Genomic DNA, 57,671 nt, shown 5'->3' on the forward strand with positions numbered 1-57,671 from the left:
GATTCACGCTGCAAGTAAATACTAGGAAAGATGTAACCGCCCAAATGCTCAGCATGATCAATCAAATCAATAGTCACTGCGGTACCGCAACCAATCACGCATTGGCGTTTTTTCTTATCAACCGCCCCAAGCATCTGTAGCCAGCGATCACAGCCGAGCTGCTGATCGTTATAATCACTTTTCATCAATGCATGTGCAGCATCGACATGAACAAACTCAAACGGAATATTCAGACGGCTAAGTGTCTCTGAGACCTTGGCATTGAGATCGTCGCCCAATACGGATGAGATACCAATAAAATCAGGTGCATACCGCTCGAAGCGATCAGTTAGACCCATGAGCAACTCAGCAGGTGCTTGCAAATGCTGCTTGGCATCATGTGCGACTATTTGCCCGATATCATCGGTAAGCCAATATTTTAGGCGGGTGTTTCCAAGATCAAGCCAGAGCATAAAAGTCCCTTTACAAAGTGCTCGTTAGTGATGGTGCTCGTTAATGATGGGGTTCATCCATATAGTCATCTAAGCCTAATAAATAACGTCTATGCGTCCAGTAAAAAGCGTAGAAATCTTACCGTTATCTTGCTGCAATTGCAAACACCCATGCGTATCGACACCGCACGCCACTCCTGTGACGACTTGTTTTTTATTATTATAGTCTTGGGTGACGCGTAGACGTAGTCCTGCCAGTGCGTCCATTGCTGCAAACTGCTGCAAAAACCCGTCTAAATAATAGGTATGACCTGTTGGCTTTTCTATATCCAAATGCTCAAAGCGTGTCATCGCCGCCATCAAGGCTTTGCTCATCTGCTGATACAGCGTCTGTAAGTCTGGTAGGCTGGTGGCTTGTGCTGCTGGCTGCAGTATTGCATGGATATCGTGTAAGCTTATCGCCTGATAACTCATCCCTTCAGAGGTCTGCGCGGTGAGCGTTGGCGCCGCTTTTACATTCAAACCAATACCCAGCACCACACCGACCAATTTGCCAGATTTGGTCACGGGTTCTATTAAGATGCCAGCGAGTTTTTGAAAAGGTAATGTGTGTGGCTGTTGCTGCTGTTGCTGTTGCTGTGCGGCGGCGTTATCCGATGATATACGATGAGCCTCTTGAGAGGGATAAAAGCCCAAATCATTTGCCCATTTCACACCTACTGGAGTTAACCCTTGCGCTTGCAGTTGCTCATTCAATATTTGGATGACAGGCATCTTTGCCAGCTCAAGGCCAATAATCAAAGACAACAACCCACTGATTGGCGTATGCACAGGATGATATAGCGACAGATAGACATTGCCACGCGGTGACTGCCATGATCGTCCGTGCTGTCCACGTCCAGCGCTTTGAGTCTCCGCGGTCAAAACGTGTACGGTAGCAGCATCTAGCGTACCATCCTGTAGCGCATCTATCAGCTCGCTATTGGTCGAGGCACTACTGACGACGTGGCGGTGGTTGAGCTCAGATAAATAGGCGGAAAAACTCGAGAGTGGTGGCATAAGTTTAGTCGATGTGGTTGAAGGAAACTTTGGTATACTGGGCGATTGTCAATGACAGCATAAAGGTCAGGTTGAGGTTTGGCAAACAAAATTGAGCATATCAAAAATGTGAGTACAAAATAAAATTAATACTGGGGCATGTTCTCACCACTCGCTCATTTGGATAGCTATGAGTCGAATGACAGGTATGCCCTAAGTCAGTATTACAAAAGGTTCGTTCTATGATGTTATATGTGTGGTTTGTGATCGCAGGGGCGTTTGCAGGGGTCAGTGCAGGTCTGTTTGGCGTGGGTGGCGGTATGATTATCGTGCCTGCACTGGTCTGGATTTTTACTGCTTACGACTTTTCGCCAGAAGTAATCACCCACTTGGCTATTGGGACGTCGCTGGCGACTATTGTGGTGACCTCGATCAGCTCACTGACGGCTCATAATAAACGCGGCGGTGTCCGCTGGGAAGTATGGCGCAAGATGGCGCTTGGTCTAGTCATCGGTAGTCTGGTTGGCGCTGGTATCGCAGATATGATCGATGGACAAGCCCTACAAGCCATCATTGGTTTTGGTGCGCTATTGGTTGCCCTAAAGATGCTGTTCTTTTCTAACAAAGAGCAATTGGGCAAACCGTTGCCCCCTGCTGGTGTGCAGTTTGGCGCTGGTACGGGCATTGGTATGGCGTCGTCTATCTTTGGTATTGGCGGTGGTAGCTTGACGGTACCGTTTTTGAACTGGGCGGGGCTACCGATGAAGCAGTCAGTCGGTACGTCGGCGGCGTGCGGGTTACCCATTGCATTAGCTGGTGCGGCTGGCTTTGCTTGGTTCGGTCAAGATGTGGTCAACCTTCCTGAAGGCACCATCGGGTTTGTGCATGTCACAGGGTTTTTGTGCATTTCAGTGGTCAGTTTTGCGATGGCAAAGGTGGGCGCCAAGCTTGCCCACGTATTGCCTGCTCTGATGCTTAAGCGCGCGTTTGGCGTACTACTGATATTTGCAGGAGGGCAGTTGTTATTAAGTGGACTGGGCATATTGTAGCAATCTCAAATTTTTATTATAAAAAATGTAAAACATGAGACATTCTTAGTATGAAAGCAGCAGAAAAATATCGCCGTGTTTTTGGCTCAATAAATCATTTAAAAGACCAGATATCATGGACGACTGGTCTTACGAACATGGTAGAGTTTTTGGCGTGGGAGCCAAAGCAGATTCTTGGTATCACCAAAAAACAATACGTACGCCAAATCATCGAATGGGCGACCGATCCAGAGTTGGCAGGTAAAGACGTAGAAGAAATTGAACAATCTATCATCAAAAAGCTCAATACAAAAATGCATGAGTCTGAGCAGCTAGAGACTTATTCAACACAAAGGGTCGGTATTTGCCATCCGAGAGAAGCCACTCGCCGCGTCATGTTTTTTTCTGAAGAGTATCTTAATAAAGAGTTCGATATATTTTTGAGCTTATGTAGTGATGTCTATTTAGATTTATTTTATCAGCAATTTGTGACTTTTAAGACAGGTGGAACATGGTCGACACACGGCAACAGCGGTATGTTTGAGGCCAGTACAGCGCTAAAAGCAATGTACATGGACAATTTGGCCTACAACCATCAGTCAAATATACTGATCGCCAATGAACTAAAATTTAATGGTCGAAAAAACCCAGATCAAATTCTAAAGTACTGCGCGATGTATGAGCATTTACTAGAAAACGGCTTTATCGAGAAAGGGGCAAAGTTTTTGCTGTTATTTATTGGCGGTGATGCGCTAGAGTATAACAAGCAGCGCCTTGTCGACCGAGAACTGGCACTGTGTCATAAAAGACCTAAGAAGTATCAGCACTTATTAAGACAAGAGCTATTGGAAATCGTCGATCATCTGCAAGTAGCCAGTCTCACGTGGTCATCATTGATTGCGTTCAATGATCGTTATCTAGCAGAAAACAATGTCTGCCAAGTAGAGCAAAAACTACTACAAGGGTTTCGCCAAAGCCTGCAATCAAAATCGTTTATGCACTTAGCGGTTTAACCCTAAAAACTCACGACAATTTCAGGTAGAATAGCCGCCTGTTTTCGCCATATCAACTGACTATTCATGCGTTTAAAATCCCTAAAGCTGGCAGGCTTCAAATCTTTTGCCAACCCAACGACCTTTACCTTTCGTCATGGTATCACTGCCATTGTCGGACCAAACGGCTGCGGCAAATCCAATGTGATTGACGCCATACGCTGGGTGCTGGGCGAAACCTCTGCTAAGCAGCTGCGCGGCGGGGCGATGAGTGATGTCATCTTTGCTGGTACGCAAGATAAAACTGCCAAGAGCGTCGCCAGCGTTGAGCTGACCTTTGAGCATACTCAAGATGAGCAGACGGGCATTCGCCATGAGTTTAACTTGTACCAAGAGCTGTCCGTTCGTCGTCAAGTAAATAAAGACGGTCGCTCGGATTACTTCATCAATGGTACGCGCTGTCGCCGCCGCGATGTCGTCGATGTATTCTTGGGGACAGGGCTGGGTGCGCGCAGTTATGCAGTGATTGAGCAAGGCATGATTGGGCGTATTGTTGAATCTAGCCCCGTGCAGCTGCGTGAGTTTATTGAAGAGGCGGCTGGGGTTTCGCGCTATCAGGCGCGCCGCGAAGAGACGCAAAAGAAGCTTGAGAAAACAAGAGACAATCTAGCACGTCTGCATGATATGCAAAGCGAACTACTGCGCCAACAAAAGACACTGTCTAAACAGGCAGCGAGCGCGCAGCGTTACGAAGAAATTACGCTAACACTCGCTGATATAGAGCAGCAGCTTGCCATCCAGCAGCTCTACCAAGCCAAGCACAATCAGCAGCAGCAAAAAATAGCGCACCAGCGAAGTACCGCAGAAGTATCAACGCTGCAAGCCGACTATGACATGCTAAAAGCTCAGCAAGACAAGCTCACTACCCGTATCAATCAAGAGCAGTGGCTCAAAGACGATGCCCAAAGCGCGCATTATGAGCAGCAGCTCAGCTACCAAAACGCTGAGCACCAGTTGGGTGATGCCACCTCACAACTGATGGCGATAGAGCAGCAACTGTCTCACTTGGCGCAGCAGCGTGAGCAAGCCCTTACTGATATCGAACGACTCAACGCCGAACAATCTGAGCAGCAGCAAGCGCTGGAGTCATTACGTCCGCAGCTCGCTGAGCTAACCAGTAAGCGCGATAATGATAAGCGTAATGAGCAGCCGTTGCAGCGCGCATGGCATGACGCGCAAAACCAGCTGTCACGCTTGCAGGATAAAGCGCGCACGCTTGAGCAGCAGCAAACGATTAATGCTCAAGCACAAAAACGCCATCAGCAAAATCATGACAAATGGCAACGCCGCGCGCAAAATTGGCAAAATCTCTGGCAGCAGCTACAGCAATCACTATCACCATCTGACAATGCGAATACAAATCAGGCAGGTTATAAGCAAGACCTGAGTCAGGTGCTAGAAAAGCAAATCAATGAGCTGAGCAAACAGCTACAGCAGATTGAACGTCAAAAGGACGGTGTGGACGAGCGTCTATCTGACATGCAGCCGCAAGCACATCACTTGCAGCAACGACTGAACACGCAGCAACGCGAGCTGAACGATGATGAAAAACGCCATGCGCTGCTGGCAGGCGAATACGATACGTTGCATCAGATACTACATCCCAAACCTACACAGCAGACTCAGCAGAAACCAGTACAAGTCGCGGTAACAGACAATACGGACAGCGATAGCGCACAAACTCAGCGATTAGCTATCGCGACGTTACGTGAGCAGATTGAGCTAAGTACAAAAGGGCAGGCGCACGTACAGCTACTCGATAGCATCTTGGGATTATGGCTAGACAGTCATGTGCCAATCTCTAACCAACAAGCTAACCAAACCAATCCAGCACGTGTTGATCATGTGAGTGGTGAGGCCAAAAAAGCCGATAGCTTATGGCAAGTGCTTGCGCCGAACGTCAATGATTTACTGACGTATCAAACCGCACAAATCTTACAGAATAAGCCTACCAATACCAAAGATAAAGCAACAGTCGAAACAGGTTATAGCCTATGGTTGCCTACTGAGCAGAACGAAGTCAAAGACCATGCCTTTATCAGCGATTTGCCAGACAGCTTGATTGATAAAGTGCTGCCATTATCGCAGTTGATTGCTCAGCCTACGCTTGCGCTATGGCAGCAGTGCTATTTATATACCGAGCAATTTACAACCAATCAGCAGCGAAATATTCAGCAGCAAAGCATCGACGTGCTTGCCGATGTCTTAAAATCATTGCCGCCGTCAGCGATACTGCTTACCACAGACGGTTGGATGATCAGTCGTCATGGAACAATTAATGTAAGCAAACTCGCTGGTGCGCAAGACAGACAGAACGAAGGCAGTAGCCAGTTCCTCACGCAGCGTTTAGAGCAGCGTAATCGTTTACAAGTATTAAAAGACTTGCTCGATAAACTCGAAACGAGTATCCAAGATCAACAGCAAACCATTGCTAAAAACCAGCGCGACTATGATGCACTGATGGTCAGTCTGGAAGAGACACGTGCGCAAGCTGAGCAGTTAACCCGTGACAAGCATCACTACCAGCAGCAACTGACGACCGAGCGCGCCAATGCTGAGCGTTTACAAGCGGATAGCCAACGTCTGAGTGCTGAAAAAGTGACGCTTGAGCAAGAAGAGCAAGAACTGATACAAGAACAACAGACGCTTGCGCATGAGCAGCAGCATATCGACAGTGAGATCGCTACGCTCACGCCGCAAATCGCTGAAGCACGCACCATCACTCAGCAATTACAAGCGGAGCGCAGTGCGCTAAATCGTACCCGTCAAGCCGATGATGACGCATGGCAAGCTTTGCAGCTACGTATTCAGCAGCATGAGATACGCCTAGAGAATAATATCAACAGTCTGACGCGTGCAACCGAGCAATATGACAAGTCGTTAGAGAACGAGCAAACATTACAGACGCGTTATGAGCAGCAGCAGGCCAAACTGCCAGAGCTACAAGCCGCATTGCAGGGCGCCCAGACAGCTCGCGATGCACAGCAAGTATTATTGAGCGAGCGCGATAGCGTGTTAAGTGCCCTAAAGCAAACATATGCTCAACAGCAGACGGCATTTGATACCTTACAAAACACCTTGCAAACACAGCAGAGCGCGCTTGCCCAGCATGCAACTGAACTGGCGCTAAGCGCGGCATGGTTAGACGATGCCATTGCGCATACGCAAAGTGCTCTAGAAGCTTATGCGCGCGTGAGCGATAAGTACAAAGCAAAAGCTGCGCATACACAGCAACAAAGCATGAGCGTCTCAAACTTATTGGCAGATTTTATTGCTCATGATCGCCGCGTCCGTCCAGACAAAATCGCTGAGCTAGAGTCCGAGCGAGCCAAATTAACCCAGCAGTTAAGTAAGATTGGACCAGTCAATTTAGCAGCAGTGGCAGAGCTTGCTGAGGTCAATGAGCGCCTAGAGCCACTTGCTCAGCAGACGACAGATATTGCGGCCAGTATGCAGACGTTGGTTGAGGCGATTGCCTCTATTGACGAGACAACTAAGACGCTATTTATGCAGACGCTTGATGCGGTCAACAACGAGCTGTCCAATTTATTTGCCAAAGTATTTGGCGGTGGACAAGCTAGCCTGACATTGAACGCTGACGAGATGCTGGCGGGTACGCCAAAGTCAGAGCAATGGCGGGCAGGGCTGACCTTGATGGCGCAGCCAAAGGGCAAACGCAACAGTCGCTTAGCGGTACTGTCTGGCGGTGAAAAGACCCTTACTGCGCTGAGTTTGATTTTTGCGATATTCAAGCAGCATCCTGCACCGTTTTGCGTGCTAGACGAGGTGGATGCGCCGCTCGATGATGCCAATGTTGCACGCTTTACCAGTCTCATCCATGAGCTGGCAGATGACTTGCAGTTTATCTTTATCAGTCATAACAAGCTGACGATGCAAATTGCTGATGAGCTAAAAGGTATCACGATGCCCAGTGCAGGCATTTCTACCCTAGTCAGTGTGTCGCTCGATGAGGCCGCACGTTACGTAGAGAGCTAATACAAAAGCCCGAAGCAAATAGGTTATAAGAATCAGAGCAATGCAAATATAATCAATCCATTAGCATAAATGCAAATAAGCTTGACCTCAGCCAAGCATACTGGTTATAAAGTACACAATGTGGTGACGATATAGATTAGCCATGCTAGAATATTGCCATTTATGCTCGTTTGTGTATTCCCTTTTGTTATATATACTAGGATGTATTTATCATGACCGTTATTCAGTTTATATTGATTGCCATTGCCGCGTTTATCGTGCTTGCAGGGCTGTTTATGGTCATTCGCAGTTTTAAGCGCCGCGGTAATGCTGAAGCGGCAGCGGTCAATTATGACAAAAATGGTATTCCTATCATACCGCGTCACGAGCGCAACATCGTCGATCAGCCAGACTTCGACGATACGGTCGCGGGCGAAACGAGTATCGGCCCTGATCGCAGTTATCTCAATGCTGTCGTCGAAGAAGAGCCACTGACTCAGCCTCATACCAATGTCGATGCGCAGCTGACCGCTGAGCACAATCATGTGGCAGATACCGAGCATGACGTTATAGATGATGCTGACTATGCGCGCTGGCAAGAAGAGCAACAACGTAGCGATGATACCGAGTTCTTAGCTGCTGCTGATCAAATGCAAGTAGAGCAAGAGCCTGATGCATTCTCAAGCCTGATGTCAGCAACAGATAGTTTGATGCCTGCAATAGACACCGCAGAAGAGCCAAGCTTTGAGAACAATAGCCCAGTACTTGATCAGCATCTATCCGCGTCTGACGATGATGCGCAAAACGGTCCGTTGATCAATGCTAAAGACAACATCAATATTACTATTTTGCCGCACCAGTATCGTGATCGCCCAGCCTCAACTATCCGTGGTCGCGATCTATTAGCGTTGATTGACAAATATGGTTTGCGTTATGGTGCGATGAATATGTTCCATCGCTACGAGCAAAAAGACGGTACTGGTATGCTGTGGTTCAGTATGATGGGTATCACCGATAGCGGTATCGCACCTTTTGATCCGCATAGTGTCGCCACCAATACCTATAACGGTGTGGTGGTATTCTTATCATTGCCGCATCCACAAGCCGTGCGCAGCTTTGATAGTATGATGAGCATTGCTTATATGATGGCAAGCGATCTAGACGCGATTATGCTGGATGAAGAGAACGAACCAATCACCCCTGAGTACAAGCAGCAGCTGCGTAATCAAGTGCGTGATTATGAAGGCTAAGGACTCAAAAGCTATGAAAGTTAAAAGCTGATTAGTATAAGCAATCATAAAAAGGGCAAATAGCGATTAACGTTATTTGCCCTTTTTAATAGGCTCTAGTTTCTGTAAATACTAGAGTCGGTTAAAGATAAGTTAGATACAAGCAAAATGAGTGTAAATACTATACATAGTAGACTGAGCGAGCCTGAGACAGTATCTGATTTATATCGGATTGACTATACCGAGCATCCTGCAAACTTGTTATCATATCGGCATCTTGAATGACAAAAAAGACGCCGACTATGACTGACGCCACCTCATCAAATAATTCTAAAAACCTATCTGCTCAAGTAGACAACCAAACTTCTGCGACATCTAATATATCTAGTCCGGCCGATGACAGAACGGATAATAGTGCAGAGATTGTCTCAAAAATGCGGTCGCTGATCGACGCGATAAAAACGCACAACTACGCCTACTATGTACTTGATAATCCGATATTAGAAGACAGTGAATACGATCAACTGCGTCGCTCATTGCTTGAGATTGAAGAAGCCTATCCAGACCTGATACAACCTGACAGTCCCATCAATCAAGTCGGTGATATGCCGCTCTCAGCCTTTACTCAAGTCACGCATGATATTCCGATGTTATCGCTAGGCAATGTCTTTGAATATGATGATTTGCGCGACTTTATGCGCCGAGTCAATGACCGCCTGAGCGACTCGCAGCAAAACCCTGAGTATGAGATGGAGCTAAAGCTCGATGGATTGGCAGTTTCATTAAAATATGAGCATGGCAAATTTGTCCAAGCGGTTACCCGTGGTGATGGGCAGACGGGTGAGGATATTACCCAAAATGCCAAAACCATTCGTAATTTACCACTATGGATCGCCGATGCGGCTGATATCGAGCTGTTAGAAGTGCGCGGTGAAGTGCTGATGCCAAAAGCAGGGTTTGAGCGTCTGAATCGATTGGCAGAAGAGAAGGAAGGTAAAACCTTTGCCAATCCACGCAATGCCGCTGCTGGTAGTTTACGTCAGCTAGACCCCACCATAGCTGCCAGTCGTCCACTCGCATTTTATGGCTATTCGGTCAATCAAGGATTGCCTGAAAATATCGACACTCAATCAGGGGCGCTGGCATGGCTCACCGAGCTTGGCTTCACCGTCAGCGCTGTAGAAGTGGTCGCCAATCCACGCGCCGCACAGACATATTATGAGTCCGTGATAGAAGGGCGTGGCGATTTGCCGTTTGAGATCGATGGTATGGTGATTAAGGTCAACAGCCTTGCGTTACAGCAGCAGCTCGGCTTTTTATCCCGTGAGCCGCGCTGGGCGACGGCCTATAAATTCCCTGCCGAAACCGTCATGACGCGTCTCAATGATATTGAATGGCAAGTCGGCCGCACAGGGCAGATCACCCCAGTCGGCAAGCTCGAACCTGTCAAAGTCGGCGGCGTCACCGTCAGCAATGTCACCTTGCATAACTTTGGTGAGATTCAGCGTCTGGATGTACGAGCAGGCGACACGGTCAGTGTCCATCGGGCAGGCGATGTTATCCCTAAAGTCACTCGTGTCTGGCATGATCAGCGCGCAGCCGATAGCACGCCAGTGACCTTACCTTCGGCTTGTCCTGTCTGCGACTCGCCTGTGGTGCTGCCAGAAGACGAAGCACTGGCACGCTGTACGGGCGGACTGTTTTGCCCCGCGCAGCAGACTGAGGCGCTCATTCACTTCGTCTCACGCCGTGCAATGGATATCGATGGACTTGGCGCGAGTTGGCTGATTAGCTTCTTTGAGCACGGTCTGGTCAAAACGGTCGCTGATATTTATCAATTGCACAATCATGCAGATGAGATGGTCACCTTTGAGAAACTGGGGGAAAAGTCCGTCCAGAATATCATCAATGCTATCGAAGCGAGCAAGCACACGACATTGGCTCGCTTTATCTACGCGCTGGGTATTCGCGGTGTCGGTGAAGGCACAGCACAAAACTTTGCGCAGCAGTTTGGTGATTTAGATAGCTTGATGGCAGCCAGTATTGAGACCTTGATAAAAACTCCAGATGTTGGAGAAATTACTGCTGAGCTGACCTATAAGTTCTTCCGTGCCCCGCACAATATCGAAGTCATCACGGCGCTACGTGAAGCTGGCGTGCATTGGGATAAAGTTGAGCAAGTCGCATCCGAAGGGCTGCCACTCGATGGACAAACGTGGGTCATCACGGGTGCGCTCGATAGCATGGCGCGTGATGAAGCCAAAGCTAAGCTGCAAGCGCTGGGTGCAAAAGTATCAGGCAGCATCTCAGCAAAAACCACTGCGCTACTGGCAGGAGATAAGGCTGGCTCTAAACTGACCAAAGCAGAAAAATTGGGCGTGAAAGTGGTAGGTGAGGATGAGTTTTTGGCGATGGTTGGGGAGTAGATTTAGCTTCAACTAAGGTTTATAGATGCGCTGGGCGCTACCACTTGCAAACATTGGATAATGTTTTATGAAAACGATAATACAAGATGCTGGCCAGCGCGAAATTGGTTGTTTTGTTAAAGGAACATCAGTCAGAGTAGAGGGTCCAAATAGGTTTAGCTACAAACCGATACAAGATATCGAAGTGGGTGACAAAGTACTATCAGCACCTGAAAATGGTATCGGAGAGCCTGTCTTTAAACGAGTGACCAAAACCTTTAAGTTTGAAAACAAAGAGATATGGTACGTTGGATTTATTGATATCACGCGCCCAGCTCTAACAGATGTAAGAGATATAGAGGATATCCATTATGCAATGACACCAAGACACGTTGGTGTCACGCCTAATCACCCTTTTATGATCGTGGGTAAAGGATATCATAATGACCGAGATCGTTCGCTCGTTGGACCGCCAGAGGATTTAGCGTTACTTGATACACCTGAATGGAGACGTGCAGACCAGCTAACGTTTGGAGATGTACTGTTGAATCCAGAAAATGGCAATCATTATGCAGTAATAGCCGCTAAACCCTTATACCAGTATGGGAGTGATCAGGTCGATAATGTGGCATGGATGCATGCCACACCTTACTATGCTCACGCTGTAGAAGATACTGAAGATATGGAGGAAAGTTTAAGCAAAGGGACATTGTTTAATATGGACGATATCAATGAATATTTCGGTGCATTTCGATATGCGGACATTTCCTGCGATAACTACAATGTCACCACTCATGATGATGGTACAGAGTCTTATATTCCTTATACCACGACGGTATATAACCTTGAAGTTGAGGATTACCATACCTACTGTATTGGTGGTACTTATCAGATCATGGTTCACAATACCAACTGCGGTACTGACAACCCCGAAAATTTTCTACTTGAATATATTGCGCCCAAACGTATGCTTGGCGATGGTTATGCTGACTTAAATATGGACGGACGCAAGTGATGGAGCGTAGGGTGCGCTCAGCGCACCTAGAGAAATAAACTACTTTAATTTATCTGAAAAACGCTATAAAAAACCAATTGAATCATTACCCCAGACTTCTACATAAAAACCTTGCCGTATATATAACGATGAGATATAACTTAGCCTTCTACTCCAACATCTCACTATGCGCTTTCGCATCACCTTTTTTACCATCAGGTTTGATTTCAATAGGCAACACCAGCCCTTTGGCAAAGTCATCAGACAGCACATAATCATAGCTGCTGGCAGCGACATCGGGCGTGGTATGAATGACCAGTGTCATCTCATTGCCATCGGTCAGCTCATGTGAGACATAGGTTTCGCTCAGCTGATCCAAGACTTTGGATAGGGCTTCGTTACTTGCCATACTGATAGTAAGATTGTGCTGTGCGGTCGCCGCATCCACTTTGAAAAACTCAGCATAGTCTCGGACGTTTTGACTATCGATTGCAAACGGATACTTGTAGTTGGTGGGGTCAGCAGGCTTTGTACCGCTGTCTACCAGTGACCAGTCTACCGTGTCGGCAGTCGGCTTTCCTTCCGATGTCGATGGCTCGGCTGCGGTATCTGCTGTCGCCACTGTGTTCGCTACTTGGTCGGTGGTATCAACAGAAGAGTCGGTAGCGTTATCGCAAGCTGTCAGCGCCCACATACTCGCCGTTGCCATTACCATGATACTTATCAGACGCTTCGCCATCGAGTTATCCTTTTTGTTTTTACTTGCTTTGCTGTCGTTTGATACTGATTGCTGCTTATAGATTATTTATATCATGTGCGTTATAGGGATATAATCTATAAATACTATTTTGACAGGTTTCTTAGCGGTTCTCTAGCAAAAAGCGTCAGTGACCAGTTTTTGAACCAATGCTAGAGCCGGAACGGATAGATGTCGTTGTTCTCATAACCACAGCCATAGCCATAAGCATAGTCCTAGAGCCATAATCACAATCACAAAACTATCGATCAAACGGACATAAAAAAAGCAGCCACTATCTAGTGACTGCTTTATTTTTTAATAGGTTTTTGCTTATCTTTGACGGACTAGATCTGGCAGTTTACTTTATACTCTTTTCCATTTGCCCATTTCATTGCAAAGATGCCTTTATCATCTTTCATGTGCCATGCATAGATGACTTCTGGGTTTGAGTCGTTGACATAGCTTGCGACGTCACCCTTTACACCGCCGTTCAAGACGACTGGCTGCTCTGCCCATTTTACTTTGGGTAATGTGGCATTGACCATGACTTGCTCTTTATTGATAGATTGCTTTGCCATGATTTTGCTGCCGTCAGTACAGGTGTAGGGTGCTGGTGCCATGCGATCATAAGCCGCGGTTACTTTTTCTGTGACGGGTGTATCAGTGGTTTCTGGAGCCGTTGTAGCACAGGCGCTCAATAGCGCAAGAGCTGGTAGGGCGGTCGCAATTTTAGTTATCATGTTCATGGTTCTCTCCAGAGTTTGTCACTGATGTCATTCGATTATATTTATTTAGGCAGGTAGCCTATGAGGGTTATAGTAGCGAAAACGAATTATTTCAGTGTTAGAAATTGTTTATTACCTGTTAGCTTGGTTACCTAATCCATGACTAATGTAACTTATGATTCTAGATGTCCTTAATTCTGAGCACGATTAGCTCTAGGTTCTATTAATCCTAGGTGCTATGATAATCCTAGGTGCTATGAGTTCTATGCTCTGTCGATCCTAGGTGCTTTCAGTCGTAGGTACTATCAACTGCATGTGTTCTATAAGATAAAGACAGTAAATCAAAAAAACCGATTGTAGTGGGCAGCACTTCTCAGTTTGTTCATAAAAAATCGCCCAAGCCAGCGCATAAAAAAGCGCCTATCAACGAATTTTCGATAGACGCTTTTTTGATGAATTAAACACGCTCTAAACTGAGCATGTCTTTGTATATCGTTAACGCTACTTGGTTTTGCGCGGTGGCAGACCAGTATGCTGGGTTTGAAAATTGCCTTTGCTGACTTTTTTCTTGGTATTTTTTCCGGCAGCATTTTTGCTTGTGCCAGCACGGTTTGACGAGTTGTTGCTACGCTTCACCGAGTCATTGCCTAGGCGACTGTTCTTTTTGCGCGCTGACTGATAGCTGTCTTGCGCCGCGTCACGCCCTTCTAAACTGGCGTTAAATGGTGGAATCAAACAACCGCGGTTTTTACCAATCAGATCGCTACGCCCCATGTCTTGTAGCGCTTTACGCAGTAGTACCCAGTTTTTTGGATCATGATAGCGCAGGAACGCTTTGTGCAGTTTGCGCTGTTTGCCAGACTTGACGATATCCATGTCACCTTCATCACGGCTGACCTTGTGTAGCGGGTCTTTGTGCGTGTGATACATGGTAGTCGCGGTTGCCATTGGGCTTGGATAAAATGCCTGTACTTGGTCAGCACGGTAGCCATTATTTTTGAGCCACAGCGCAAGGTTCATCATGTCTTCATCTTTAGTACCTGGGTGGGCGGCGATGAAATAAGGAATCAGATATTGCTCTTTGCCTGCTTCCTGGCTGAACTGCTCAAACATCGCTTTGAATTGATCATAACTGCCCATGCCCGGCTTCATCATCTTCGATAGCACGCCTTCTTCAGAGTGCTCAGGGGCAATCTTGAGATAACCGCCGACATGATGGCTGACCAACTCTTTGACGTATTCAGGATCTTTTACCGCCAGATCGTAACGCAAACCTGAAGCAATCAGGATTTTTTTCACGCCTTTGATATCACGGGCTTTGCGATACAGTTTGGTCAAGTTGCTGTGATCGGTCAGCAAATTTTCGCAGACATCAGGGTAAACACAAGACGGCTTGCGGCAGTTTTTCTCAATCGTCTCGTCTTTACAGCTCAGACGATACATATTGGCTGTTGGTCCACCAAGGTCAGAGATCACGCCAGTGTAGTTAGGGGCGGTATCGCGAATCGCTTCGACTTCGCGCAAAATCGATTCTTCTGAACGGTTTTGGATAATGCGCCCTTCGTGCTCAGTGATTGAGCAGAACGTACAACCACCAAAACAACCACGCATGATATTGACCGAGAACTTGATCATGTCATAAGCAGGTATGCGCGCATCGCCATAGCTTGGATGCGGCAGGCGGGCATACGGCAAGTCAAACACATAGTCCATCTCTTCGGTTGAGAGTGGTATCGGTGGTGGGTTCAGCCAGACATCGATAGAGGTATGCGAGTTACCCGCACCGCTACTATGACGCTGTACGAGCGCGCGAGCATTACCCGGATTGGTCTCTAAGTGCAAGATACGGTTGGCATGAGCATAGAGTACAGGATCAGATTTGACATGTTCGTAATCAGGCAGACGAATCACCGTTTCTTCACGTGGCGGCATTTTAATCTTATGCTTACGGGCGGTTTTTGGCTTATCAAAGCCGCGCATTTGTACCACTTGCGTCTCTTCGTCGACTTGTTCAGCGTTGATAACTTTATTGGCAACTGGTTCTGCGACAAAACCCTGATACTGTGATGACATTGATGACGGCATCGCTTGCCCAACAGGCGAATCTGATGGTTTGTTCTGCTCAATTGAGCAGCTGTCAACATCTTCGGTCATGACATACGGGTTGATGATGGGATCGACACGGCCAACGGTATCGACGTCGTTACTGGCGACTTCTGTCATGCCTGCTTGCCAATGGCGACGAGTCGGCGTCAACAGATAAGAGGTACCGCGCAATTTACTCATTTGCTCGAAGCTATAGCCTTTTGACAGACCATGTACCACATCGACAATGGCACGCTCCGCATTACCATATAGTAAGACATCGGCGCGAGCGTCCAGCAGGATACTACGGCGTACTTTATCTGACCAATAATCATAATGCGCGATACGGCGTAAGCTACCCTCGATACCGCCTAAGATGATCGGTACATCAGGGTAGGCCTCACGGCAACGCTGACTGTAGACGATAGCGGCGCGGTCAGGGCGTTTGTTGGCGACGTTGCCAGGAGAGTAGGCATCATCGCTACGGATTTTGCGATCGGCTGTATAGCGGTTGATCATGCTGTCCATGTTGCCTGCGGTCACGCCGTACGCATAGACCGGTTTGCCAAGCTCCATAAAGGCGTCTTTGCTCTTCCAATCTGGCTGCGCGATGATACCCACACGAAAGCCTTGTGACTCGAGCAAGCGACCGATGATTGCCATACCAAAGCTTGGGTGATCGACGTAGGCATCGCCTGAGATGATGATGACGTCACAAGCATCCCAGCCCAGATCGTCCATCTCTTTGCGGCTCATCGGTAGATAAGGCGCAGGCTCGTAGCAGCTCGCCCAGTGTTTGTCATAATCATAAAGTGGCTTGGTGCCTTGTTTAAAGGCAGTGCGGGCGATGGTATCGGCAGACATGGGCGGACCTGTTAATTAGAAAATGGCACTAAAAATACGTCCCTTATCACTCAATGATAATAAAGGCGAATTTAAAAGCGCTCATTTTAACATGAATCAACCTCACTATGCGACCTATTCTACGATGGGCGATTGCCGATAAGTTATTGATAGCGCGAGATAAACTGCAGTGACAAAGTAAGCCGCCAGTACAGCAGGGTAGCGATAAAAATAACGCAAGCTGAGCAGCAATATCATCAGCGCGACAAACCCATTTCTCACACATTTTCTCATGTTTGTTAGCCGTTCTAATTTTTCTCCACAGATTCTGGCATAGGTTTTGCTCCGACTCTATCAGGGCTTATTTGTGTGCATCTATGAGTGAAAATGGTGCACCGATAACATTTAAAGGGTTGGATAAGTGTTTGGAGACAAAATGAGAACATCATTTGTTGGGCTAGATGTGACAAAGAAAATATGTGGGTCATTACCGCGTAATATGCTCATGCTGAGTACGCTATTGTTTGGCGCGATGGGCCGTGCACAAGCTGCTGAGGCAGATACGCTAACCATAGCACAGCTGCTCGAATACCAGAACATTGCTTGGATTATCTGGGCTGGGGTGTTGGTGTTTTTTATGCAGGCAGGTTTTGCATTACTAGAGAGCGGATCAGTACGCGCAAAAAATGCAGTAAACGTGATGATGAAAAACTATACCGATATGTGTATCGGTGGTTTGGCGTTTTATTTGGTTGGCTTTGGGCTGATGATGGGCACCAACAGTTCTGGATTTGTGGGTACTGATAATTTTATGCCAACTACCTTGTCCAATATGGACTGGGCACTGATGTTCTTTCAGATGATGTTTGCGGCGACCGCAGTGACGATTGCGAGTGGTGCGATGGCAGAGCGCGTCTCATTTTTCGGTTATGCGATAGCAGCTTGTTTGATTTGTTTGTTTATCTATCCTGTGTTTGCCAGCTGGGTCTGGGGCGGCTATTTTGGCGGGTCAGGCTGGCTCGCTGAGCGTGGTTTTATTGATTTTGCTGGCTCGACGGTGGTCCATTCTATCGGCGGCTGGTTGGCACTGGCAGGTGTCTTAGTTATCGGACCGAGACTGGGCCGTTTTGCACCTGATGGGACGCCGCGACTGATCGCAGGTCACAATATGACATTACTAGCGCTAGGCGGGTTTATCTTATGGTTTGGCTGGTTTGGGTTCAATGCTGGATCAACTTTGTCTATCACAGGTGATATCGGTCTTATCGCGGTTAATACCTTTGTCGCCGCCGTCAGTGCTGTAGTGAGCTATATGCTGATCTCTCGAACCCTGAATAAAGCAATCTTGCTCAGTGATAGTGTCAATGCCAGTTTGATCGGACTCGTGTCTATCACGGCAGGCTGTGCCACAACGACGCCTTTATATTCTATTATTATCGGTGGGGTTGCTGCCGTGGTCTATATATTGTCTACGCAGGCGCTACTAAAGCTCAAGATCGATGATGTGGTCTCAGCAGTGGCTGTACATGGCTTCGGCGGTGTGTGGGGTACACTCGCAGCTGGATTATTCTATACAGGGGATTTATTTAATTTATCACGGCTGGGCGTGCAGGCGCTGGGCGTCGGTGTGGCTTTGGTATGGGCACTAGGTCTGGGTCTTATTATGTATAAGCTGATTGATCTGAGCTTTGGATTAAAGGCGAGCCGTTTACATGAGCAGCGCGGCCTTGATTATACCGAGCATGCAGAGCTGGGTTACCCTGAGTTTCAAAAGCAAATGTTTGATGCTAAAAGTCTAACAGAGCGTCACTTATAGGAGAGAGCTGATGAATACTGATACTCAATCCGTAGACCAAACGGTATCCGCGATGGCAGAGGTGCTGGCAAAATACTTACATCCCGAAGAGGTGCGATTGCTCAAGACGCAATGGCTACGGTATCCGGCGGTCTCTGTGAAGATGATGCAACAGTGCGTGTTGGACGCAACCAGGCGCTATCCTGAGCTACAAGCGCATAAATCTGAGATTCGTAAAGGCTTTTGGGATACGCTGCAAGCGAGCAACGAGCAGATAGTGGAGACCGACAGTCAGCAAGAGACCATCGATACACCAGTACCATTGCCTCTCTCTGAGCTGGTATTGGCGTTTTATACAGTGATGGAGACGCTTCGCAGTCAATTAACGACCATCGACAGTCGTAACTTTTTTTTGACCATGCACCAAACTGTTTCGCAAGAGCGCACCTTCAAAGGGCATAGTATCAACATCAAGTCATTTTTAGATGGTGATCGTCCAGCCGTACCTGACAATGAGTATCTTCTCAATAATTTGATTCAGCTTGCTTACGTTTGTTTGTGCGACGTTGCAGGACCTGTTGAGGCAGATGAGATATTGTTTCAAGCTGCACAAACGACTAAGCAAAGTTATCCAAAAGCAGTCGTCGAGAAGTTGTTTTAATAGACCAAGTGGGCACGTTACGGTTGAGTATGGAGTACCCTTCGATAACGTGCCTTGTATGATGTGGTTTAAAAATTGATATTAGAAAATGGACTGCCTAATAGTTGTTAACTATCTACTCTAACAGTTGAAGCGGGAAGGTAATCACATCAAAAGCGAGCGCAAAGGGTAGCAATACCAGCTTTTGTACGCCGTTTGGTCCGCTACGGGTGACCATATCTTGCTGAGTCTGTGTATAGAAGCTTACGGTATAAGGTTTGGTCAAGGCGCGATAGTTTGACTGAATGAGCCCCAAATTGCTGACTTGCGGGTAGATAGCCCCTTTCACAGGCACACTGAAGCAAAAGCGCTGAGCATCAATACGTTGATCACTTGCTGAGGTGCATTCTTTACCATTGTTTTGCAAAAAGAACTGATAATCCGTGCGCCCAAACTCATCTTTTAGTTTGGCATAAGACAGCTTCATTTTTCCTTGAAAATAGCCATCGTTGTTTGGCACATAAAAGCTCATGTCATTATCAACTTGAATGTTTTTTTGTGTCAGATTACTCAGTAAGCTCACCATCTCAGTCCCACCTTGGGTGAGTACGTAACTGTTCTTCTCACCCACGATAACCATCGTGGCGTTTGGCATTTTGGGTAATGCCTGCGCTGGGCGACCAAAGGCTATGATTTGATCTTCAGAGAGTATCTGCTTTGCCGTATTAGTCGTGACATACTTGCCACTGTCGAGCAATGAGCTGGTAGCACAGCCTGAGCTGGCCAGTACCGTCGCGAACAAAGCCCCTGCTAGCATTGCTTTTGGGCGCAGTGATTTTTGTGCGGCATACATATCTGTGCCAGTAGAGTTTGTGTCGTTAGTCATGAGTAGGCGTCCTTGTCTATAGAATGAACCATCGAGATTTTACTGCTTATCTAACTTTTATTATATCGTACAGGGATTAGCGACCACTTATCTACTTGTCACCAGAATTTATAAAAAATACCATCGCGTCAGACAGATAGAGGTTATCAGTCCAACGTGATCTTCGTCCCACTCTTGGTAAAGTTCATCGCAAATTGGCTTTTAAAATTACGGACATTATTTTCATACGTCAGTAAGCTGCGGGTGAACTGATGATAGTCACTCATATTTTTGGCATTGACCATCAACATAAAATCAAAATCGCCCGAAACCTCATAACAGCTCATGATTCGTGATTGTGCATCCATCAAGCGCTCAAACCGATGCTGCATCGACGTATTAGAGCGCTCCATTTCTATCATGACCACCGCCGTCAGACCGTAGCCTACTTTGTCAGGATTGACGATGGCGACTTGTTTGCTAATCACATCATGATCTATGAGTGCTTGTATACGCCGCTGCGCCGTTGCAATAGACACATGCACTCGCTCTGCGACAGTTTTAAGCGGTAATGTCGCATCATCTTGCAGTAAATTCAAAATAGCTTTATCAGTATTATCTAAAATATGACTCATCTCAGGACATCCTTGGCAGTAGAAAGTTTAGTGATTTTATAAAAATTATCACTAAAAATTTTAATATAAGAAAATAATGATTTATACGACAACTAATTGATATTTTTATTCATAAATAGGTTTATATAGAGATAATATATCAAAGCATCCTAGTAAAATAGACCATACCAATCAGAACTGCTTTAAAAAAGAGCTAGCAATTGGTTTTTATCATCTATTAATAGCTACGGTGCTTATCATGTCTATCTCAATGCTCTCCAATGTATTCGCTAATACGCTAGCAACGACTGCTGCACGTTTGCCACTATCTGCGATTTGGACGACAGGTAGCGCACAACAACGCACTCTGATATTAGGGGTGTCTTTTGCCATATTATCCAATGTGCTATTTGGCGTTCTCTATGCGTATAGCAGCTTTTTGTCGCCATTATCAGGGACGCAAGTTTTCATCTGGCGCATGCTCGCAATGTGGGCAGCGTTGGTCGGATACCTAATGGTAAGTGGGCGTTTGGGATTGCACATCGATAAATTGAAAGTGCTCAAAGGCGCTAAGCAATGGGTTTGGCTGCTATTACCTACACCGATATTTCTAAGTCAATTTTGGTTATTTATGTGGGCGCCAGTCAATGGACAAGGTGTACAAACCGCGATGGGGTACTTCTTATTCCCACTGATGATGGTGGTGTTTGGTTGCGTGCTTTTTGGCGAAAAACTCAGCCGTTTGCAATGGTTGGCAGTAGCCTTTGCAGCATTGGGTGTGGGTAGCGAAGTTATCCGTACGCAGAGTGTTTCTTGGGCGACGCTATGGGTATGCGGTACGTATCCTATTTATTACATTTTACGCCGCATGCAAGGAATCGGTGCTGTAACGGGATTGTTGGTCGATTTGACGATATTTGCGCCCTTTGCTTTGGCTTACTTATTCTTTTTTGCCCCAAACAGTGTAGCGCTGGTTGGCGGCTCTGTTTTCTTTATCATGATGCTAGTAGGATTGGGTGTGCTCAGCGTCTTGGCAATGAAAACCAATATTGATGCCAGTCAAATGCTACCCGTCAATGTTTACGGCATGATGAGCTATCTAGAGCCTGCATTGCTATTTATTTTGGCAGTGACCGTGCTGGGTAATCCTTTTGAGTCAGCGATGATCTATAGCTATGGTCTGATTTGGTTGGGTATTGTCTGTCTGATTGCGCATGGTGTTAGGCAATTGCGTCAGGCTAGTAGAAAGACAGCATTGTCTTTAGAAGAGCAAATGGCATAAAAAATCACTGGATAGATGTTATAAAGGTGACTATTTAAAAAATGTGATAGACAACAAAAAAGGACGGCTCAATATTTACTGAGCCGTCCTTTTTGACATATAGACTAAATAACGCTTAATCTAAATGCTGTTTAAAGCCGCGCTGCTTATCACGTTCCCAATCACGATCTTTTAACGTCTTACGTTTGTCATGCTGCTTTTTACCTAGTGCTAGGCCAATCTGGCATTTCACTAGCGAGTTTTTCCAGTAGCAAGACAGTGGTACACAAGCGTAACCTTTTTGATTGATTGCTCCAGACAATTTCTCAATTTCACGGCGATTGAGCAGCAGTTTACGGGTACGAATACTGTCTGGACTAACGTGCGTTGAGCTCGATAGTAATGGCTGAATGTGCGCACCGAACAGGAAAGCTTCGTTATTGCGAAATATGACATACGCTTCTGTAATGGTCATTTTTCCTGCGCGAATGGCTTTTACTTCCCAACCTTGTAATGCCAGTCCTGCCTCAAAGGTTTCTTCGATAAAATACTCATGACGCGCCTTTTTATTGGCGCAAATCTGATTATCAGGTTTTTTTGATTTTTTTGACATAATTTCTCCATAAGGTTTGCCCGACATGCGAGCGCCTTATCTGATCAGTCCTACTAATTCCTCATCTTAATACAATATATAGTCTTAAACTTTACTTAGATAATAAGACAGATGAGTCGAACCGCCTATTGTATCAAAGCCTCTAGTGAAAAGGTAAATCAGCTGTTAGGACAAATGTAGCAGATAAGTATTAAGTTTGAGCAAAATTTGCTAGCATATGGCCTAATATCACCGATTATATCAGTCATGCTATGAGCCACTCTATTTCTTCCAATTCCTCAAAGCTACATACCAAAATCCTATATCCTGGCACTTTTGATCCTATTACCAATGGTCATGTGGATCTGGTTACACGCGCCGTCAAGCTATTTGACGAAGTCGTGATTGCGGTTGCCTCAGGGCATCATAAAAAACCCCTATTCAATTTTGAAGAGCGGGTCGCCTTGGTCGAAACCGTATTTGCAGACTTACCGCAAGTATCTGTGATTGGCTTTGAAGGGTTGCTTGTTGATTTTATGCGCGAAAAACACGCTACGGCAGTGTTGCGTGGATTACGGGCGATGTCAGATTTTGAGTACGAGTTTCAACTGGCAAATATGAACCGCGAGCTAGACGAAAACTTTGAAGCAGTATTTTTGACCCCATCTCAGAACTACTCGTTTATCTCGTCTACCATGATTCGTGAGATTGCCAAGCTTGGCGGTGATGTTAATAAATTCGTGCCGCCCTGTGTCTTACAAGCTTTTGACAAAAAATTAAATATTGAATAGTAGATGCTGACTAAACGGTTTGCTGGTAGGACTTGCCAAAATGGCAAAGAGAGACCAGTTATGCGTGAGACGATTAAAATATAAGGAGCAGTTTATGGCACTATTAATCACTGATGAGTGCATCAACTGTGATGTGTGTGAGCCTGCTTGTCCCAATGAGGCCATCTCAGAAGGCGATGATATCTATGTCATCGACCCAGATTTATGCACAGAATGTGTCGGACATTTTGACGAGCCGCAGTGCGTGGTGATCTGTCCGGTTGACTGTATCCCTCACGATCCTGATCATGTCGAAACTGAAAGCGACCTGTTATCTAAATACAAACGTATTACGGGTCAATAAAGCATTGATAAGCGATTGATGACGTTTAGTTTTACAACGTTTTAAGGACAACACGATGACCATGGAAACAACAACCAAACTCATTCAAGTAGCAAGTGAGTTCGATCAGCGACATCTTTGGCACCCATATGCCAGTCTGCCACCCACTTATTTTAATATCGTAATCGATCGCGCTGAAGGTATTTATATCATCACTGAAGACGGCACGCGCCTGATCGATGGTATGTCGTCATGGTGGGCGAGCGTCCATGGCTACAATCACCCCAAGCTAAACGAAGCGCTGACCCAGCAGTTGAGCAAAATGGCGCATGTGATGTTTGGTGGATTGACCCATCAGCCAGCTATAAATTTAGGCAAAAAACTGCTCGATATTGTACCTGCTGGACTTGATGCGATTTTTTATGCTGACAGTGGCAGTATTGCCGTGGAAGTGGCACTAAAAATGGCATTGCAATATCAAGTGGCCGCCAAGCGTCCAAATAAGCAGCAGTTTGCCTCAACCCATTCAGGGTATTACGGTGATACGTGGCATGCCATGAGTGTCTGCGATCCTGTCAATGGTATGCACAGTCTGTATGGCAAGCAGTTACCGATGCAGCATTTTGTTCCTGCGCCGTCAATTGGATTTGATCGCGCCTTGACCCTAGATGAGCGTGAATCATTAGCTCAGTTTTTTAACGAGTATGGTGCGCAGCTGGCGGGATTTATCATTGAGCCAATTATTCAGGGCGCAGGCGGAATGCGTTTTTATAGTCCTGAATATCTACAATTGCTGCGTCAACTGTGTGATGAGCATGATGTGCTCTTGATTGCCGATGAAATCGCCACTGGGTTTGGACGTAGTGGTAAATTATTTGCGTGTGAACATGCTGATATCAGCCCTGATATCATGACCATTGGCAAGGCGCTGACGGGTGGCTATATGACTTTTGCTGCAACGCTATGTACCCGTCATATTGCCGATACCATTCATAATAGTGATTATCCAGCGCTGATGCATGGCCCAACCTTCATGGGCAATCCACTGGCTTGTGCAGTGGCATGTGCATCGATTGATTTGATCCTGTCTTATGATATCGAAGCGTGTACCGCAAACATGCAGACTATTATGGAACAGCAGTTAGCGCCTGCCGCGTTATTAGAAGGTGTTGCTGAGGTGCGTTGTTTGGGCGCGGTCGCCGTCATTGAATTGCATGAGGGATTTGATATGCCTGTATTTCAGTCTTTATTGATTGATAACGGTATCTGGGTCAGACCATTTGGGAAGCTAGTATATATCATGCCACCCTACGTGATTACCGATGATGAACTGACTACCTTATGCCAAGCGCTGCTAAAAGTAGTGCATACGTATTTAGAAAACCGAGGTCAACCATGAGTGTTTTATTTGTCTCTGGTATCGATACCGATATCGGTAAAACCTATGCCACTGGACTACTTGCCAAAGCCCTTATGCAGCAAGGCTTAAATGTCATCACTCAAAAGCTAGTACAAACGGGCGTATCGATTAATCCAGACGATGGTGAGATGAATATCGCTGATGATATCATCACTCATCGTCAACTAATGGACATACCTCTACAGCCATGTGACCTCGATTTTACGACTTGTGCTCATCGTTATAAGAAGCCAGCATCCCCTCATTTGGCGACTAAGCTATCAGGGGAAACACTTGATCCTGATAAGATTACCAATGCTACCAAGCGACTGCAATCTGAGTATAAGCTGGTACTACTAGAAGGTGCAGGTGGCTTACTTGTGCCGATTACAGAGAATCTACTGATATTAGATTATATTGCCGAGCAAGGCTATCCTATTGTCTTGGTCACCTCTGGTCGATTGGGCAGCATCAATCACACTTTATTGAGTTTAGAAGCTATAAAATCGCGTGGATTAATAGTACATAGCGTAATTTATAATCATATCCATGACGATGCTGAGCAAACAGATACTGAAATCGCAAATAGCACTATTGAGTTTCTACGAAGATATTTGGACAATCATTATCCCAAAGCACATTGGCTACAGATACCGTATCTAAAAGATAATCTGGTCGGTAATATTGAAACACTGCCAGAAAATTTTGTTTAGCTTATTTATGTTGTCCTAAAAAATAAATCCAAAAGACATTCGCAGACTGTTATAAGTTTGCTATACTAGCGCGCTTGGTAGACTAGGCGATCGCCGCTGCACACTGGCAACAGATGAGCAGGGGAGGAAAGTCCGGGCTACATAGGGCAGCGTGCCAGCTAACGGCTGGGCAGGGTAACTTGACGACCAGTGCAGCAGAGAGTAGACCGCCTTTAGTATCTTAGGGTATTATCGGTAAGGGTGAAAGGGTGCGGTAAGAGCGCACCGCGTGGCTGGCAACAGTTCACGGCATGGTAAACTCCACGCGTAGCAAGACCAAATAGGCATCGGCATGGCGCGGCCCGCGTTCGATGCGGGTAGGTTGCTTGAGCGTATTAGCGATGATACGCCTAGAGGAATGATCGTCCACGACAGAACCCGGCTTATCGGTTTACCAAACCTTTTTTATTGTTTGATGTAGTAATCGTTGCAATTAATCTGAATTACATTCATTTTTTTGCAAAAAATGCCCATTAGGGGTTGACGGCAGTCAACAGCTTGGGCATAATGTGCAGCCTAAAACGGCGATGTAGCTCAGCTGGTTAGAGCGCATGACTCATAATCGTGAGGTCAAGAGTTCAAGTCTCTTCATCGCCACCATATATAGCAGTACTTGCAATATCAAAAAGCCAATCCTTCGAGATTGGTTTTTTTTTGCTTCAAATAATGTCTTGTCTCAAAAGTTTCTAGACGTCACTGCTTAGTTAGATATCCCTTGTCGATTGTCAGTCAATCTTAAACCATTGATAAATCGTCTCTCTACTACTAAAATCGCCTTACTTTGTGGTCGAAAACTGCTAGAATACTCCTTCATGCGTATGCATAAGAGTTAATGTGCTTGGCTTTGTATAGTAGGCGACGACATTATTAAAATTGACTGGATTGAGACATCTAATTCTCAACGAAGCACAAGTATCTCCAATTGTACCTGACCGCATCTGTTCTTTAGCTTCATTATTCTATCACCCTTAAATTAGTAGGCGCTTTGTGACTGCATTAGCCAATATTCGTAACTTTTCAATCATTGCCCACATTGATCATGGTAAGTCGACCCTTGCCGATCGTTTTATTCAGATGTGCGGTGCCTTGCAAGATCGAGAGATGCAGGCGCAGGTGCTCGACTCGATGGATATTGAGCGTGAGCGCGGTATTACCATCAAAGCACAGTCGGTAACGCTGTTTTATGATCACCCAAATGGTGAGCGCTATCAGCTGAACTTTATTGATACGCCCGGGCACGTTGACTTCTCATATGAAGTATCGCGCTCGTTGGCGGCTTGTGAAGGCGCGCTATTGGTCGTTGATGCGGCTCAAGGCGTAGAAGCACAGTCGGTTGCCAACTGCTACACAGCAGTAGACCAAGGTCTAGAGGTAATGGCAGTCCTCAACAAAATTGACTTGCCACAAGTAGAGCCTGAGCGTGTTATTCAAGAGATTGAAGATATCATCGGCATCGATGCAGTAGATGCACCGCGTGTCTCAGCGAAATCTGGTCTTGGTGTTGATAAATTGCTCGAAGCACTGGTTGAGTTTATTCCGGCACCGACTGGCGACCGCGAAGCACCTCTGCAAGCACTTATCATTGATTCATGGTTTGATAGCTATTTGGGCGTAGTATCGCTAGTACGCGTACGCCAAGGAACCGTAAGAAAGGGCGATAAGATTTATATCAAATCGACCGGCGATGCTCATCCCGTGAGTTCTATCGGTGTATTCACCCCTAAGCCTGTCGATACTGGCGTCTTAGAAGCAGGCGAAGTGGGCTTTATCATTGCGGGTATCAAAGACATCGCTGGCGCCCCAGTAGGCGATACGATTACTCATTCTAAAACGCCTGACGTCGATCGTATTCCAGGTTTCAAACAGATTACCCCGCAAGTATATGCAGGGATGTTCCCAGTAGATTCTAGTGATTTTGAAAAGTTCCGTGAAGCACTACAGAAATTACAAATCAACGATGCGTCGTTGTTTTTTGAGCCGGATACCTCAGATGCATTAGGCTTTGGCTTTCGTTGTGGCTTCTTGGGTATGCTACACATGGAGATTATTCAAGAGCGTCTAGAACGCGAGTATAACTTGGATTTGATCACCACTGCACCGTCTGTTATCTATGAGATCGAAAAGAAAGGCGGCGAGGTTATCTATGTTGATAATCCATCAAGACTGCCTGAGCCGAACAATATCGAAGAGTTCCGTGAGCCGATTGCGCGCTGTCAGATTCTAGTGCCGCAAGATTACCTAGGTAATGTCATGACGCTGTGCATCGAGCGCCGCGGTGTACAGGTCGATATGCGTTTTATGGGCAAGCAAGTTCAGATTATCTTTGATATTCCGATGGGCGAGGTGGTCATGGATTTCTTTGATCGTCTAAAATCAGTCTCTCGCGGGTTTGCGTCATTGGACTATAACTTTGATCGTTACCAAGTGGATAAACTGGTTAAGGTTGATGTACTAATCAATGGCGATAAAGTTGACGCCTTGGCGATGATTGTCCATCAAGATCAAGCACGTTTCCGCGGCAACCAGCTCGTGACCAAGATGAAAGAATTGATTCCGCGTCAGATGTTTGATGTGGCTATTCAGGCAGCTATCGGTAGTCAGATTATTGGTCGTAGTACCGTAAAAGCGATGCGTAAAGACGTATTGGCTAAGTGCTATGGTGGCGATGTATCACGTAAGAAGAAGCTGCTGTCTAAGCAAAAAGCGGGTAAAAAACGTATGAAGCAAGTGGGTAATGTGGAGATTCCACAAGAAGCCTTCTTGGCTGTCCTGCAAGTAGATAGCTAAACACTAGCGTTATCTACTATAGTTTTGGTACATCACAGTTGAACGTCGTTAGTCTTATCGTCAAAGCAGCTATACAGGCAGCGTGTTAATAGGTAATTTGGTATGGATTTTGATTTTAATTTAATTTTAGTACCGTTAACTATAGGCTTAGGGATTGTATGGCTGTTGGATAAGCTTGCGCTCAAGCAACGTAAAACTCGCGGGCGAGGTCAAGAAAGCCTCTTTGTACGCTGGGCTTATGACTTTTTCCCTGTTTTGGCCGTGGTACTGGTTGTACGCTCGTTTTTGGTTGAGCCTTTTAATATTCCATCATCCTCTATGGTACCAACGTTGTATACGGGTGACTTCATTGCAGTCAACAAGTATGCTTATGGCGTCCGTTTACCACTGACTTATAATAAAGTTGTGGATACAGGCGAGCCTGAGCATGGTGACGTGGTGGTATTTCGCTATCCTGAAAACCCAAGCATCTACTATATCAAACGCTTGATTGGTTTGCCTGGTGATACGGTCAGCTACAATCAGGGTACGATTTCTATCAATGATGTTCCTGTAGATACGACGCCTATCGATTTTGATGCAAATGCTGAATTGACGTCACAGCTCTATTTGCCAGGACAGATGGGTCCAGGTCAAGTGCTCACTGAAGAGAGTGCGGCTGCAATGGGTCAGCAAGAAGAAGACGCAGCCAAGTATTTTCAGGAAACGCAAGGTGACAACAAGCACTTAGTTCGCTATTTAGATGGTATGAACAGCGCCCAGTACGCGCCTTTTTTACAACAACAATCGCCAGAAGTGGTCGATTCAGAAGGCACAGAGTGGCGTATCGAAGTACCAGAAGGTCAGTATTTTGTGATGGGTGATAACCGCGATCGTAGTGCAGATGGTCGATTTTGGGGATTTGTTCCTGATGAAAACCTAGCAGGTAAAGCCGTCTACATATGGATGCATAAACCACCTGGACTAAATTTACCGACCTTTGAGCGTAATGGTACTATTGATTAACATTGTGAGTGCTCTATTGGTTGATTTATAGATAATAGTTTTATGCTAATATCGTTGCTATCCAATCGATGATTGTCTGATAAGTAGCCATCAAAAACAGTTATTTACCCATAGAGGAATATCATAATGCAGCAGTTATCTGGTTTGACCACGCAGCGCGGTGCTAGTGTGACCAATATCGTTCTCATTATTATGGTGCTGGGTATTTCTCTGAAGCTTATGGTAGCTATCCTACCTGCTCAAATTGGTGACTATCAGTTAACAAAGCTTTTGAGCGCAGAGCTAAAAGTAGCCAACAATAATAATGAAACAGCCAAGCAGTTCGTTGAGCGTGTGAATAAACAGCTGTCTATCAATGCTGATTATGATACCAAGGCAGAAGAAGTATTTACCTTTACCGACAAAAAAACAGGCCAATTGGCTATTCATAAAAAATACGAAGTAACCAATAATTTTTTTAGCAATGTTGATATTGTCAATCGTTTCGAAGGCAATGTTGATATGGCTGAAGCAAAGTAAGCGGCAGCAATCCAGCACAGTACTTTTATACTCTTGATATTGCCCAACGTATACTTTTATTAAACTAAATCTGTAAAACAGAAGGGATAACCACAAGCCACGCATGAAACCAACTTCGCAACATTCCCAAGCGGTTCCTACTCCCAAAAAAAATAGCACGTCTGTCGACACGCTTGTTGTTAGCTCAGAATTTATTCAGCGGTTAGCGGTATTGACGCGTAAGTTAGGCTATGTGTTTAATGACTTAAGCCTCCCAAAGCTTGCATTGACACATCGCTCATTTGACAGCAAAAAAAACTACGAGCGTTTAGAGTTTTTAGGCGACGCGCTGTTGGGTATGATTGTGGGCGAAGCGCTATACCATCGTTATCCTAATCAGAATGAAGGACGTCTCACTCGTATGCGTGCCACGCTTGTACGCCAAGAGTCACTGGTTATCATTGCACAAAACTTGGAGTTGTCTAACCATCTAATATTAGGAGTAGGTGAGCGTAAAGGTGGTGGTCGCAATCGCGCTTCTATTCTGGCTGACGCGGTAGAGTCACTGATTGGTGCTATCTATTTAGACAGTCACGATATGGATATTACTCGAAATTGCGTGCTGTCATGGTATGGAGATTTGATTGATAACGTCAACGACCAAAAAGCACTCAAAGATGCCAAAAGTCGTTTGCAAGAGTGGCTACAGTCGAAGCAATTTGATTTGCCAAACTATGAGCTGATGGAAACGCGCGGTAATGCTCCTCATCAAATTTTTGTAGTACGCTGTCACGTCAATATCAATAACTGTCCCGATATTACTGAATCTGGTGAGAGTCGCCGTATTGCTGAGCAAAAAGCAGCAGAGCTTATGATCAATCAGCTACATAAACTTCCAGGATCAGCTAAAAAGCGTCCTTAGTGAATGGCTATCGATGTCCGCAAAAATATTTTAACTGTAGAGTGTTGCTTTCAAGCGAGGATACCTTGAAAAGCACTGTTTAACACCACCTTATATATCAATTGTTTTAAAACTTTACATATTACTGGCCGATAGCCAATAGCAACGACATAAGCAAGCTATCAAACGATATCTGGCCAGATACAACCCCTATAGGAATACCTTATGAGCAATCGTACTGATTTGCCATCAAATGAAGAAGACAACACTCAAGATATGGTCGAACATGTCGAGACTGATTTAGACCAAAACAATATCGAAATTACTGATGGCAATAGTGGTAACGTAGAAGATGTCACAGTAGACAATGATATGGCAATCGAAGAGTTTTTTGCGCCAAGTAATAATGCTCGCATGGCTGATGACTTCAGATCAGGTTATGTTGCGATTGTGGGACGTCCAAACGTGGGCAAATCAACGTTGATGAACCATTTGCTTGGTCAAAAGTTATCTATTACCTCACGTAAGCCACAAACGACCCGCCACCGTATTCACGGCATTTTATCGAACCATGAAATGCAAGCTGTGTTTGTTGATACACCAGGTATTCATCGTAATGAAGTCCGTGCAATTAACGAGCGTATGAATAAAGCGGCAGTGTCTGCTCTAGTGGATGTTGATCTTGTATTATTTGTGGTTGACTCAGATCAATGGCGTGATGATGATTTGCTAACGTTGCAAAAACTTGGTGAAACCAATTTGACAGTCGTACTAGTGATTAATAAATCGGATACGCTAAAAGACAAAGGCAGTGTGTTACCGCTTATTGAAACCTTCAATGAAAGTTTCGATTTTGCTGATATTGTTCCAGTATCTGCGCTCAAAAACCAAAATTTAGATCGTCTGCAAGAAGTCATTGCTTCACATCTGCCAATTGCCGCACCTATGTATGATACAGAGCAGATCACTGATCGCTCAGAGCGCTTTTTGGCTAGTGAAATCATCCGCGAAAAAATCATGCGTAGTGCAGGTGATGAAGTACCCTATGACTTGACCGTACAGATTGACGCTTTTAAAGATGAACCTGCGCATACTGATCCAAAGACAGGGCGTCCACGTAAAGCATGTACTTTTATTGATGCGACTATATTTGTTGAGCGCGGTGGTCAAAAAGCTATCATCATTGGTGATAAAGGTCAACGCATCAAGCAAGTCGGTATGGATGCGCGTAAAGATATGGAGCAGCTGTTTGATAAGAAAATTATGCTGACATTATGGGTCAAGGTAAAACGTGGTTGGTCTGATGACGAACGTGCATTGACCAGCTTGGGCTATTGATAGCGATTAAAGGGTAGTGCGGTAATACTGCTACACATATATTAAATGCTGAGGTGATAAACGATGCGTAACGAAGCGTTAATTGGTTATTTATTACATCAGCGACCTTATCAAGAAAAGCGTGCATTGTATTATCTTTTTTCTCAGCAGCATGGTGTGATTCATGGTGTTGGGAAAAAAGGCGCACCACTATTTATGCCTTTGCAACTTTTTGCGACGGGTAAACGTGATTTAAAAACATTCAGTCAAATTCATATCACCTCGCAAACGGTCACTCAGACAGATAGCGCATTAGAAGATAGTTTTGCCAAGACTTCACAAGCAGTACCTTACGCCAATATCAGTGGCCAACATCAATATGCAGCGTTGTATCTTAATGAGATACTTTGGCGCCTATTACCTACCGAAGATCCAATGCCTATTTTGTGGCAACATTATCAAACCAGTTTAGAGCGCCTTAAGCAGTCTTTGAGTGCTAATGAGCTACGCCTATGTTTGCGCCAATTTGAAAAGCATCTGTTTAATGAGCTTGGTTTTACGTTAACGCTAACACATGACAATGTCGAAGATAATATTGAGCCTGATGGTGTTTATCGGTTTTTACCTGATGTAGGTCTACTGCCTATTGTACAAAGCAATACTGAATCTGAACATTTGGAAAATAGCACTAGCCAAACGGTTCTCAAAGGTGTGGATATTATTGAAATGGCACATCTTGGTATTGTTGAGACGACACTAAACAATTGGTCAAATCTTCATCGGCATCTGATAGATCATTTACTTGATTATCAACCATTACAAAGTCGGCTACTATGGCAACAGCAGCAGCGCTATCAGTAAGTTTGTTTTTTTAAGTCATGTGGTTAATACGACATCTTTATTAATGCTAGCAATCAGTAGGATGGTCTGCGTTAGGTTTGTATCTGACAATACCTGCTTGGTTAAATGATATCTGGTACATCGTCTGGTTGTAAGAAGAGGTGGGACAGTACTTAATATGTCCGAAGTGTCCTCGAGGTTTGCCACTATCCCCCCAAAACTTAGTATAGTGACGTCTGCTACCTACTCTCAGTTTTACAGTACTGTACTTCAGGTTCAAAATCTGCTTAGCTAGCAAAGTATCTACTTGAGCATCAAAACGATGGTTGTTATTTTTATCTACAAACGCTAAAAGCGTTTTATCACCATTTCTATGGCATCGTCTTTCATTTTTAGCCAAACAGACTATTATATCTTGTCTACTGATATAACTTTCAGCTTTGGCTAGAGATAAAGTGTTTTCAAGCTGGCTCTTAACACGGTTTGCCTCCATACGTGTTAATTGTGTCAAAATACTTGGCGTGGCTATGGCAGTAACAATAGCCAATACTGAAATAGTCACCATCAACTCAACCAGAGTGAATCCTTGACTACTTTCTGATGATATCTTACGACGCCATCTCATAAGCTGCCATATCCCATAGTATTAAATTATTTTAATAAATGATCTAGCCTGTCCTATAGCTTCTACCAAACGCGATGCTTAGAGGCTTTCAATTAAAGTAGCTAAATGCTGCAACTGAAGTTAGTATACAAAACTGGTACGTTGGCAAATTTGCTTTATGCCTAGAACAATGTTGACTGTCTTAATATAAACAGAATATATACCTACTGTCAAAAAATGTTTCAATTAGTGAATTATCCATATTAAGCATAGAGAAAAATTATAAATTGTAATAAAATATGTTCAAACGGTAGGTGTGGTCTTATTAATATCTACCGCGAACTCACATGCAATAGATAAAATTCGTAAGGTATGTTAGTTCTGAGTAACTTAGGCAATGGATTGTGTTTTAGTTGCAACATCATCGTGTAATAATGTGTAGCTCGTTAACGAAAAACGTTGTAAACTGAATTGATAATCGCTAAGCTGCTTCTTAATTAGTTTTGCTCTGTAACTTAAATGTGTAAAAGATGTCTACTTTAAAGAAAACGTCTTGAGAATCGGTTTTGCTTAATGCATTACTAAAATTATCCTTTGGAGGAAGTCCATGAAACTGAATAAAATCGCTCTAGCACTGTTCGCTGTAACAGCTGCACCTTTAGCAGCTAATGCTGGTGTAACTATCAGCCCACTATTACTAGGTTATCACTACAGCGAAGGCGCTGATGATGATCAAGCGGAATTATTGGGAGACTATAGCGGTAATGGCGATAGCTATTACAAAGAAGATGGTCTTTACACTGGTGCAGCATTAGGTATCGAATTGACTCCTTCTACTCAGTTCCAAGTAGAGTATGGTGTATCAGATACTGATGCTATCCGCCAAGATGGTTCTGATAACTTTGATGCAGAACAAGAAATGATTTCTGGTAACTTCTTGATCGGTACTGAAGAGTTTACTGGTTATACTGATAGTGCACTTAAGCCTTATGTACTAGTTGGTGCTGGCCAGTCTAAGCTTGAGATTAAAGATTCTTCAGGTGATAAAGTTAGTGGTACTAAAGACACTATCGGTAACCTAGGTCTAGGTGCTATGTATCGTATCAACGATGCACTAAGCCTACGTGGTGAAGCTCGTGCGATTCACAACTTTGATAACAACTGGTGGGAAGGCATGGCCTTGGCCGGCCTAGAAGTTGTACTTGGTGGCCATTTAGCACCTACAGTAGCAGTACCACCAATGCAAGAGCCAATGGTTGATACTACTCCAGTAGTTGTTGTTGAAGCTGACCTTGATTCTGACGGTGATGGCGTACCTGATAGCATGGATGCATGCCCAGGCACTCCAATGAATGTGGTAGTTGATGAGCGCGGTTGCCCAGTACCAGTAGATATTACTGACGAGCTGAAAATGGAACTACGTGTATTCTTTGACAACGACAAATCAGCTATCAAAGCTCAATACCAGCCAGAAATCGCTAAAGTAGCAGAGAAGATGCGTGAGTATCCTAACTCTACAGCTCGTGTAGAAGGTCATGCTTCTAAGACTGGTCCTTCAGCACGTTACAACCAACGTCTATCTGAAGCTCGTGCCGTCGCTGTCAAATCTATGCTAACTAACGAATTCGGTATCGCTCCAAACCGTCTATCAACTGTTGGTTACGGTTATGACAACCCAATCGCATCAAACGACACTGAAGAAGGTCGTGCTATGAACCGTCGTGTTTATGCCATCATCACTGGTGACAAAACTATGACTGTTGAGCAAACTAAAGATATGGTTGTTCAGTAAGTATTAGCTAATCAGCTGTATAGTTAAGTATATGGTTACAAAAAAAGCCACCTAATGGGTGGCTTTTTTTTATTTGTGAATTGAGAAAAGTAAGTTATTTCATAAATTTATGAATCAATAATGTTATACTAGCCACCCAAACATTCTGTAAATTGACAGAATGTACATTAGCATAGCTATCTGTACGATGAATTTATCGGCATAGATATTTGATTATATTGATTTTTTTGATAGCACTTATACTGTGTTATCTAGATTTTAGTATCTATCTGATTGATGATAAGAGTTTATCCAGCGGCGCTTATTGCTACTGCATTTTTTTAAGACGACACGAGCATTTTATATGGCGAACGATATCAAACACCTGCGTAACATTGCAATTATTGCCCACGTTGACCACGGTAAAACAACTTTGGTTGATAAATTATTACATCAATCTGGTACTTTTGGTGATCGTGCAAACATCGCTGAACGTGCAATGGATTCAGGTGATATTGAGCAAGAACGTGGTATTACTATTTTGGCTAAAAACACAGCTATCCGCTGGACAGATCAGACTTCAGAAACTGAATACCGTATTAACATTGTTGATACCCCAGGTCACGCCGATTTTGGTGGTGAAGTTGAGCGTGTAATGTCAATGGTTGACTGCGTATTGCTAGTTGTCGATGCTGTTGATGGTCCAATGCCTCAGACTCGTTTTGTAACGCAAAAAGCATTTGAGCAAGGTCTAAAACCAATTGTTGTTATCAATAAAATTGACCGTCCTGGATCACGCCCTGACTGGGTAATGGATCAAATCTTTGATTTGTTTGATAACTTAGGTGCTAATGACGAACAGCTTGATTTCCCAGTTGTTTATGCGTCGGCATTGAATGGTATTGCAGGTCTAGAAGCAGATGATCTAGCTGATGACATGACCCCACTGTTCAAAACTATCGTTGATGTTGTACAGCCCCCACAAGTTGATGCTGATGCTCCGTTCCGTATGCAAATCTCAAGCCTTGATTACAACAGCTTTGTTGGTGTGATTGGTATTGGTCGTATCCAGCGTGGTAAAGTTAAACTTAACACGCCAGTGACCATTATCGATAAGCATGGTAAGACACGTAACGGCCGTATCCTGAAAATTATGGGCTATCATGGTCTTGATCGTATCGATGTTGAAGATGCGCAGGCAGGTGATATCGTTTGTATTACTGGTATCGATGCACTAAATATTTCTGATACCATCTGTGATCCTAATAATGTTGAAGCGCTACCACCACTAACGGTTGATCAACCTACAGTATCGATGAACTTCCAAGTAAACAATTCACCGTTTGCTGGCCGTGATGGTAAGTTTGTGACGTCACGTAATATTCGTGAGCGTCTTGAGCGTGAGTTGATTCATAACGTGGCATTGCGTGTAGAAGATACTGAGTCTCCTGATAAATTTAAGGTATCAGGTCGCGGTGAGCTTCATCTATCTGTACTTATCGAAAACATGCGCCGTGAAGGTTTCGAGATGGGCGTATCAGGTCCAGAAGTTATCGTAAAAGAAGTTGATGGTAAGCTACAAGAGCCGTACGAAAACGTTGTTTTCGATATTGAAGAAGAGCATCAAGGTTCTATCATGGAGCAGGTCGGTCTACGTAAAGGCGAGATGACCAATATGGAGCTTGATGGTAAAGGTCGTATGCGCATTGAAGCCACGATCCCAGCTCGCGGTTTGATTGGTTTCCGCTCTGAGTTTTTAACATTGACTTCAGGTAGCGGTATCATGACGTCAAGCTTCTCACATTACGGTCCACAAAAGATCGGTGATGTTGGTGGTCGCTCTAATGGCGTATTGGTTTCTATGGCAAACGGTACTTGCTTAGGTTTTGCACTATTTAACCTACAGAAACGTGGTAAGTTATTTGCTGAGCCACAGCTTGAAGTTTACGAAGGTATGATTGTTGGTCTTAACTCTCGTAACGATGATATGACAGTTAACCCAACGACTGCTAAACAGCTTACCAACGTACGTGCAAGTGGCACCGATGAAGCATTGACGTTGACGCCAGCCGTTAAATTCACTCTTGAGCAAGCGCTTGAGTTTATTCAAGACGACGAATTGGTTGAAGTAACGCCAAAAGCGGTGCGTATCCGTAAGCGTTACTTAACTGAAAGTGAGCGTAAGCGTCACGGTCGTAGCAAGAAAGGTGCTTAATATTTTAGTATCTCTAAAATAAAGCAACAAAAAAGGCTAACGTAACGTTAGCCTTTTTTTGTGTCTGTTCATAAATTGTTTGTTCACAAGTTGACAGTTGTTAATCTACTCAAAAAACCGTCAAAAATAGTAGTCTATGGAATGACAGTTCTATGGAGTGACAACCACATAATCGTTGGTATTAATCAGAATCTCTGATGGTTGATCAACGACGATACGTACAATATTATTATCAACAACCTGCGATTTATAGTAGTTGTCTTCGGCAACGGTACAGCCTAAACATCTTCCCATGGCATCCCAAGGCTCAACAAACAATTTTTGCTGCGCTTGGTCTGCATTACCCCCAATAAGTGAGAAGGGTAGACTAACGAGATACACTGCGGTACCAGCCACAGCATTAACGAGCTGTAATGGCTTGCCAACGACTGTATCAACTACCATTGTTTCGTATGAAGGACCAAAGTCAGTCTCGTCTATTTCTATGGCTGCAAAAGTAGGCTGCATACTAGCAACCATTAACCCTAAGGTAGCAACAACAGTAAAAAGATTTTGCTTAACTGTGCGTTGGGTTTTAGCTTTAACAGTCATGACGATATCCTAAGATTCATAATTAGTATGATTAATGGCTGCTGCTGTCTTCACACGAGAATAATGCGGCAACGATATACGGGTATAGTATTACAGAAAAATAAATAGCTTGCACTGTTTATGTAAGAGCTCCTTCTATTAAAGCAAGATGCACGTCAATAAGCAACAAGAATGCGCAGGATATTCTTACTGCAATAAAACATATTTTGCTCAGTTAGAGCGACTTGGTAAGAGTGCTCGCTTGAGCTTAAGGCAAAATAAGGCGCCATGTATAGCCAGCGGTTATGCTAGCGGTTGACACTCTGGACAGTAAACGCTGGCTCTACCATTGAGTTTTATATTCTCTAATGTAGTGTCGCAATGTAGACAGTGCTCTCCTTGGCGACCATAAACGTTCAACGTTTGCTGAAAGTAACCAGTCTGACCACTCGCTACTGTAAAATCCCGTAGCGTCGAGCCCCCAAGCTTAATGGCCTTTTTTAGAATATCTTTAATATGCTCAACCAAAATAACAAGTTGATCGTATGAAAGTTGGTTAGCAGGGGTAGCAGGATGAATGCCTGATAGATAAAGGCTTTCGGTCGCATAAATATTGCCAACACCCACCACGACTTTTTGTTCCATAATCACTGATTTGATGGCTCGAGTGATAGATTTTTGCTGTTTGGTTGATGAGGGTTTGTTCAGTGCTGTGCCGAGATCATCTTTATAGACAGGGTCAGTACGTTGAATAAAAGCGTACAGATAATCTGCAGTGAATACCTTTGAGAGTGGTTCAGGACCTAAGTGATCTAATAATTTAGTACCATAATCTTTGTACCATAGTACTGAGCCAAAACGTCTAGGATCATAGTAATGTAGTTGAGACTTTGTATTGTCGGCATTGTTAAAAGTAATGATCAAATGATCATGTTTGCGTTTATCAGTGCCATAGGGATGCTGCTGCAAACTACCTGACATTCCTAAATGAACGAGCAGCTGAAGTGGTGATGCTGTTTTGTTGGAGGCAGATTTGTCATCAACTATGACAGGCAAAAAATTGAGAACGAGATATTTTGCTCGACGCTCCACGCTATTTAACGTGTGATTCACTACATTATCTAGGTCATCTGGCATTGCCCAGCGTAATTTGGGTTGGAACACTTTTATATCAGCTACCTGTTGTCCCAATAGCGGTGCAAGGCTGGTTTTGGTCGTTTCTACTTCTGGCAATTCAGGCATAGTATTCTTATGATAACTCTATTGTTGAATAATCGATATATAGATAACGGTATAACTTAAGCGACAGCACGGCGAGCATGCAAAATACCATGTTGCTGCTCTAGCTTTGCTAGTAGCTTAGACAAGTGTGCCAACCCTGAAACCTCGATATGAAACTTTAGAAAGGCAATATTGTCATCATTACTAAGGGTCTGAACTTGGCGAATATTGACATTTTCTTTGTCAATAATTTGCGTCAGATCACGCAATAAACCACGCCTGTCGTATGCCTCCACATGAATATCAACTGGTTGATAGCGACCTGATTGTACCTCCCAAGCTGCTTCGATTTTGCGTTCGGGATCACGCTCAACCAGACGTGTATATTCAGGGCAACCGCGGTTATGAACACTCACGCCTCGTGATAACGTAATATATCCAGCGATTGGTTCGCCGTGCACAGGATGACAGCAGCCTGCTAAGTTGACCTCAATATTATCTAGACCATCGATATGGATTTTGTAAGCATCAATCTTACCTGAGTCTCTATTGTCCACATGAGAGGTGAAATTCTCTGACGGTATTTCAGGCTCTAGATGCAGCTGACGCGAGATATGACTGGTAAGCTGATTAAGTCCAATATCACCTGTAACAAGACCCACAATAATATCATCGGTGGTATTAACGTGAAAATGCTGAATATAGTCATTTAAATCAATACTATTAGGATGTACAGACAGGCGCTCAAGCTCTTTGCTGAGCATCTGGCGACCTATCTCTATATTCTTATCACGATCTTGTTTATTGAACCACTGACGCAGTTTTGAGCGCGCACGGTTGGTATGAATATAACCTAGTGAGGCCACTAACCAGTCGCGGTTTGGCTCACGTGAAGACTTGGTAATAATCTCAACCTGCTCACCTGTTTTGAGTTGATAGGTCAGTGGTACATAGCGCTGATTGACTCGAGCGGCTTGGGCACTGTTGCCTACTTGAGTATGCACGTAGTAGGCAAAATCAAGAACAGTTGCACCTTTGGGCAGTTCGGTAATGTCGCCATCACGACTAAAGATATAAATACGCTCGAGCTCGTCGAAATCAACGAGTTGTTCTTCTTCATCGAACTCTGTATCATCTATCTCTTCGCCTGTGAGAGTAGATGAGCGCGTTTGACTACGCGTTTCATTATTAATAGACAATAACTGACGTAGCGAGCTGATTCTTTGATTTAAGTAGTTGTCCTTTTTGTTCTTCAGACCTTCTTTATAGTTGACATGCGCACACATGCCAAGCTCAGCCTCAAAATGCATTTCGTGCGTACGAATCTGCACTTCCAGTGATTTGTTCTCAGCAATGACTGCAGTATGTAGAGAGCGATAGCCATTTGACTTTGGATTGGTAATATAGTCATCAAACTGCTCAGGAATATAACGCCACAAGCCATGTACCAGACCCAAAACATGATAGCAGTCAGAGGGATTGGTTACCAATACACGTAGTGCACGAATATCATAAAGCTGATCGAACGACAAACCCTTAAGTTTCATTTTGCGATAAATGGAATAGATGTGTTTGACACGTCCGGAGACCTCACCTTCAATATTTGCCTGTGCTAGTGAATCATTGAGCTTGTCTTGTACACGTTGGATGTAGGATTCCCGCTCGCTGCGTTTTTCTGACAGTAATTTGGCAATTTCTTTATATCTGTCAGGCGCAAGATAACGAAAAGCCAAGTCTTCAAGCTCCCATTTTAGCTGTGCAATACCCAAGCGATGCGCGAGCGGTGCATAAATAGTCATGACTTCGCGTGCAACCCGGCTCTGACGCTCTTCATTAGAAAAGGTCAGCTCACGCATGGCAAAAGTACGCTCTGCCAGCTTAATAAGAACCACGCGCACGTCATTGGTGACAGAGATAAGCATACTGTAGATGTTTGACAGCTGATCACGTTGGTTGTTTACGAAGTGGTCTTCTAAGCGCTTGTTGCTCTCAATAATTTCTGAGAGCTTACCCATGGCTAAGGTGTCTTTGACCAGCGTATGGACGTCTGAGCCGAAGTTTTTCTCTACTTCAGCAAGACTAATGATAGACTTACGAGCACTACGGTATAACATGGCTGCGACAAGCGCATCTTCATCCTGATAAAGATAGGTCAATATATCAGTCATGCCGATGCCAGTTACATAAGCCCCTGAACGCTCAGATTGGCTGGTGTTCATATGATTGCGGATAAACTCACAGGCAGCACTAAGATGAGGTACTGACTCTTGTCCAATGCGTTTGGCAACATTATCTAGCCATGTTGGGACGTCGATATTGGCTTGATCTATATCAACAGGGTCGAGCTCTTCATTTGACTGCGCGTAGGTATTGTCTACTTGCTCATTATCAAGCTTGGGATCGCGGCCATCATAAGTATGTGCAGCGGAGCGATCAAAAGTCGTATGTAGCTTATGAGTTGCCAGCTGGTATTTGATATCGAGGGGAATTTGGGCATAGCTATTGGCCGACTGATGAGAACGTTGGCTCGCCACCAGTTGCGCCGCCAGTGTTGCACTATCGGCCTGTGTGGTCTGTCCATCCACCAGTGGTAATCCTTCACGAATCTTTACCATAGCCGACTCCTCTTAGCTATTTTGAATTGATTATAACCTCATCTACTATGCACACACTCTGAATTGACGATTCATAAAGTGCCAGCTATAAACCAATACAACTGCTAAAAATGTTATTTTTAGCAGCTATAAAATGCGCGTAAAATATATAAAGCTATGAGCGTAGGTACTTCTTATACTTTGATCTAAAATATAAGAAGATTGTTTACTATTATCTCACTTTGAAATGACAAATCAAGCGAGCGTCTGTAATGACTATGGCTAATTGTATGAAGTAGCCGTTATTTCTTGATAAGAACTTACCCAAATTTTGTATCAGATTATGTCATCATCAAACGTCTACTTAATATGGCTTATTCATCATATGATAAGCTTAAATTAAACGGCTACTTTTTCAAAGCGAGCAATAGATTCAACATGGCCCGTATGGCAGAACATGTCCATTACACCCGCGTGTGTTAGACGATAGCCTTGCTCTAGCAATGCCTTTGTATCACGAGCAAGCGTTGCTGGATTACAAGAGACATAGACGATACGCTCCGCATTGAACTTTGGCAAATACTGCATAATCTCCCACGCACCAGAGCGTGGTGGATCGATCAATAGTGCATCAAAACCTTGATTGGCCCAAGGCTTGTCAGTGCAGTCTTGCGTCAAATCTTGACTATAAAATTCAGTGTTATTGATACCATTGCGGCGTGCGTTGTCAGCCGCGCGTTCGGTCATGGCTTCGCTACCTTCGACCCCAATCACTGAACCTGTCTCTCCAACTAGACGCGCTAAAGGTAGACTAAAGTTGCCCAAACCACTGAACAGATCCAGCACTCGTTCGCCTGCTTTTAGATCCAACAAGTCGCAAGCCAGCTTCGTCATTTGACGGTTTACAGATAGGTTGACTTGGGTAAAGTCAGTAGGGATAAACTCAAAGGTTAAGTCATATTCTGGCAGTTGATAATACAAGCGACCAAACTGCTCGCTTAAGTCGTCGGCATCGGTTAAAGCGATACGTTGAATGCTATCAGCACCTTTCGACTGCAGATATAGCTGCCAGTTACGCGCTGCAAAGAATACTTTTAGTTTATCTATATCCGCATCTGACAATGGTTCTAAGTTACGCACGATAAGGGCAACTGGCTGATTACCATCGGGCAGCTCAGGCAAATGCTCACCCATCGCAAGTTCAAGCTGAGCAATCTTGTCACGACTCTCTAATGTGCTGATTAAAGTCTTTAGGTTTTCAATCTCAAAGCCAATACGTGGGTCTAAGATATGACATTCATTTAACTCTGCCAAAAAGTTGCTTGAGCGCTCACGGAAGCCGACCAGCGCCGTTTCTTTTTTGACCACGTAACGTACGCCTAGACGTGCTTTGGTACGGTAGCCAAGTCGGTCGCCAACGACAGGAGGTAGCCAGTTATCAGGAACTGCATTGGCTTGATGTACCAGCATCTCAGCAAGTACAGTTTGCTTAAAGTTTATCTGACCGTCTGGCTGCCAATGTTGTAAATTACAACCACCGCAAACCCCAAAATGCGGGCAAGGCGGTACTGCACGTTCAGGATTTGGATTGGCAGTAATACTAATTGCATCCCCTTCTTCAAAACTGGCACGGCTATTGGTTATTTTGACCAAGGCACTTTCGCCCGGTAGTGCAAAGCTGACAAAGATTTTTTTGCCGTGTTTGTCTTCAGCGTGACTATCGTCAATACCAAAGCCATTACCATAGACAGCAACGCCGCGACCATCGTGTGATAAGCCGTCAATATTAAATGGAATCGGTTCTGCATCCTTTAGACGACGACGCGTTTTTGATGATGGTTTAGATTTTTTCTTACTAGGCGGAATAGCAATCTTCTGGGTATCGTTCGTTTGAGCTTCATTCGTTTGAATGTCACTGTTTTGTGATGTCGCATCAGATGCTATAGGCGTTTTTGAGTCGGTGGGTTGCATAAACCTGCCTTAATAATAAATAACTAGAAAAGGGGAGTGAAAGCTGCTGATCGTACTATGGCTACAATGTAGGTGCCGATGACCAGTCAGCAATAAATTCTTGGTGCCGCGGACTACCGTCTGCTTGGGTATACTGTGCCAGATAGTCGTAGCTCTGCTGTTGCCAGGCATCGAAGCCTGGCGAGGATAACTGCCCTGTAAGACGTAACCAGCGTAGATAGATAAGCCACGTGTTCATCACATCAGACTCACAATATATCGAAAGGGTTTGCCAGTCTCCACTCTCGACTAGAGCACCGACCATGCTACCGTTAACGTCAGTCTTGCCTGGTAAGCCATATAAACTGGCGACGATATCCATAGCTTCGCGGCGACTGGCACCGTATTGACTAAATCTGTCCATCAAATCAAGGTGACGCGTGTGGAAGCGATTGACATAGTTATCAAAACGCATGTTTTTGATGCGTTCGCCTTCTTCAAACAGCCAGGGCGCTGATAGGTCGTATTGCATCGCACGATATATCAGTACAGGGATGTCAAAGCCCGAACCATTCCAGCTGATGAGCTGTGGCAATGTCTCAACATCGCTAAACGCTCGAAAAAACTTAGAAAGTATGTCTTTTTCGCTAAACTTATCTGCAGTTAACGAAAACAACGATAACTTGCCGTCTTTGATATATAACGCTGAGATACAGACAATGCGCTGTAGTGGCAAGCGCATAAAGTCATGCCCTGCCTCTTGCGTCCGGATTGCCGTCAGTGCGCTCAACGTATCTGCATCGTTGAGCTGCGCCAGCTGCGGATAGATACGACGCGCAGCATCAATATCGGCAACCGTCTCGATATCAAAGACGAGTATAGGGTCAGATGGTAGCGATTGTGACATGAATAATCCTAACTATTTATCAGCATTTGTAAGCTAGCTGGTTATAAGCTTAATTGGTGGCGTCATCTATAGCGCTATCATCGACGCTGTATAGACCGGTTGATAAATAACGATCTCCACGATCGCAGACGATAAAGGCAATAACAGCATCAGGATTGTTTTTAGCTACTTGCGTTGCTGCCCAGGTAGCGGCGCCTGAGGATACACCAGCAAAAATACCTTCGTTCTTCGCCAGTTTGCGCATGTAAATCTCAGCGATATGCTGATCAACATCCATGACATCATCTACCAAGTCTGCGTCAAAGATACCTGGCATATATGCAGCAGGCCAACGGCGGATGCCAGCAATAGAAGCTTCTTCATCGGGTTGCAAACCGATGATTTGGATATCTGGATTTTGTTCTTTTAGATACCGTGAGACACCTGTGATGGTACCTGTAGTACCCATTGAACTAATAAAATGAGTGATTTTACCGTCGGTTTGTGCCCACAGTTCCGGCCCTGTGGTTAGGTAATGTGCTTGGCTATTATCAGGATTGTTAAACTGATCTAACACGATGCCTTTGCCGTCGGTTTGCATCTGTAATGCCAAGTCACGCGCCGCTTCCATACCTTCATCCACCTCAATCAACGTCGCGCCATAAGCAATCATAGCGTCTTTACGTTCTTGAGTTGAGTTGGTTGGCATTAGCAAGGTGATTGGATAGCCGCGCATTGCCGCGACCATGGCTAGCGCAATACCAGTATTGCCACTAGTTGCTTCAATCAACATGTCGCCAGGCTTGATATCACCGCGCTGTTCGGCTTGATAGATCATATTAAAGGCCGGGCGATCCTTTACAGAACCAGCAGGGTTGTTGCCTTCCAGTTTAGCCAATAGCGTGGCACCATTGTCGATGTGCTCTTGCTCAGGCAGTCGCTGTAATTTGACCAGTGGCGTTTGACCGACACAATCAGCAAGCGTGGTCACTTGAGTGATAAAGTTGGTGTTTGATATGGCCGTAGCGGACATAAGCGATCCTTATTTATTTTTTAGAATATTTTTTGGGTAACCGTTTTGGATAGGGTTACTGTTTTTATTGTTTGATAATAATTCGAGACAGCTGCTTTGTATATTGGTTTATGGTGAGAAGCAAACCAAAACGTGAAGGCAGTAGAATACGCTCCCATACGTGTTGACTATGAGCGATCTATTGTGGCAAATAAAAAGTTGCGTCATTATATCATTTTGTTTTCAGCTGCGCTTATCGCATGATGGAATAATAGTGACTGAGCTAGCTTGTTAATTGATTGGGTGTTAATGAATAGGTAAATACAGTTGTGATACAGCATTTTGGTATCATTGGTGCTGAGTTCGATTAAGATGAAAATTATGTAGTAGGGCGTAACATTTCTGATCGATTGTCGTAGTAGTTAGCGTGGATGTCCGAGCGAGCCTGAATTAAGCGAGCCTGAGTTAAAGGAATATGAAACGAGAGAACCTAAGTGATGTGATTCTTAATGATTAACCGTCATTTATAGAATCCTGTTAAGATAATCTCAAGCGTAAAACAATATATTGTGTGAAGAAATAGGCTAGCATAGTTAATCGCTTGAGCCGCGCATGTTAGAAGCAGCATCAAAATTCACTGCAAAAATTCGGTAGAGAGTAGGGCGAGCATGGCATATAGAAAACGTTTCGATACCAGTAGTGCTTATGGTCAGTTGGTCATACTGGTGTTTTTGCCCATTTGCGTGTTGGCAGCGGTGGGTGGTATTTTGGTGTTTCACGAAACCATGCGTGCTAGTGACTCAGAGCAAGAAGTGTTGGCTGAAGCGGTACTTATTCGCTATACACCAGTTATCGCAGAGCTAATCCCTGATCTGTTAGCGCAAGAGCGTCAGCAAATATGGAAAGGCACCGCTGGCGCATCGGAAACTGCAATGACCACGCTCGAAAGCATACAAGATAAACTTGGGCGTATGCAGTCTGAGCAGCATGTACAGCGTATCGCTATCATCAATGAAGGCAATCAGGTCTTGGCAACCGTTGGCTATGGTCTGAATGAAAAGTGGCCTTTAATCACTGATTCGGCAAGTTTCTTGTCACAAAAACCAACGCCGGTAGGAACAGCATATGGCAGTGTTTTGGGTGAGTTTGAAGGGCAGACCTTGTGGCTACTGGTCGATATGGATAATGAGCCTCTTTATATTGCCCGTTATCGTATTGCGATGGCACTGGTGATTACAGGTCTATTCACTATCTTAATTCTATTGCTTAGTTTAAATATCTACTCAAAACGTTGGATTGCGCCAATCTACGAGCTGCGCTTGCAGTTACAACGTACCCATGTCGACAATCTATACCAGCCTGTACCAGTCGAGTCAGATGGTGAGCTGAACTTATTACAGCAAGATCTAGTTAGGACGCTGCGCCGACTGCATAGGAGTTTCCAAGAGCTAAAAGACCACGCCGAGCAGACCGAAGATGACCTACGTTTGGCTTTTGATGAGATGGAGATGCAGAATATCTCTATCCGAAACGCACGTGATGCAGCAATCTCAACCAGCCAAGCCAAGTCTGCATTTCTAGCCAATATCAGTCATGAACTGCGTACCCCGCTAAACAGTATTGATGGTTTTATCAACTTGCTGGCGCGTCACGGTGAGCTAAACCCTGAGCAGGATTTGTATGTACAGACCATACGTAAGTCTTCGGCGCACCTGCTCGCTCTAGTAAATGACGTTTTAGATTTTTCTAAAATTGAGGCTGGCAAGTTAGTGCTTGATCGCCATGAATTTGATCTTTATGACACGATATACGATGTGGTCGATATGCTCTCTCCTGTCTCTGCAGAGAAGGGTTTGCGTATGGCAGTACTGTTCTACAATGATGTGCCGATGCGTATCAATGGCGATGCACTACGTCTTAAGCAAGTACTGACCAATATCGTCGGTAATGCCATCAAGTTCACGGATAGTGGCGATGTGGTGGTGCGAGTGAGCTTGGATGACCATCGTGATAACTATCTGATGATTAGTGTGCAGGACAGTGGTAAAGGCATCTCTCTTGCTGATCAAAAAATGCTGTTTCAAAGCTTCAGTCAAGGGGATCCATCCATCACGCGTCAATATGGCGGTACAGGACTGGGACTGGTTATCTCCAAACAGCTGACGCGTCTGATGGGCGGTGATATTGGGTTTCATGACAATGCTCAAGAAAATATTGCCAATCAAGGGGCGACGTTCTGGTTCCGTATGCCAGCTCATGTCGATGTGCTAGAAGCAGCAACTGGTCAGACCATTGAGTTACCAGTTTTGGCGCCGCTTGCGAGCGAAACCGATGAGTTTAACGTGTTGGTCTGGATTAATCATACCGCCTCAATACAAGTGCTCAAAGCAAGCTTGCAATACTTACCGATTAAGCTAACCCAAGCCAACTCACTACCAGGGGTACTTGAGTCACTAAAAGAATATGGGAATTTTTGGGATTGGGTCATTGTTGATGATGATACGCAAGACGACATGATGGCCCTGCTCAAGCAAATACGTCTGCACTATCAAGGAAAGCTGGCTGTGTTTGGCTACCAAGTCGCTGCTGACCAAGCGCTGCTGAACCGTTATCACGCTAATATCTTGTATGAGCCGTTAGACAAAAGACAGCTCTATGCGATGCTTGATACGCAAAACCGCAGCGTACCAAATAGCTTACAAGCGCCGCGCTGGAAAGGGGTTACGGTGCTAGCAGTTGATGATCATTTGCCAAACTTATTGGTGTTAGATGCACTATTGAGTGAGCTTGGCATTCAAGTCATCACAGCGAGTAGTGGGTTTGATGCTATAGAGATTATCAGTAAGCAACAAACCAAAAATGTCAAAACTGCCAAAAATGATAAGCAGAGTCTATCAAATAAGACGCAGCTCTCTAAAGCAGAAGCGCGTGATGAAGTAAATAAGAAATCAAGCACTGCGCTTTATACTGAAGATGCAGGAGTTGAAGATAAAGCCGCTGCCCAAGATAAAAGTCATATCGACTTGATATTTATGGATATTCAAATGCCGCGTATGTCAGGTCACGAAGCGGCCAAGCAAATTCGAAATATTGAAACTGCTGATAGCCGTATTCCTATTATCGCGCTAACAGCGCACGGCTTAGCTGATGAGCGTGACAAGTTGATTGCCAGTGGTATCAACGACTACGTTGGTAAGCCCATTAGCCAACCACAGTTACTACAAGTGCTACAAAAATGGCTGGGACGTACAAGCAATTCGCCACAACTCACCGCATTGTCTCATACAGACTTACAAGCATCTGGTTTACCACTCACTGACCTACCAAGCTCTGATCTACAAAGTTTTGATCCACACGATAACGATCTACAAAGCTTTGACCCACAAAGTGCCGACCTGACGCATGTAGATCTTAAAGAACACGCAACGCAGTTGTCAGGTTCAAAGACAGCGCCTTATCCTATAGCCAAAGACAAAGACAAAGACAAAGACAAAGACAAAGACAGGGTTAGAGGTACGCTTGATACGATAAATCAGGCAAAAGATCAGGCAAAAGTTACTCGGCCTTTATCATTGAAAAAAATTCGAGATGATTACTTACGTGACAGCCAGCCTCGAGAGGATTATAGACGAGAGACGACGCGTGAGAACCAGCCACGCTACGGAGGGGTACGCCTGCATAATCAAGGACGCGCGCCGTTATTAGACTCACAAGCGGCACCTATAGCGTATGCTTCTGAAGATATGGGTGCGAGTATAGATGAGAGAGTTTATGAGCAAGCAGATCATAATCTGCATCACAACTTACACCAGACCCTAAATCAAGACTCAAATCAACACAACGTAAGTACGACCGAAGATACGTCTGAGATTTTAGACTGGCAAGACGCACTGACTCGATCAGCAAATAAACCTGATCTAGCAGCGAAGCTTATCATCATGATGATTGATACGATCAATGAGGAAAAGCAAGCATTGACTCAAGCATGGGAAGCACGTGACCGTAGCCTACTGGCACAAATCGCGCACCGTATACTGGGTGGTAGTCGTTACACAGGGGTACCGCAGTTGCGTCAGGCCAGTCAGGACTTGGAGGACAAGTGCTTATTAAATGTGCAGCATACGACGCCAGTCCAGTTTGCGATGATTGAGCCGTATTACGAGGCACTACTTACAGCGCTGAATAATTTACAGAGTGTTGATTTGTCTGCTTATCCGCAGCTCAACTATCATCGTTTGAGCGAAAACGATATGACATGGAAAATGATATAAAGCGATCCATCATCCCGTTATTTGATTATTTATTGCTTGAATATAAAGCCGCTGGTTTTTCATATCGTACCGTGGCAGTCAGTTATTGCTACGGTAGAGTAGGGGTAAGCCTGCTAATATTATGATCATTACTATATTTATACTTATATTATTTCATTGATAAGGACTGTTATGAACGCGATTGCAAGTTACCAATACGAGACGTTACAGGTGAGTATTGTAGACAATATACTAACGGTCACCTTGGATCGTCCACACAAAAAAAATGCCATGAGTTTTCAAGTGATTGATGAGTTGATTACTTTGGCAGATCGAATCAGCAAAGACAAAACAATACGCGCCGTTATTTTGAAAGGTGCAGAAGGTACATTCTGTGCAGGTATTGATTTGGGTGATCTAAATCATCCAAAAAACAAAGCCTTTGCTATTTGGGAGTTGATCAAGCCTTGGCAAAGCTCGTTCCAACGAGTTTGTCTGGTATGGCGGGATCTACCATTACCTGTTATTGCGGTATTAGAAGGCTACTGTATTGGTGCTGGGCTACAGTTGGCACTGGCTTGTGACGTACGCATTAGCCATCCTGATTGTCAGTTATCTATCATGGAAGCCAAATGGGGCTTGGTACCGGATATGGGTCTGACGCAATCGGCGTTTGGTGTGGTGCGAGAGGACGTGTTAAAAGAGCTGGCTATGAGTGCGCGCATCGTTAATGCTAATGAAGGCAAAGATTTGGGGCTCATTAGCCATTGTAGCGATACTCCGCTGGAGCAAGCACAAGAGCTAGCGGCTGAGTTTGCTGAACGTTCCCCTGATGCGGTTTTAGCGAGCAAGCGAGTCATCAATGCGATGTACGAGCAACCTACGGCAACTTTATACAAAGAAAAAGTGTGGCAGTTTAAGATGATGATCGGACGTAACCGTAAGCTTGCACTTAGAAAAGCAAAACAAGCCAGCACCGTATTTGGTAAACGCCAGTTCCGCTAATATGCTTTTACTTTAATGAGAGATAAATGAGATAGGTTAAATAGTTTCTTCCAAGCTATCTAACCTAAATATTTCTAATCTCAATATTTTTATACCCGTAATTTTTAACCAGTATTTTTAGATCTATTTAAGCAAAAGATATACCAGACATATTTTGACAAAAACTTTGATTGTTTTTTAGTTGTTAAGGCATGTTTCACTAGCAGTTCACAGCTATTGAAATACAGGCAGATAGCACGATATAACACTGTCCGCTTGCACAGATGCAGGTAAAGATGCACTATTGTTGTTAAAAGCCTCTCTCTACTCTGCGCCTATAATAAGCACCTAAATAATAAAGCAATCATCACTATATAAAACGGTCCAAATATGTCTGCCTCAAAACCCTCTCTCCCCAATAAGCCTATCGCCTCTGAACGCGTACGCTCTGCTGATCTGCCTGTCGCCTGGATTATGATGCTTGGGTTGATGGTTGCGGTAGGGCCCTTGTCTATAGACATGTACCTACCTGCATTGCCCTCGATGGCAGATGATTTTGGCGTATCTACGGCGTTTATGGCCAACTCTGTGCCCGCGTATTTTTTAGGTCTGGTATTTGGGCAGCTATTCTATGGACCTTTTAGCGATCGTGTTGGTCGCGTCAAACCGTTATATATAGGTATGACGCTGTATGTGATTGCCTCTATATTGTGTGCAACCACCAATAACGAATACGTGCTGTTTGCAGGTCGCACTTTGCAAGCTTTAGGCGCTTGTGTGGGGGCAGTGGTGACACGTGCCGCTATTCGTGATCGTCTCACAGCCAAACAGACTGCAAAAGCCTTTTCAATCATGATATTGGTCATGGGCTTAGCACCTATATTGGCGCCATCGCTGGGTGCATTATTCCTACAGTTCTTTGATTGGCATTCTATATTTTGGTTCTTAGCTGCTTTTGGTGCGCTAAATTTATTGCTTACCAAGTTTTTCTTCTTTGAAACTTTGACCGAAGAAAATCGTAATGTACGCCCTGCAAAAGAAGTGCTCAGTCAGTATTGGGATTTACTAAAAGACCCAACCTTCAACTATCCAGCCATTGGCGGTGGGTTATTAATGGGTGCGATGTTTGTTTATATCAGCTCAGCGTCTGAGTTGATCATGGATACGTATGGCGTATCAGCGACGCATTTTGGCTGGTTGTTTGGGATGAATGCAGCAGGTTTTGTGGGATTAACTCAGCTAAACCAATGGCTCACCAATCGATTTCGCATCTTAAGTATCTTGCGGTTTGGCGCGATGATGCAGGTTATCTCTGCAGGCGTGTTGTTTGTAATAGGTCTGTTTTTGGGAACGGATGCTTGGCTACCCTTAGTGCTGGCATGTATTTTCTTTTGTATTGCAGGTTTGGGTTTGACTCAGCCTAACGCTTCGGCAATTGCATTGGCATTTCAAAAGCGCCGTGCTGGTATGGCAAGTGCGTTACAAGGCTCGCTTATGTTTTCAGTAGGTATTTTTGGTGGGTTATTACTCAATCTATTTCCCGTCAATCCTGTACTCAAGATCGGTATTGCGATGTTTTCTCTTATGAGCATTGGTTCGTTCTTAATTTGGCAAATAGACCGTAATCTCAACCTTGACGATGCGGAGTAGATAAAAACCGACAAAATAAGTCAGCTATATTTTAAAAGAGCCCTTATACGTTAAGCGTATAAGGGCTCTTTTGTGCCTCGTGTTTTGTATATGCACAGCCTCACTATGAAAATCTATTTTCAAAAGTGTAATTTTACAATTCATATAGACAATTTTTGAAAATGTCCGTCTTTAAAAAATCAAATATATCAGTAACCTATAACTAATTATACATAATCGCCAAACATTATTATTGCAATTGTAATTTTAGGTAAGTATTATCTGAACGTAACTTTCTGTAAGTAAGTATTATAGGGATATTGCCTAACCTTTCTGAATTGTCATTCAATAAAATGCACAACAACGCTAAGCTCTAAGGGTAGATTATGATGCAGTTATACCGAGTGTTACCAGTGATACTGAGTGTTGGCCTATTTGGCTGTGGTGAGTCTTCCACACAAGAAAACACCAGTACAACAGTAACAGAGAACAAGGACAGTTTCGTGAGTGAGCTGCCTGATACCGCACCAACTTTGAAAGTGGCTACAACCGGAACGATGCCTCCATTTTCGTTCCAAGACGATTACGGCAATATGCAGGGCATTGATATCGATTCAATCCGTGCTATTGGAGAAGAGCAGGGCTTTAAGGTCGAGTTTTATAAGGAAACTTGGCAAAACATGTTTGACAGTGTGGCCTCAGGTGGCCGTGATATCGCGATATCAGGTATCTCGTACAAAGACGATCGTGCGGTAAAGTACGGTTTATCTACCCCTTACTTCTTTAACCCATCCTCTATCATGTATGCCAAAAGCAATGTCACCATCAATGACATACAGGACTTGCAGGGTATGCACGTCGCTGCTATGGAAGGCTCAAAGCAAGAAGATCAGCTGAATGCTATGGGCAAATATAGCGATATGACCACGCGAAGTACCGCTTACTTATTGTATGAAGATTTGATGCAAGGCAAAGTAGATGTCATCTTGCATGACTTGCCAATTCTACAGTTCACTGCAAAAAACCATCCTGAGTACGATGTGACTATCGTTCCTTATGAAGGGCAAGACAACCCTTCAGCACAGCAGGTTATTTTGATGGCCAAAGGCAACAATGAGCTGATCAACAATGTGAATGAAGGTATTGCTAAGCTCAAGCAAAAAGGGACGTTTAAAGAGATTGAGACGCGCTGGTTGGGTGGTACTGAACCTGCAGATAATAGCGCTTCTGACACTACTACCACGCAATTGAACTAAGGAATTCTGCAGATGGCAACCACACCAAATGTTGACAACAAGCGCTATCAAGGTCTAATCATTTCAATTGCACTATTCTTATCTTTGATTGGTGCTTTGCTAGCGTTTACGTTTTATACCTCGAGTCTACTAGAAAGAAACACGGCTTTAATTGACCAAACCAACCAAGTTGCCAATAGTGCACAGGCCGTAATTAAAGATCTTTTTGACTTAGACAGTAGTTATGGTGAGGATACTAAGTCCCCACACATACAACGAGTATTGAGTCGTCTAGAAGAAAACACGGCACTGATTACCAGCTCTATTGCTGCAATCCAGCAGGGCGGTACAATTACAGATACGCAAGGCAATAGTTACGATCTACCAAACATTGATAGCAATGCACAAGCAAACATTGCCGCTGCCAATGAACAATGGACAACACTAGAGCCTAAAATCCAAGCCTATTTAAAAGATGCTGATAATGTGATGGTGCCTTCTGCTGATGAATTGACTCAGGCAGTTGAACAGGCAAAAACATCAAGTTTGTTCATTAACGAATCTTTAGACAGTTTGACAAGAGACGTATTTGATAGCGCAGAGCGTCAAGCGACGACCATTCGTCTTATCCAGATACTGGGTGTTGCCGCGATCTTTACCTACTTCCTAATCTTCGTATTCTTTTTTGTACGCCGCTTACGTGAGACGGATGCTGAAGCTTTTGCTGCTCGTCGCGAGACGCAAGAGATTATGGAGACAGTAAATACCGGTCTGTTCTTGCTTGATAAAGATCTAAATATTGGACAGCAGCATTCGCGCGCGCTTAACAATATTATCGGTTCTGATAGATTGGCCGGAGAGAACTTTACCAATGTATTGCGTGGTCGTATTTCTGATAAAGACCTAAATACCACACAGCAATTTATTGAACAGCTATACAACCCTCGAGTTAAAGAAAAACTGGTTGATTCACTCAATCCGCTACATAAAGTCATGCTACACAATGTGTCTGATAATAAAAATCTTGGTAACCGCTTCTTAGATTTTAAATTCTCACGTGTATATGATAATAAAGATATCGCGCGTATCTTGGTCAACGTAAATGATGTATCAGATGCCGTCTATCTAGAACAGCGTCTAGAAAAAGAGCGTTCACAAAACGATATGCAGATTGAGATGTTGACGACTATCTTGAATGTAAATCCAAAGATCATCAACGAATTCATTGGCAATACCCAAGCGCATATCGAGAAGATGAATAACATCTTAAAAAATCCAGGCAGCTCGCAGTACGAACTTGAGAACAAGCTAAAAGCGATTTATCGCGAGATGCACAGCTTAAAAGGTGAGGCCTCGGCACTGAAGCTGCATAGCTTTACTAAGATTGCCTCGGATGCTGAAGATAAGTTACATGCGCTGCAGAACCAAAGCCAGTTGTCTGGTAACGACTTCTTGCCACTAGCAGTACACTTGGATGATCTGCTCAGCCTATCAAACACTATCGCAACGTTAGGCGAGCGTATCAATCGCTCAGCACCACCAAAAACAGCCACCACGCCGTTGACATCAGATGATGCTGTGGCAACAAATAGCGTACCAGTCACTGCAACCCGTCAGCCTGTGAGCCAGTCAATCGGTAATATCAGCACTGGTGGCGGTCTAGACATTGATTTGGACAGTAATACAGAAGAAGATCGTTTGTCTTTTTATAGTGAGTTTGCAAAAGAGATCGCTGCAAGACAAGGTAAGCAAGTACAGTTAAAGAGCAATACACTGGCGCAAACTGACATCCCAGCACATCTCGCAAAACCAGTCAAAGAGATCAGTATTCAATTGCTACGTAACGCAGTCGTGCACGGTATCGAAACACCAAGCACTCGCCAAGCAGCAGGCAAGACTGACGTTGGTACGATTGATCTAGAAGTACAAGATAACGGTTCAGACTTTGTGCTGATTGTACAAGATGATGGTCAAGGTATCGACTATGACAGCATCCGCAATAAGCTGAGTGCAGAAGGTCGTTTTAGTGCGCAAGAAGCGAGCCAGCTCAGTCAAGGCGATTTGCTCAAGCAGTTATTTTCTTCTGGGTTCTCAACCAAAGAGCATGCAGATGAAGATGGTGGCCGCGGCGTTGGACTTGATATCATCAAAGCGCAAGTCAAAGAGTATGATGGCAAGCTTAATGTAAACAGTGAACTGGGTCAGATGACACGGTTTGTCATTACGTTACCCAAAGCTTAACTACAACAGTAAATATATTGTCAGGGACGACAAGCACTTCATTAAAGGTAATAGATAAGTTATGCATAAATTAATGATTGTTGATGATTCAAATATTATTAGAAATCGCATTCAGCGCGCGTATGATTCAGGTCAGTTCATGCTAGTTGCGACAGCAACCAGCGGGGTTCAGGCTATTGAAAAATTCAATATCCATCGTCCTGATGTTATTACGATGGATCTGACCATGCCACAAATGGATGGACTAGAATGTATCGAAAAAATCATTGCGATTGATCCTGAGGTACGTATTTTAGTGGTGTCAGCATTGTCCGATAAAGCCACTGGTATTGAGGCGCTATCATTGGGTGCCAGCGGCTTTTTGTGCAAGCCCTTCTCAGAAGAGGAGCTTGTCGAGTCTTTGTATGAGCTGATGCAAGACTAACACCATTCATCGACTACAGCAGAGATCATTATGAAAGAACAAAAGTTACAGATTTTTTTAAGCATTATTAGTAATTACTTTGATCAGTTTGGCGGAGAAGAGCTTGTTGCTGATACGCCTTATTTGTTAGAAAACAAACAGCCAAAAGTTCATGATTATACGGGTGTTATTGGTATTTCAGGTGGACAAAAAGGCGTGGTGTACTTTTCGGCAACCCATCAATTACTGTCTTCGATCTTAGATAGCATGGGTGAAACCGATAAGAGTGATGAGAACTACATTGATTTGGCGGGTGAAGTTGCCAATACGATCGCGGGGAATGCACGTAAAGAATTTGGTTCAGAGTTTCATATCTCTGTGCCATTTGTATTTAAGGGTGCGCCCCAAAGTATTGTGTTGCCGAACGATGAGCGTTCTTTTATCATTCCCATCACTTGGCACTCGCAAGTTGGCGAGATTGTGGTTTGTCTGCAGGATTAATGGTACTGCTGCCACGTAATACAGATGGATATTAATATATTATGTTTAAAGTAGAAAAACTGGGTGTGTTTCTAAGCTCGATCAATGCGTTTTTTTCGCAGATCGATGGCTCAGAAGTGGCTATTGATACCCCTTATTTGAATAGTAACAAGACCGCGATTGGTTTTGACTATAGCGGCGTCATCAAGATATCAGGTCCTTTAGAAGGCTGTGTCTATGTCAGTGCGCCGAGCGTGATGCTGCGCGAAGTCATTAGAGTGATGGGTGAGCCTGACTCGTCAATCACCATGATGAAAGATTTATTGGGCGAAATGGCCAATACTATCTCTGGCAACGCGCGTACAGAGTTCGGCTCAGAGTTTATTATCTCTCCGCCGCATATCGTTGAGAGTGCGCCTAGCGTCTCTTACTTGCCAAAAGACCGCCAAAGCTATATCACCCCATTCACTTGGCGTGGTCATAAAGCAGTGATTGGGATCTGTATTGCGTAATATATGCATAAAGTAGCGTCTATACAGTTGAATGAATAATAAAAAAGCGATACCAAGGTGTCGCTTTTTTTTATTTTGTTAGCGCTCTATTTTGTTTTTATCTTATTGATATGCTACTAATAAACAGCTGGAGATTCAAAGGCGTTATGTGATAAAATACAGCGCAGCTATTTTTATAATTCGCTTTATAG

44 protein-coding genes, 1 tRNA gene and 1 other RNA gene (1 of these 46 only partly in view) are annotated in these 57,671 nt (G+C 44.4%); 31 read left to right on the forward strand and 15 right to left on the reverse strand.

The genetic code is table 11. From position 1 onward, the window contains the following. Both AC5JPT_RS11260 and AC5JPT_RS11265 read right to left on the reverse strand, forming a co-directional pair. A protein-coding gene (locus AC5JPT_RS11260; RefSeq protein ID WP_493858159.1) for a pantothenate kinase crosses the window boundary here: on the reverse strand, window positions 1-452 show its 5' portion. Its footprint begins 277 nt before the window's first position; 452 of the gene's 729 nt are visible here — the first part of the coding sequence; the start codon lies at window positions 450-452; its stop codon lies off the left edge, out of view. Between the two features lie 75 nt (window positions 453-527). Next, on the reverse strand, window positions 528-1,490 hold the full coding sequence (locus tag AC5JPT_RS11265; protein ID WP_493858160.1) for a biotin--[acetyl-CoA-carboxylase] ligase: 963 nt from the start codon (window positions 1,488-1,490) through the stop codon (window positions 528-530). Between the two features lie 224 nt (window positions 1,491-1,714). On the opposite strand from AC5JPT_RS11265, the gene AC5JPT_RS11270 reads away from it, so the two are divergent. From AC5JPT_RS11270 to AC5JPT_RS11295, 6 genes are all read left to right on the forward strand, one after another. Next, on the forward strand, window positions 1,715-2,518 hold the full coding sequence (locus AC5JPT_RS11270; protein ID WP_319051233.1) for a sulfite exporter TauE/SafE family protein: 804 nt from the start codon (window positions 1,715-1,717) through the stop codon (window positions 2,516-2,518). Between the two features lie 50 nt (window positions 2,519-2,568). Then, window positions 2,569-3,510: a hypothetical protein gene (locus AC5JPT_RS11275; RefSeq protein ID WP_493858161.1), complete on the forward strand. Its 942-nt coding sequence runs from the start codon at window positions 2,569-2,571 to the stop codon at window positions 3,508-3,510. Window positions 3,511-3,576: 66 nt separating this feature from the next. Next, window positions 3,577-7,545: an AAA family ATPase gene (locus AC5JPT_RS11280; protein WP_493858162.1), complete on the forward strand. Its 3,969-nt coding sequence runs from the start codon at window positions 3,577-3,579 to the stop codon at window positions 7,543-7,545. Window positions 7,546-7,757: 212 nt separating this feature from the next. Further along, on the forward strand, window positions 7,758-8,774 hold the full coding sequence (locus AC5JPT_RS11285) for a cell division protein ZipA (protein WP_493858163.1): 1,017 nt from the start codon (window positions 7,758-7,760) through the stop codon (window positions 8,772-8,774). Between the two features lie 281 nt (window positions 8,775-9,055). Continuing rightward, window positions 9,056-11,179 carry an NAD-dependent DNA ligase LigA gene (ligA, locus tag AC5JPT_RS11290; RefSeq protein WP_493858164.1) on the forward strand — a complete coding sequence of 708 codons (2,124 nt, stop codon included), beginning with the start codon at window positions 9,056-9,058 and terminating at the stop codon, window positions 11,177-11,179. Window positions 11,180-11,246: 67 nt separating this feature from the next. Further along, window positions 11,247-12,173 (forward strand): Hint domain-containing protein, encoded by a 927-nt coding sequence (locus AC5JPT_RS11295; protein ID WP_493858165.1) that lies wholly within the window; start codon window positions 11,247-11,249, stop codon window positions 12,171-12,173. Window positions 12,174-12,321: 148 nt separating this feature from the next. Here AC5JPT_RS11295 and AC5JPT_RS11300 read toward each other — a convergent pair whose 3' ends face one another. The 3 genes from AC5JPT_RS11300 to AC5JPT_RS11310 form a co-directional block, all read right to left on the reverse strand. After that, window positions 12,322-12,891 carry a hypothetical protein gene (locus AC5JPT_RS11300; RefSeq protein WP_493858166.1) on the reverse strand — a complete coding sequence of 190 codons (570 nt, stop codon included), beginning with the start codon at window positions 12,889-12,891 and terminating at the stop codon, window positions 12,322-12,324. Window positions 12,892-13,235: 344 nt separating this feature from the next. After that, window positions 13,236-13,637 carry a hypothetical protein gene (locus tag AC5JPT_RS11305; RefSeq protein ID WP_493843750.1) on the reverse strand — a complete coding sequence of 134 codons (402 nt, stop codon included), beginning with the start codon at window positions 13,635-13,637 and terminating at the stop codon, window positions 13,236-13,238. A gap of 480 nt (window positions 13,638-14,117) precedes the next feature. After that, complete coding sequence (locus AC5JPT_RS11310) at window positions 14,118-16,565, reverse strand: YgiQ family radical SAM protein (protein ID WP_493858167.1); 2,448 nt, start codon at window positions 16,563-16,565, stop codon at window positions 14,118-14,120. 478 nt (window positions 16,566-17,043) lie between these two features. On the opposite strand from AC5JPT_RS11310, the gene AC5JPT_RS11315 reads away from it, so the two are divergent. Together AC5JPT_RS11315 and AC5JPT_RS11320 are read left to right on the forward strand one after the other, a co-directional pair. Further along, window positions 17,044-18,360: an ammonium transporter gene (locus AC5JPT_RS11315; protein WP_493858474.1), complete on the forward strand. Its 1,317-nt coding sequence runs from the start codon at window positions 17,044-17,046 to the stop codon at window positions 18,358-18,360. Between the two features lie 10 nt (window positions 18,361-18,370). Next, a complete protein-coding gene (locus AC5JPT_RS11320) occupies window positions 18,371-19,000 on the forward strand; it encodes a hypothetical protein (protein WP_493858168.1) in 630 nt (209 codons plus the stop codon). A gap of 115 nt (window positions 19,001-19,115) precedes the next feature. Here AC5JPT_RS11320 and AC5JPT_RS11325 read toward each other — a convergent pair whose 3' ends face one another. Next, window positions 19,116-19,865 (reverse strand): YidX family protein, encoded by a 750-nt coding sequence (locus AC5JPT_RS11325; protein ID WP_493858169.1) that lies wholly within the window; start codon window positions 19,863-19,865, stop codon window positions 19,116-19,118. A gap of 146 nt (window positions 19,866-20,011) precedes the next feature. Then, window positions 20,012-20,479, reverse strand: a complete 468-nt coding sequence (locus tag AC5JPT_RS11330; RefSeq protein WP_493858170.1) for an Lrp/AsnC family transcriptional regulator — start codon at window positions 20,477-20,479, stop codon at window positions 20,012-20,014. A 238-nt stretch (window positions 20,480-20,717) separates the two neighbouring features. Here AC5JPT_RS11330 and rarD point away from each other — a divergent pair, with 238 nt between their 5' ends. Continuing rightward, window positions 20,718-21,740 (forward strand): EamA family transporter RarD, encoded by a 1,023-nt coding sequence (gene rarD, locus AC5JPT_RS11335; RefSeq protein ID WP_493858171.1) that lies wholly within the window; start codon window positions 20,718-20,720, stop codon window positions 21,738-21,740. Window positions 21,741-21,855: 115 nt separating this feature from the next. Here the strand turns inward: rarD and smpB are convergent, their stop codons facing one another. Continuing rightward, on the reverse strand, window positions 21,856-22,332 hold the full coding sequence (gene smpB / locus AC5JPT_RS11340) for an SsrA-binding protein SmpB (protein WP_057758370.1): 477 nt from the start codon (window positions 22,330-22,332) through the stop codon (window positions 21,856-21,858). 251 nt (window positions 22,333-22,583) lie between these two features. On the opposite strand from smpB, the gene coaD reads away from it, so the two are divergent. From coaD to recO, 12 genes are all read left to right on the forward strand, one after another. Then, window positions 22,584-23,102: a pantetheine-phosphate adenylyltransferase gene (gene coaD, locus AC5JPT_RS11345; protein WP_057758372.1), complete on the forward strand. Its 519-nt coding sequence runs from the start codon at window positions 22,584-22,586 to the stop codon at window positions 23,100-23,102. A gap of 94 nt (window positions 23,103-23,196) precedes the next feature. Next, entirely contained in the window at window positions 23,197-23,445 is a 249-nt protein-coding gene (locus AC5JPT_RS11350; protein WP_045453660.1) for a YfhL family 4Fe-4S dicluster ferredoxin, read from the forward strand. 55 nt (window positions 23,446-23,500) lie between these two features. Further along, complete coding sequence (gene bioA, locus AC5JPT_RS11355; protein ID WP_493858172.1) at window positions 23,501-24,823, forward strand: adenosylmethionine--8-amino-7-oxononanoate transaminase; 1,323 nt, start codon at window positions 23,501-23,503, stop codon at window positions 24,821-24,823. After that, window positions 24,820-25,536: a dethiobiotin synthase gene (gene bioD / locus AC5JPT_RS11360; RefSeq protein ID WP_493858173.1), complete on the forward strand. Its 717-nt coding sequence runs from the start codon at window positions 24,820-24,822 to the stop codon at window positions 25,534-25,536. The genes bioA and bioD overlap by 4 nt, the downstream gene beginning before the upstream one ends. 74 nt (window positions 25,537-25,610) lie before the next feature. Next, window positions 25,611-25,977: RNase P RNA component class A (gene rnpB, locus AC5JPT_RS11365), an RNA gene on the forward strand. A 121-nt stretch (window positions 25,978-26,098) separates the two neighbouring features. Further along, a tRNA-Met gene (locus AC5JPT_RS11370) sits at window positions 26,099-26,175 on the forward strand. A 387-nt stretch (window positions 26,176-26,562) separates the two neighbouring features. Continuing rightward, window positions 26,563-28,362, forward strand: a complete 1,800-nt coding sequence (lepA, locus tag AC5JPT_RS11375) for a translation elongation factor 4 (protein WP_319051907.1) — start codon at window positions 26,563-26,565, stop codon at window positions 28,360-28,362. Between the two features lie 102 nt (window positions 28,363-28,464). After that, window positions 28,465-29,367: a signal peptidase I gene (lepB, locus tag AC5JPT_RS11380; RefSeq protein ID WP_493858174.1), complete on the forward strand. Its 903-nt coding sequence runs from the start codon at window positions 28,465-28,467 to the stop codon at window positions 29,365-29,367. 126 nt (window positions 29,368-29,493) lie between these two features. Further along, window positions 29,494-29,886: a DUF4845 domain-containing protein gene (locus AC5JPT_RS11385; RefSeq protein ID WP_319051905.1), complete on the forward strand. Its 393-nt coding sequence runs from the start codon at window positions 29,494-29,496 to the stop codon at window positions 29,884-29,886. A 103-nt stretch (window positions 29,887-29,989) separates the two neighbouring features. After that, window positions 29,990-30,787 carry a ribonuclease III gene (gene rnc, locus AC5JPT_RS11390; RefSeq protein WP_319051904.1) on the forward strand — a complete coding sequence of 266 codons (798 nt, stop codon included), beginning with the start codon at window positions 29,990-29,992 and terminating at the stop codon, window positions 30,785-30,787. Between the two features lie 351 nt (window positions 30,788-31,138). Beyond that, window positions 31,139-32,104, forward strand: a complete 966-nt coding sequence (gene era, locus AC5JPT_RS11395) for a GTPase Era (RefSeq protein ID WP_493858475.1) — start codon at window positions 31,139-31,141, stop codon at window positions 32,102-32,104. Window positions 32,105-32,167: 63 nt separating this feature from the next. Beyond that, window positions 32,168-32,944, forward strand: coding sequence for a DNA repair protein RecO (recO, locus tag AC5JPT_RS11400; RefSeq protein WP_493858175.1), 777 nt, complete (start codon window positions 32,168-32,170; stop codon window positions 32,942-32,944). 46 nt (window positions 32,945-32,990) lie between these two features. Here the strand turns inward: recO and AC5JPT_RS11405 are convergent, their stop codons facing one another. Further along, window positions 32,991-33,548 carry a pilus assembly FimT family protein gene (locus tag AC5JPT_RS11405; RefSeq protein WP_493858176.1) on the reverse strand — a complete coding sequence of 186 codons (558 nt, stop codon included), beginning with the start codon at window positions 33,546-33,548 and terminating at the stop codon, window positions 32,991-32,993. A gap of 586 nt (window positions 33,549-34,134) precedes the next feature. Here AC5JPT_RS11405 and AC5JPT_RS11410 point away from each other — a divergent pair. Further along, entirely contained in the window at window positions 34,135-35,319 is a 1,185-nt protein-coding gene (locus AC5JPT_RS11410; protein WP_493853600.1) for an OmpA family protein, read from the forward strand. Between the two features lie 343 nt (window positions 35,320-35,662). After that, entirely contained in the window at window positions 35,663-37,513 is a 1,851-nt protein-coding gene (gene typA, locus AC5JPT_RS11415; RefSeq protein WP_319051900.1) for a translational GTPase TypA, read from the forward strand. 150 nt (window positions 37,514-37,663) lie between these two features. Here the strand turns inward: typA and AC5JPT_RS11420 are convergent, their stop codons facing one another. The 6 genes from AC5JPT_RS11420 to cysM all read right to left on the reverse strand — a co-directional run bounded on the left by AC5JPT_RS11420 (window position 37,664) and on the right by cysM (window position 45,767). Further along, window positions 37,664-38,104 carry a hypothetical protein gene (locus tag AC5JPT_RS11420; protein WP_319051899.1) on the reverse strand — a complete coding sequence of 147 codons (441 nt, stop codon included), beginning with the start codon at window positions 38,102-38,104 and terminating at the stop codon, window positions 37,664-37,666. Window positions 38,105-38,386: 282 nt separating this feature from the next. Next, window positions 38,387-39,325, reverse strand: a complete 939-nt coding sequence (mutM, locus tag AC5JPT_RS11425; protein ID WP_493858177.1) for a bifunctional DNA-formamidopyrimidine glycosylase/DNA-(apurinic or apyrimidinic site) lyase — start codon at window positions 39,323-39,325, stop codon at window positions 38,387-38,389. 56 nt (window positions 39,326-39,381) lie between these two features. Next, the gene (locus AC5JPT_RS11430) at window positions 39,382-41,919 is read right to left on the reverse strand and encodes a RelA/SpoT family protein (RefSeq protein WP_493858178.1); all 2,538 of its coding nucleotides are present in this window, start codon (window positions 41,917-41,919) and stop codon (window positions 39,382-39,384) included. 378 nt (window positions 41,920-42,297) lie between these two features. Next, the gene (rlmD, locus tag AC5JPT_RS11435) at window positions 42,298-43,869 is read right to left on the reverse strand and encodes a 23S rRNA (uracil(1939)-C(5))-methyltransferase RlmD (protein WP_493858179.1); all 1,572 of its coding nucleotides are present in this window, start codon (window positions 43,867-43,869) and stop codon (window positions 42,298-42,300) included. Between the two features lie 61 nt (window positions 43,870-43,930). Then, window positions 43,931-44,755: a 3'-5' exonuclease gene (locus tag AC5JPT_RS11440; RefSeq protein ID WP_493858180.1), complete on the reverse strand. Its 825-nt coding sequence runs from the start codon at window positions 44,753-44,755 to the stop codon at window positions 43,931-43,933. A gap of 49 nt (window positions 44,756-44,804) precedes the next feature. Then, window positions 44,805-45,767 carry a cysteine synthase CysM gene (gene cysM / locus AC5JPT_RS11445; protein WP_493858181.1) on the reverse strand — a complete coding sequence of 321 codons (963 nt, stop codon included), beginning with the start codon at window positions 45,765-45,767 and terminating at the stop codon, window positions 44,805-44,807. Between the two features lie 647 nt (window positions 45,768-46,414). On the opposite strand from cysM, the gene AC5JPT_RS11450 reads away from it, so the two are divergent. From AC5JPT_RS11450 to AC5JPT_RS11485, 8 genes are all read left to right on the forward strand, one after another. Continuing rightward, a complete protein-coding gene (locus tag AC5JPT_RS11450) occupies window positions 46,415-50,017 on the forward strand; it encodes a hybrid sensor histidine kinase/response regulator (protein WP_493858182.1) in 3,603 nt (1,200 codons plus the stop codon). Window positions 50,018-50,188: 171 nt separating this feature from the next. Beyond that, a complete protein-coding gene (locus AC5JPT_RS11455; RefSeq protein ID WP_493858183.1) occupies window positions 50,189-51,001 on the forward strand; it encodes a crotonase/enoyl-CoA hydratase family protein in 813 nt (270 codons plus the stop codon). A 369-nt stretch (window positions 51,002-51,370) separates the two neighbouring features. Next, window positions 51,371-52,630, forward strand: coding sequence for a multidrug effflux MFS transporter (locus AC5JPT_RS11460; RefSeq protein ID WP_493858184.1), 1,260 nt, complete (start codon window positions 51,371-51,373; stop codon window positions 52,628-52,630). 365 nt (window positions 52,631-52,995) lie between these two features. Beyond that, on the forward strand, window positions 52,996-53,865 hold the full coding sequence (locus AC5JPT_RS11465; RefSeq protein WP_493858185.1) for a substrate-binding periplasmic protein: 870 nt from the start codon (window positions 52,996-52,998) through the stop codon (window positions 53,863-53,865). 12 nt (window positions 53,866-53,877) lie between these two features. Continuing rightward, a complete protein-coding gene (locus tag AC5JPT_RS11470) occupies window positions 53,878-56,085 on the forward strand; it encodes an ATP-binding protein (RefSeq protein ID WP_493858186.1) in 2,208 nt (735 codons plus the stop codon). A gap of 61 nt (window positions 56,086-56,146) precedes the next feature. Continuing rightward, window positions 56,147-56,509: a response regulator gene (locus AC5JPT_RS11475; protein ID WP_087814005.1), complete on the forward strand. Its 363-nt coding sequence runs from the start codon at window positions 56,147-56,149 to the stop codon at window positions 56,507-56,509. Window positions 56,510-56,539: 30 nt separating this feature from the next. Next, entirely contained in the window at window positions 56,540-56,989 is a 450-nt protein-coding gene (locus AC5JPT_RS11480; RefSeq protein WP_319051888.1) for a chemotaxis protein CheX, read from the forward strand. Between the two features lie 41 nt (window positions 56,990-57,030). After that, window positions 57,031-57,480, forward strand: a complete 450-nt coding sequence (locus tag AC5JPT_RS11485) for a chemotaxis protein CheX (protein WP_319051887.1) — start codon at window positions 57,031-57,033, stop codon at window positions 57,478-57,480. Window positions 57,481-57,671: the final 191 nt, after the last annotated feature.

It is taken from the genome of Psychrobacter sp. H26, assembly GCF_059073035.1.

Excerpts from the sequence above, each read along its gene's own strand:
- AC5JPT_RS11420 (WP_319051899.1), bottom strand. The coding sequence starts at position 38,104 with ATGACTGTTAAAGCTAAAACCCAACGCACAGTTAAGCAAAATCTTTTT.
- AC5JPT_RS11410 (WP_493853600.1), top strand. The coding sequence starts at position 34,135 with ATGAAACTGAATAAAATCGCTCTAGCACTGTTCGCTGTAACAGCTGCA.
- AC5JPT_RS11350 (WP_045453660.1), top strand. The coding sequence starts at position 23,197 with ATGGCACTATTAATCACTGATGAGTGCATCAACTGTGATGTGTGTGAG.
- coaD (WP_057758372.1), top strand. The coding sequence starts at position 22,584 with ATGAGCCACTCTATTTCTTCCAATTCCTCAAAGCTACATACCAAAATC.
- AC5JPT_RS11455 (WP_493858183.1), top strand. The coding sequence starts at position 50,189 with ATGAACGCGATTGCAAGTTACCAATACGAGACGTTACAGGTGAGTATT.
- AC5JPT_RS11270 (WP_319051233.1), top strand. The coding sequence starts at position 1,715 with ATGTTATATGTGTGGTTTGTGATCGCAGGGGCGTTTGCAGGGGTCAGT.
- rarD (WP_493858171.1), top strand. The coding sequence starts at position 20,718 with ATGTCTATCTCAATGCTCTCCAATGTATTCGCTAATACGCTAGCAACG.
- smpB (WP_057758370.1), bottom strand. The coding sequence starts at position 22,332 with ATGTCAAAAAAATCAAAAAAACCTGATAATCAGATTTGCGCCAATAAA.
- AC5JPT_RS11280 (WP_493858162.1), top strand. The coding sequence starts at position 3,577 with ATGCGTTTAAAATCCCTAAAGCTGGCAGGCTTCAAATCTTTTGCCAAC.
- rnc (WP_319051904.1), top strand. The coding sequence starts at position 29,990 with ATGAAACCAACTTCGCAACATTCCCAAGCGGTTCCTACTCCCAAAAAA.
- AC5JPT_RS11470 (WP_493858186.1), top strand. The coding sequence starts at position 53,878 with ATGGCAACCACACCAAATGTTGACAACAAGCGCTATCAAGGTCTAATC.
- bioD (WP_493858173.1), top strand. The coding sequence starts at position 24,820 with ATGAGTGTTTTATTTGTCTCTGGTATCGATACCGATATCGGTAAAACC.
- AC5JPT_RS11385 (WP_319051905.1), top strand. The coding sequence starts at position 29,494 with ATGCAGCAGTTATCTGGTTTGACCACGCAGCGCGGTGCTAGTGTGACC.
- AC5JPT_RS11485 (WP_319051887.1), top strand. The coding sequence starts at position 57,031 with ATGTTTAAAGTAGAAAAACTGGGTGTGTTTCTAAGCTCGATCAATGCG.
- era (WP_493858475.1), top strand. The coding sequence starts at position 31,139 with ATGGCAATCGAAGAGTTTTTTGCGCCAAGTAATAATGCTCGCATGGCT.
- bioA (WP_493858172.1), top strand. The coding sequence starts at position 23,501 with ATGACCATGGAAACAACAACCAAACTCATTCAAGTAGCAAGTGAGTTC.
- typA (WP_319051900.1), top strand. The coding sequence starts at position 35,663 with ATGGCGAACGATATCAAACACCTGCGTAACATTGCAATTATTGCCCAC.
- AC5JPT_RS11330 (WP_493858170.1), bottom strand. The coding sequence starts at position 20,479 with ATGAGTCATATTTTAGATAATACTGATAAAGCTATTTTGAATTTACTG.
- AC5JPT_RS11450 (WP_493858182.1), top strand. The coding sequence starts at position 46,415 with ATGGCATATAGAAAACGTTTCGATACCAGTAGTGCTTATGGTCAGTTG.
- AC5JPT_RS11480 (WP_319051888.1), top strand. The coding sequence starts at position 56,540 with ATGAAAGAACAAAAGTTACAGATTTTTTTAAGCATTATTAGTAATTAC.
- AC5JPT_RS11460 (WP_493858184.1), top strand. The coding sequence starts at position 51,371 with ATGTCTGCCTCAAAACCCTCTCTCCCCAATAAGCCTATCGCCTCTGAA.
- ligA (WP_493858164.1), top strand. The coding sequence starts at position 9,056 with ATGACTGACGCCACCTCATCAAATAATTCTAAAAACCTATCTGCTCAA.
- rlmD (WP_493858179.1), bottom strand. The coding sequence starts at position 43,869 with ATGCAACCCACCGACTCAAAAACGCCTATAGCATCTGATGCGACATCA.
- AC5JPT_RS11440 (WP_493858180.1), bottom strand. The coding sequence starts at position 44,755 with ATGTCACAATCGCTACCATCTGACCCTATACTCGTCTTTGATATCGAG.
- AC5JPT_RS11295 (WP_493858165.1), top strand. The coding sequence starts at position 11,247 with ATGAAAACGATAATACAAGATGCTGGCCAGCGCGAAATTGGTTGTTTT.
- lepB (WP_493858174.1), top strand. The coding sequence starts at position 28,465 with ATGGATTTTGATTTTAATTTAATTTTAGTACCGTTAACTATAGGCTTA.
- AC5JPT_RS11325 (WP_493858169.1), bottom strand. The coding sequence starts at position 19,865 with ATGACTAACGACACAAACTCTACTGGCACAGATATGTATGCCGCACAA.
- cysM (WP_493858181.1), bottom strand. The coding sequence starts at position 45,767 with ATGTCCGCTACGGCCATATCAAACACCAACTTTATCACTCAAGTGACC.
- AC5JPT_RS11320 (WP_493858168.1), top strand. The coding sequence starts at position 18,371 with ATGAATACTGATACTCAATCCGTAGACCAAACGGTATCCGCGATGGCA.
- AC5JPT_RS11265 (WP_493858160.1), bottom strand. The coding sequence starts at position 1,490 with ATGCCACCACTCTCGAGTTTTTCCGCCTATTTATCTGAGCTCAACCAC.
- AC5JPT_RS11315 (WP_493858474.1), top strand. The coding sequence starts at position 17,044 with ATGCTCATGCTGAGTACGCTATTGTTTGGCGCGATGGGCCGTGCACAA.
- AC5JPT_RS11275 (WP_493858161.1), top strand. The coding sequence starts at position 2,569 with ATGAAAGCAGCAGAAAAATATCGCCGTGTTTTTGGCTCAATAAATCAT.
- mutM (WP_493858177.1), bottom strand. The coding sequence starts at position 39,325 with ATGCCTGAATTGCCAGAAGTAGAAACGACCAAAACCAGCCTTGCACCG.
- AC5JPT_RS11475 (WP_087814005.1), top strand. The coding sequence starts at position 56,147 with ATGCATAAATTAATGATTGTTGATGATTCAAATATTATTAGAAATCGC.
- AC5JPT_RS11285 (WP_493858163.1), top strand. The coding sequence starts at position 7,758 with ATGACCGTTATTCAGTTTATATTGATTGCCATTGCCGCGTTTATCGTG.
- AC5JPT_RS11405 (WP_493858176.1), bottom strand. The coding sequence starts at position 33,548 with ATGAGATGGCGTCGTAAGATATCATCAGAAAGTAGTCAAGGATTCACT.
- recO (WP_493858175.1), top strand. The coding sequence starts at position 32,168 with ATGCGTAACGAAGCGTTAATTGGTTATTTATTACATCAGCGACCTTAT.
- AC5JPT_RS11430 (WP_493858178.1), bottom strand. The coding sequence starts at position 41,919 with ATGGTAAAGATTCGTGAAGGATTACCACTGGTGGATGGACAGACCACA.
- AC5JPT_RS11300 (WP_493858166.1), bottom strand. The coding sequence starts at position 12,891 with ATGGCGAAGCGTCTGATAAGTATCATGGTAATGGCAACGGCGAGTATG.
- AC5JPT_RS11305 (WP_493843750.1), bottom strand. The coding sequence starts at position 13,637 with ATGAACATGATAACTAAAATTGCGACCGCCCTACCAGCTCTTGCGCTA.
- AC5JPT_RS11310 (WP_493858167.1), bottom strand. The coding sequence starts at position 16,565 with ATGTCTGCCGATACCATCGCCCGCACTGCCTTTAAACAAGGCACCAAG.
- AC5JPT_RS11465 (WP_493858185.1), top strand. The coding sequence starts at position 52,996 with ATGATGCAGTTATACCGAGTGTTACCAGTGATACTGAGTGTTGGCCTA.